Genomic DNA, 48280 nt, shown 5'->3' with positions numbered 1-48280 from the left:
TCAGTCATGTGCGCGATGGCGGCACGATTGCAAGCATCGTTCCGGTGCCGGAAGCCGCCAAAAACGGAGAGCGTGTCACCATTCATGAACTCTTCCACCGCACCGATGCAGTGACGCTCGACGCCGTGCTTGATGCTGCCCTGCGCGGTCTGTTGATTATCCCGATTTCCCATATCTTTCCTCTTGAGGAGATTGGTCTGGCGCAAAATACCGTAGCAGCGGGAGCACCGGGCAAAGTCGTGCTCAAGCACTGAGGGATCAAGACAGCGCCTGCCTGTCAACGACTTTTAAGGCTATCGCGCCGTTCCTGATATTTCCACGACCGGATTGCAGGTGGCGGCGCGTTCCGCCCGCTCGACGCTTTCACATATGTCGCTACAGTGAAACGAGGAGCTTGTAAATTGCGCGTAGCAAGGACTTGCCGCTTAAAAGATCTGTCTTCATCAGAAGACCGGGGCATATGGTCGGCTCTTGTCAATGGTTCAGATAACTCACTGGATCACTGCAGGTCCGGGTTGCAATAGCAGCCCCTTCTGCCATCGGGTTCGGTTCGTAAGCGATCAGTGTTGGCAATGCGGAACGCGCACGTTCCGCAATGGATTTGCACATGAAACAAAGCGTCGTCCGACTCCTTGAAGAGGACTAACCGCCCAGCCTAGCAGGATTGAAGTGACGCAGCTTTTAGGCGTCTGGTCTCGACTGACTTTACGGGCACCGTTGCGCCGCTGGCGAGCATCAAATCAAAGGCCAAACAGGCGAGCTATCCTCAGCACGCATTCTGAGAATGAACGTTTTTCGCTCGCTCGACGATGCTGAGCATGCCGCCGTTAGCACCCGCAATCTTGGACGAAATACGCAGACCGAGACCAAGCCCCTGGATTCCGGCTGTGTCATTGCCCGGGAAGAACGGCTGGTGTCATCCGGCCTCCAAGGCTGGCCCCTTTCGGCGCGGAAGGGTGACCCCATATGCTAGGCAGCATTTGTATCAATTTTTGCTGCCTCGCCGGGGTCATCCTTCGGTGCCTATCGCGGGGTCAAATGGCTTGCATAAACACGCCACGCGCTGCCATCAGATCCTCGACCATCCGCAGGCTCAGCGGAAATCGGAAATACAGCCAAACGGCATGGGTTATCACTTGCGCCGGAAATCGGTGACGACAATAAAGAGGATCACGGGCAGATCTGGTCATGCAGCAAAATCTAACAGTTTGATCGATGCAGGGTTAACGTTACTTTGCCCGGCATACCGATACCTGCCCACGGCATCAGCTTTCACCGAACCAGATCCAGATTGAAATATGAATTGGAGTTTTATAATGAACGACATGACCATCTCTTCAACCAAAGAACATGAGAGCGGACATCGCAAGATAGAGTGGGCGCGTGCTCACATGCCGATCCTTGCGGACATCAAGGCCCGCTTCGCACGCGAGACTCCGTTTAAAGGTCTTCGTATCGGCATATGTCTGCATGTTGAAGCAAAAACAGGCGTCTGGCTCGACGCACTTACAGCAGGCGGCGCAGAAATTACAATAACTGGTAGCCCTGGCTCAACGCAAGATGATGTCGCCGAAGCATTGAACAAGCACCCGTCGATTACAGTATTGGGCGCTAAAGCTGACAGTCGTGATACCCATGACCAACATTGCCGGGATGTTCTCCGCTCGAAACCCGATATTATCGCTGACAACGGCGCGGATCTTCTGACTTTGCTCGCGACTGAACCGGAATTCGAAGCGCTGCGCACCACGATCAGAGGCAGTACCGAAGAAACGACAACGGGTGCGTACCGCCTCAGAGAAAATAATGTGAACCTCGATTTCGCCACTTGGGTCATCAATGACACTCAGGCGAAAAAGATCGTCGAAAATCGGTATGGTGTCGGCAGTTCGGTTGTCGATGGCGTGATGCGAGCAACGAATGTCATGCTGCATGGCAAAACGGTGGTCGTTGTTGGATATGGTTACTGCGGCTCTGGCGTAGCGCAGAGGTTTCGCGGCATGGGTGCCCATGTCATCGTCGTCGAACGTGACCCCATGCACCGCCTAGAAGCCCATCTCGAAGGTTTCAGGACTGCCGATCTCGATGACTGCCTCGACCAGGCCCAGATTTTAGTCACTGTGACTGGTCGCGACGGTGCTTTGACATTCGACGCGATCACAAGGCTCCGCGACGGCTGCATTCTGGCCAATGCGGGGCATTTTTCGTCGGAGATCGAGGTTGATCGGCTGGAAAGCGCCGCCATCTCGATAAAGGATTGCCGCGATGGCGTGAAGGAATATCAGCTCGATGGGGGAAGACGGGTCTTTCTGCTGACCGACGGAAACCTCGTCAATCTCGCAGCGGGAGATGGAAACCCGATCGAGATCATGGATCTCGGACTTGCGCTCCAGTCACTCAGCCTGGAGCAAATGGCGTTGCTGGGTCGCAGCGTCGCCACAGGTGTCCATCCTGTCTCTCTAAAAATCGAACGTGAAGTGTGCTCGCTGGCCCTGCGCGCGTGGGTTTGATCGGGCGGGTTTTCTTGTAAGGCGACTCTGAGAGCGGCGGGCGGGTTGAAATCTTAACGGAGAGCCGCAGGGATCCCCTCCCCTACGTGACTGCGTTCTGTCACACCAACCATCTGCATTGGTTTTGGCACTCATCCTGGCCCGCTGAAAGCTTAATACGGTATCGGCAACGAAACGTCGATCAACCAACGGACTACAGGTATGCATCGAAGACACTTGCTAAGACTTGAAAGCATGAGCACCAATGACCAGGAAAGAAAATGTAGTCCGGTTAGGCTTAAACCAACATTTTGAAGGGGGACATTTTTTCGAGACCTACCGTTCGGACGGTCGTGACGAGCTGGACACTCCACGCGGTCGCCGAGCAGCGGTCTCGGTTGCCCGGCGCACTGGTGCAAGCCGTCGCACCATCAAGGGTCATCTCAAGACACTCGTGGATCAACGACACCTCATCCTGCACGGCACCGGCTGCGGTGCCTGGTGCGGCCTTTCCTGATGAGGGGTTTCAAACCGATCTGAAGGAGGGTTTTGAAAGGATCGGCACCAACGACCCGTTGGTTCAATCGTTTTCTGTGGCACTCACCGGTTGCTGGAACTTCTGCCTTTTACGTAGTCTCGACCTTCCTGAATTCGTCCGTGAGCGCTTCGACGAAGCTTCGTACCTTCGCAGTAGGTCGGCGCCCGGCGGGGTAGATCACGTGCATTGGACGAGACGGACCATCGTGATCGGGCAGGACTTGAACAAGTCGCCCGGCAGAGATTTCCGCATTCAGTACGCTTTCCGGTCCCAAGGTGATGCCATAGCCTGCGATCGAGGCATGCAACAAGGCCTTCCAGTCGTTGCTACGGATTCTACCGCTGATGCGCACCTCCTCGCATCTGCCGCTGCGAGTGAACTGCCAGCGGCAGGGAACCGAAGACGGCCCGTCGCCATAGGCAAGGCAATCGTGCTGCTCCAGATCCAGTGGAGTTCGAGGGGTGCCTCGCCGGATAAGATAGTCCGGAGACGCACATGCAATCAGTCGATAGGGAGCGAGAGGAAGTGCGATCAGCGACAGGTCTTCGACCTCGCCGATCCTGACCATCACCTCGAACCCCTCCTCGAACGGATCAACAAAACGGTCGTTGAGAGTAAGGTCTATTTGCATGTCTGGATAGCGATCGAGATAGCGCGTCACGAACGGTGCCAGACTGTAGGCACCGAAGGTCATGGGAGCATTGACCCGGAGCAGACCTTTTGGCTGGGAACGCATATCAAGTGCAACGGATTCAGCCGCTTCGACGTCTGAAAGCAGTTGCTTGCAGCGATCATAAAAGATCCTTCCCACGTCGGTCAGACTTTGTCGTCGCGTCGTACGGTGAAGCAGGGCGGTCCCAAGTCGGTCCTCCAAAAACACAATGTGTTTGGCGACCATTTGGGGTGACATTCCCATCGCATCTGCTGTGGCGGCAAAGGAGCCGAGGTCGGAAGCTTTGACGAAAACGGCCATGCTGGAAAACCTGTCCACGATTGCCTCCTAATGGTTGGGAATGTCTGCTCATATTCGCAATTTATCCGAACTCAACGATCAATTAAAGCTGCGTTCGCCACTTCACCGGAGAAACATTATGGAAATTGGAATTATAGGGGCAGGCATGGTTGGCCGTGCCATCGGCAAGCTCGCTGTCGCTTCGGGCCATTCGGTCATGTTGAGCAACTCTCGCGGTCCTCAGACCCTGTTCAGCCTAAGCCGCAGCATTGCCTGCCAGGTAGGAACTGCCGACGAGGCCGCAGCGTTCGGCGACCTCGTTGTCATCGCGATTCCACTGGCAGCTTATCGGTCTATTCCGGTTGAGACACTCGCGGGCAAACTGGTGATCGACACGAACAACTATTACGTTGAACGCGACGGCAACATCCCGGAACTGGACGAAGGCGAGACAACGACAAGCGAAATGCTGGCGCGCCACCTTCCACGCTCACGAATAGTCAAGGCGTTCAATGCGATCATCATGGATGACCTCGAAAACGGTGGACGTCTGCCAGGATCGTCTAAACGGCGTGGCCTTCCCTTGGCCGGCGACAATTCCGCCGATAAGGCAGTCGTCGCAGGGCTCTATGACCAGTTCGGCTTCGACCCGGTGGATGCCGGCCTCCTCGCCGAGGGATGGCGACTGGAGCGCGGCAGGTCGGTTTATTGTGTCCCGATGGATGCCGAACATCTGAAAGATGAGCTTGAAAAAACGATCCGATAGTTCGGGCGGGGAGGCAGTTGAGAAGCCTGATCGCGATAAACGGCGGTTTGGTTTATAATGGTTACCGCGATGTCGCGCGCCGCTTTATGTTTAGAGCGCATGACAAGTCACACCATCCTATACGGTGAGATCTTTCAGTTTCGTCGCGTATAGTCAAAATAGTCGGTCTTAATGATACTCTCGTCTTACGGCAACGATCACTTCATAGGTTAAAACATGGCAACGGGTACTGTAAAGTTCTTTAACGATGACGAAGGCTTTGGATTCATCACGCCCGAAAATGGCGGACAGGATGTGTTCGTACATGTCTCTGCGCTAGAGCGGGGAAATTCGCTTCGAGAGGGTGACAAGGTAACCTTTGAAGTCGGGCAGGATCGCAAGACAGGTAAGTCCAAAGCTGAGAACGTTTTGGTAATCTAGGCAAACGATTGGTCAACAGGCGAAACCCAAGTCGGATCGCCCCGCCCGAAACGACAGAACTAGAGAGACGGTCAGTATGACTCTCATAGTAATGTAGATCACGAAGCGGTTGTCGCCCACATCAGGATCGTCGGCTATAGATATGAGACAGCAGTCCTTCAGTCGTACGAGACGTCATCTGATCTAAGAGCCATCTTTGCACCAGTTGTCAGGAGAGTCCCGGGTTTTCAATTTGACCTTACCCTGCCAGTTTTCCATTGCCATTTTCATCGCGAATTCACCAGTGTGAAGTTGCCCAGTGAAGAGTGGGGTATCTTGGTTGTAGTTCAGCAGTATGCAAGGATCGCTGGGCGTTAAAGACTGAACATGCCACGCAATACGACAATCCCGGTCCCCGAGAGTTCCGGGTCAGGCGTGAGCCGGATCCGCAGAATGCTGCGTCGACCCATTTTCGTGCCTTGCTCGATCTCCAGTTCGCCCGCTTTTAGATTTCCGGTGGCCGCAAGGTAGGCAGCGAGAGGTCCGGCCGCGGTGCCTGTTGCAGCATCCTCCCACAAACCGACCGTAGGATTGAAGAACCGGGCGTAAGCCCTCTCCGGCACATTGCGGTCGAAGGCATAGACGTAGCAGCCCTCTGCTGCGGTTTTGCCGAGAACGGCAAGCAACGTGCGGGCATCCGGGCGCGCTTTGTCGACGACGCCCGCATCGTGGACCCGGACCATCAGATGCGCGGCTCCGGTATCGGCGGGACGCGGGTTTGGCTCCGAAAGGATGTCGCCATCAGCGAGGCCGAGGGCGGAGGCCAACGGCCCGATATCTTCCAATGCGGCTGACATGCGCAACGGCGCTTGGCGCATCCGCCCATGAACGCGGCCATCGATCGACACGAGTTCGATCGGCAGGACATCTGTGCCGATCTCCTGCCTGAAGGTCCGCGCGGTCCCCAGCGAGCCGAGATCCCCGTGCTCTCCCAGCCAGAGCCAGGCTCCAAGCGCGTTGTGCCCCGCGCCGAAAACCTCCACGCCGCTGGCGGTGAAGGATCGCAGTTTCCAGTCTGCGCGCGTGCTGCGCATGATGAACGTCGTCTCGGCCTGATTGAATTCGCCCGCGATCCGCCGCATCTGCTCCCCGGTCAGATCGTCGGCACCCTGCACCACGGCGAGCGGGTTGCCCGTCAAGGGCACTTCCGCAAAGACATCGATAATACCGGCAACCAGTTCGGTCATTTGCTGCCCCTTACATTGGATGAGTTATTCCCTTGAGGTAAACCTGTCCGGAGACCATAATTACTTTCCAGTGTGGAGAAAGATCGAACTTCTCAGCTTGAGGATGAAATGGATTCAGCATGACCCGTACGCGCCTGCCACCGCTGTCGTCTCTTCGCGCTTTCGAAGCGGCGGCGCGAAGGACAAGTTTCAAGGCGGCGGCCGAAGAGCTTCTCGTTACGCCGACGGCCATCAGCCATCAGATCCGGCAACTCGAAGCCTATCTTGGGTTTCGCGTTTTGAACCGCACACCCAGGGCTGTAACGCTGACCCTGCCAGGAATGGCTCTCTATGAAGCGACGGCCGCCGGATTCGGTGAGATCGAAAGAGTGGTCGCACAATTGCGAGTGGACACAGGGCCAACTGCGGTAACGCTCTCGTCAACGACCGCATTTCTGAGCCACTGGCTAGTACCCAGAATTGAAGCGCTGCGTAAGACCATTCCCACCATCGATCTCCGGCTGCATTCGTCGAATGTCGTGGAAGATTTGCGGCCAGGCGGGATCGAAACCGCCATACGCTATGGAAACGGTCCATTTCCCGGCGTGACTAGCGTGGTCCTTTGCACGGACCAGCTAACGCCCGTTTGCAGTCCCAACCTCGGCGTTTCGAACCTGGACGATTTGAGAGACGCGACGCTGATCCATATCGATGGACGAAACCGCCCATCGCCGACGCCGGAATGGTCAAGCTGGTGCGCGCTGGCCGGCTTCACGGGCTTGGATACCGATGCCGGCCCCCGGTTTCCCGACAGTATGCTGGCTGTCCAGGCCGCCATCGCCGGTCAGGGCGTGACAATCGTCAGTCGGGTTCTGGCGGTCGATGCTCTTGCTGCGGGCCTGTTACAGGCACCCTTCGCCCAGTCTCTCACCGGCGACGCCTATCATTTTGTCTGCGCTGCAGGTCTGGCACATCGGGCGGACATCACAGCACTCCGGACATGGTTTCAGGCCAGCTTTGCAACACTATAGTCTGCTCATGCAGCAAACAGCGGTCTTTGTGTTGTCATCGCAATATGGCGCGCCATGGTGTAGCCTCGGCGGCTCTTGCGGGCCGAGAGGATTAGAACGATCGATACTTATCCATCGCCATTGAATATCATCGATCGTGGATGCCCACGGACCACTACAGAACAGACGCTTTTGTCGTGGTGAGATGGAAGGTACGACCATCACACAAATGGCTGTTAAAACTACATTGTCCAGTTTCTCGTGCAACGGCGCGTCTCCAGCACAGTCTCCTTTGGCACATAAACAGCTGCTTTCATGCAAAGGATGTCTGCCTTATCCTCGCCAAATGTATAGCCCCACGTTAGCACCCTAGCCGCTACTCGATTGAACCTCACGGTGAGCTGGCAACCTTAACCCAATGAAGACCATTTCGCGTCGCAGCAACCAAAATCGCTGCCTAAAGTAATCGCCGAGATTGCCGCTTTCACTTCATCGACACCGAAGAACTTGCAGACGAGCCTGTAGCGCGATGCCTTCGATCGAAGGCCCTTTGTTAATGCCGGTTACAAATATGATTGCTACCACGATTTGCGCTTGTTTCAAGGCAAGGCATATTGTGTTGATGACGGTAATCGCGCCCTTCGCTCACACTGCAATCAGGCTTTGATCTTGCTCCGCGGATTCTTTCAAACCCAGATTGGCGCGCAGCGTCCCGCCAGCATAGTCACGACGGAACACGCCCCATTCCTGAAGAATTGGCACCACGCTTTTCACGAACTCATCGAAACCACCGGGCGTGAGATGCGGCGCGAAGACGAAGCCGTCGGCTGCGTTGGCCTGGACATATGTATTGATGTCGCTGGCGACTTGCTCCGGTGTTCCAACAAATTGCTGTCTGGCCGTGACCTTGATGATCAGTTCCCGAATGCTCAGCTTGTCACGCTCGGCAATGTCACGCCAAGCCTTGGCCGTTTCCAGACGATTATCGTAGCGGTTTGCCCGCCCCTGGGCCAATTGGGTGACGGAAACATCAGGGTCTACTTCGGGCAGCGGTCCATCGGGATCGTAGGCCGACAGATCGCGATTCCACACTTGCTCCAGAAAGACGATTGCGTTTTTTGGACTGACCTGCTGAAGCCGGATGGACTTTTCTGCTTCCCGGGCTTCCTCGGCGGTGTGGCCCAATACGAAATTGGCCCCAGGAAGAATTTTCAGGGCATCATAGTGGCGTCCGTGTCGCGCAAGGCGTCTTTTTACATCGGCATAAAAAGCCTGCCCCGCCTCGAGCGTGCCGTGGCGCGAGTAAATCAGGTCGGCTCGGCTTGCAGCCAGTTCGCGTCCTTCCTCGGAATCTCCGGCCTGCGCAATGACCGGACCGCTTTGTGGTAAGGGCGCAAGATTTGTTTGCCCAGCGATGTCGAAATGTTTCGAACGGTGGCTGAACTCGCCGCCTGCCCATATCTTTCGCGCCGCGTCGAGAAATTCGCGGGCGCGTTGATAGCGCTCTTCGAAAGGAAGATGATCGCCTCTGCGGAAGTTGGCACCCGTAAAGGCACCCGGAGACGTAACGACATTCCAGCCCGAACGACCGCCGGATAATATGTCGAGGGTGGCAAGTTGCCGAGCCAACGGATAGGGTTCGTTGAAGGTCGTCGTCAAGGTGCCGATCAGTCCAACATGTTCGGTGATGGAGGCCAGCGCAGTCAGTATGGCAAGCGTATTGGGACGTCCCGCGACATCAAGTTCGTGAAAGCGGCCCTTCTGTTCGCGAACGCGCAAGCCTTCCGCAAGAAAGATGAAATCGAACTTTCCAGCCTCGATTGTCTGCGCAAAATGGCGAAAGGATGAAAAGTCGATCTGGCTTCCGGCGGCTGGATCGCTCCAGACGGTGAAATTGTTCACGCCCGGAAATTGAGCGCCAAGAATGATCTGTTTTTTCGACATGGATTTTCTCTCTTTGGTCAGGCAACGCGGGCATAGCGATTGATGGCGACAGGCAAGCCGAGGCGCTGACGCAGGCTTCCATTGTCGTCGACGCGAATGAGCCCGGCCTCCGTGAGAGCCGGCAAAACCTCTTCTCGCAGAGAGCGGACCTGTTTTTCGGGATCATCGAGAACGAGACGAATGCCATTGATTCCGGCGTGCGCGGCATCGGAGATCGTTTCCAAAAATAGACCGGTGATATCCGTATCGGTGCCAAGGCTGATATCCGCGAAGAGGATCGGGGATGACGCAGCCGGGAGTCCTTGCAAGGTCTGGATGAGAGGCCCGAATACGTTCTCCGCTTGCCGCAGAAAGATAAGGTCGGCTTTTGCTGCGAGCGAGGGATCATCCTGCTCCGTCAATGCAATCGCGACAACCGGCTGGCCTTGCGGTGGTCGGGGGGTGATGGATGGGCCGAGAACCCTGAAGTCGGAGCCTTGGAAATTGACGTAATGCAGCTTGTCGCCATCCAGAAACCGCTGGCTCTTGCTATCCCGGATCACCGCGTCGTCCTCCCAGCTGTCCCACAGGCGGCGAATGGTTTCGAGAGCGTCGTCTGCGTCCTGCTGCAATGCTTCATCGTCTATGGTTGGGAAGCCCTTGAGTTTACCGATCGTCCTTCCAGCCTCCTCCGCCCTGTCCCCGCGCAATTGCTGGACAAGAAGCCCGGCGCGGCCCTGACTGACATAATCCAGCGTGGCTATTGCCGTGGATACGTGAAACGGCTCGAGAAAATTCAAGGGTGCGCCGGCGATGATCCCAAGTGTCTGCGTTCTTGCCGCCAGCCAGTTGGCCAAAAGCACTGCGTCCGGACCATCGGATGTTTTACGGGCATATCCATCCCGAAGGGTGACGAAGGCGACTGCGCCATCCAGATCGCCAATTAACGTGCTCCAGAATAATGGCCACGACGACGACGGATTGTGGGAATGAGAGGCGGCATCCAAGCCGATGCCGATGTGCAGATCGTGTCGTTGTGTCATAGCGGTGTCCTGTGTGTGCGGCGGTTAGTCGATGTATGAGCGCGCAGCTATGCCGCCGTGGTCTCATAGGTCTTCAAACGATCTATGATTTTCCGCTCCTGCGCGGCTTTGAGGTTGGTCACTCTAATCGTCGCCTCTTCAAATGAACCGGCTGGCGGGTAGATCGGCGTCGTTGGTGTCTGGCCCGCTTTGCTGCCGATGAGTTTTTCGAAGGGTAGCGAGCGATAGAGCCGCGGGTCGACCGTGGTGTCGAAGAGGGGCCGATATCCAAGCGATATATAAAGGGCGGTTGCCTCCGGCTGACGGAAGCCTGTCGACAGATAGGTCCGGGTGTAACCGAGTTCTGCAGCATTTGCCTCCAGCGCAAGCACGATGCGCCGGGCCAGGCCCTGCCGTCGCAGATCATCCCGGCTCCAGATACGCTTCAGTTCCGCCGTCTCATCGTCATGGCTCATGAAGGCACCCCCGGCAATCGTTTGCCCGTCCCGTTCAATCAACAGGAAGTCACCCAAGGCCGGTCTGAAAGCTTGGACCGGATAGCGGAGAATCTCGGCTCTTGCGCCGCCCGGTCGCGAATCCGCGCCGTATCTTTTGTCGTATTCACTCGCAAGCCCGTCAATCAGTGGCTGTGCCGCCTGCTCCAGAAGAGAGGAGCGAACGATCGTATCCGCCATAGACATGTCTCCCACCAACAATCTGCGTCAAAATCTGGTGTCCAACCGACTGCCGCAACGACACAAGGCTGGTCCCGACGTCGACACCTCTGCCATTAGAATGCATGCCTGCACCCGGCTTTGCACGGCACGATCGTTTATCCGGCGATGGATTATTGGAAGATCATTGCTCGATTAAATAGAATACTAAAATTATAGATTAAGGGAATTGCGACGTTTATCCTGCAAAGGAAGATCAATGCCCTACGCGCTGAGTTTTCTCGACAAAAGCCCCATTCACGAGCAGGAAAGTTCACATCTGGCTTTGGCCGGGACACTTTCTCTTGCCCGAAAAGCCGAGGAGCTGGGCTTCAAGCGCTTCTGGGTCGCCGAACATCATAACACGGCAAAACTGGCAAGTTCATCTCCGGAAGTGCTGATTGGTTTCCTGCTGGCACAGACCAAACATATCAGGATCGGCTCCGGCGGCGTCATGCTGCAACACTACAGCGCCTACAAGGTGGCGGAAAATTTCAATCTTCTTGCTGCGCTGGCACCGGGCCGCGTCGACCTTGGGGTCGGCAAGGCACCGGGCGGTTTGCCGCTTTCCACCCGCGCGCTCCAGGGCGCTTATGACCCGGTCCGCAAGCCAAGCTTTGAAGTGCAATTGCGGGAGCTGGCTGGCTTCTTGCAACACGACAAGAGCGGCAAGGACGGCGAAGACAGTCTGGCGGCATTCCCTGTGCCTGATCTGCCACCGCAGGGCTTTCTGCTGGGCGCGAGTATCGAAAGCGCAAAACTGGCAGCAAGCCTTGGCTGGGGTTTCGTTTATGCGGGCCATATCAACGGCGATGAAGCGGCGATTTCAGAAGCAATTTCAGCCTACCGCGAAGCGGGCGGCACCACGGCCCTTCTGGCAGCAAGCGTCGTGACGGCACCCACGGGGCAGGCAATCGACCTCAGTCATGAAATTCGTCGCTTTCGCGTCGAGATCGAAGGCGGTCAGGGCGTCAATGTCGGAAGCGAGGCGCAGGCGCTTGAATATGTTCGCCAGGCCGGAGCCATACAGTACCGGATCGAAGAGCGGACACCACTTCTCATTCAGGGTTCGCCTGAAACGGTCCATGCCACATTTCACCGGCTGCACACCGCTTTCGGGGTGGAGGAATTCATCATTGATTGCCCTGCAACGGCACCTGCACAGCGCTTGCAAACCATAGAGCTTCTGGGCCGCGCACGCGCATCTCTTGCAGCCTGAACCATTTTCCCAACATCAGGATCCACGAGATGGTCACGAGACGACATTTTCTAGCCGGGGCAAGTTTAGCAGTTCTCTCGATGACAACCGGCGTTCGAACCGGCTTTGCCGCTGGCGAAAACGCTCCACTAACCGGTGGTTCGCTGACATGGGGTGTGGAAACGGAGCCGAGCACGCTTAATCCTCATCTGAACGGCCAGGCAAAGGCAAAGCTCATTTTGAGAAACGCCTATGAATCCCTTCTGGCCCGCACGCCCGAGGGTGGATATGTGCCGTGGCTGGCCAAGGACTACGCGATCTCGGAGGATGGCAAGACTTACACGTTTCATCTGCGCGATGACGTGACATTCAGCGATGGTGAGAAACTCGATGCTGCAGCCGCGGCGCTCACCTTCATCAAACTGAAAGAGCCGACCTATTCGGGTAGCATCAGTGCCGGTCATGTCTCCCATCTGAAAGAGGCGATTGCCGAGGACAGCCACACGCTCGTCTTGAAATTGAGCCGGGTTTACGCGCCGTTTCTGGATGGTGCGGCCGGTATCGAAATCCTGTCTCCGAAGTCCTATGAATCCTCCCAGCTGAAATCAGGTGGACCGGAACTCGCCGGAACCGGCCCCTTCATTCTTGATCGTTATGTCAAAGGTCAGGAGATACGTTTCGTCAAAAACCTGGCCTACAACTGGGCACCGGCAAATGCGGCTCATCAGGGCCCAGCCTATCTCGATGAGGTCATCTATCGCTTTCTGTCGGAGGCCTCCGTTCGCACCGGTGCCATCAGTTCTGGTCAGGTGGATGTGATCGAAGGCATAGCCGGAAATGATGCGGGCCTGTTCAAGGACAGCGACGAATTCACCTATCAAAGCGCGATCAATACGGGCACGCCCTACACGCTTTACCTCAACACGCAGAACGGGCCCACGACTGACGTCAAGGTACGCAAGGCGGTGCTTGCGGCGATCGATGTCGATCGCGTCATTCAGTCGGTCTATCGCGGAGAACGGCAGCGCGCCTGGGGGATCTTGACCCCCGCCGATACGGATTTCTACGACAAGTCCATCGAGCGTGCCTATGGCTTCGACGCCAAACTCGCAAACAGCTTGCTCGATGAAGCCGGATGGACCGCGCGCGACGCCGAAGGTTTCCGCACGAAGGATGGCAAGCGGCTGACCATCGAAATCATACAGTCCCAGGTGACGTTGCGCGACCAGCGCGACATTCTGCTTCAGGCCGTCCAGGCGCAGGCCAGACAGAATGCGGGCATCGATCTCGCCCTGCAATATGTCGATACCGGAACCTATGCGAACCGACAGAAGGATGGGCAATACGGCATTATTCCGAATTCTACCACGACGCAGGAAAACGGCACCACGATCTATTTCCACTATCTTCCGCGCGATAAGGGCGGGTCGATCAATTACAGCCGCACGGAAGCGCCCGAGATTTCCGCTTGGCTGGATGAAGCGGCCTCGACGCTGGACGCCAAAAAGCGCTTCGAAATCTATGCCAAACTTCAGCGATTCGCCCTGCTCGAACAGGCATACGGCCTGCCGCTCTACGTGCCGGAAGACCAGATCGCCGCCTCTGCGCAGGTGCAGGGTGTGGGCTTCCGCTCTTTCAAGCGGCTTCCCGAAAACGCCTACGACATCTGGCTGCAAAAGCAGGCCTAGCAAAAACAATGAATATTTTACGGAGAGACACTCATTATGCTTTTTCGCAGACAGATTCTGACTTTAAGCGCTGCCATTTTCATATCGTCCACCATGCCCGCATTGTCGCTGGCGCAAAACGCAAAACCAGTGAGCGGCGGTAAGTTGACATGGGGTGTCGAAACCGAACCCGCGACGCTCAACCCGCATCTCAACGGTCAGGACAAGACAAAGCTTCTTCTGCGCAATGTCTACGAATCCCTGTTGGCACGAACAGCGGACGGTGGCTATGTGCCATGGCTGGCAACGGAATACTCGATCTCGGAGGACGGTAAGACCTATACGTTCAAGCTGCGCCGCGATGTGACGTTCACCGACGGAAAAGCATTCGACGCCAATGCTGTGGTCACGAATTTCACCAAGCTGAAGGATGCAGCCTATTCCGGCAGTGTCAGCGCCGGTCCGGTATCGCGTGTTTCGGAGGTCAAGGCGGTCGATAGCCATACGGTCTCCTTCACGCTGAAAGAGATTTATGCGCCGTTTCTGGATTATGCCGCCAGTCTGGAAATCCTGTCTCCGGCAGCCTTCGAGTCTGCACAGCTGAAATCCGGTGGGCCGGAAATTGCAGGGACTGGACCGTTTATTCTGGAGCGTTACGCCAAAGGGCAGGAAATCCATTTCAAGAAGAACGCCGCTTACAACTGGGCACCGAAAACGGCATCCCACCAGGGACCGGCCTATCTCGATGAGGTCACATATCGCTTCCTGTCTGAGTCGTCGGTCCGTGTCGGTGCGCTGACGTCCGGTCAGGTCGATGTCATCGAAGGCGTTTCCGGCAATGATGCGGGCCTCTTCAAGGTCAATACCGAATACAGCTATCAAACCGCACTCAACACCGGCACGCCCTATTCGCTATTCTTGAATGTAACATGGGGACCGACGCAGGACCTCAATGTTCGCAAGGCGCTAATCGCATCCATAGATGTACATGCCGTCTTGAAGGCGGTCTATCGCGGCGAACGCACACGGGCATGGGGCATCACATCGCCCATCGATCCGCAGTTTTACGACAAAAGCATCGAGAAATCCTATGGCGCGGACCCAAAGCTCGCCAATACGCTTCTGGATGAGGCAGGCTGGAAAGAGCGCGATGCGCAGGGTTTTCGCACCAAGGATGGCAAGCGTTTAACGATTGAAGTCATTCAGGCACAGGCCACGGTGCGTGACCAGCGCGATGTGCTGTTGCAGGCACTTCAGGCGCAGGCGCGCCAGACCGCAGGTATTGATCTGGCCATCGTCTTCGTGGATGCGGGTACCTATACCGAACGCCGAAAAACCGGCCAGTTCGGCTCGATTGCCAATTCCAATACCCCGACCGATGCCATCGATATCGAATATCACTACCTACCACTCGACGCAGGCGGCTCGATCAACTACAGCCGCGCTTCGGCACCGGAGCTTGGGACATGGCTCAAGGAAGCGGCCTCGACGCTGGACCACAAGAAGCGGTTCGATCTTTACGCAAAGCTCCAGCGCTTCGCGCTTGTCGATGAAGCCTACGCCCTGCCCCTGTATGAACCAGAGGATCAGGTCGCTGCCGCAGCCCATGTGAAGGGCATCGGCTTCCGTCCGTTCAAGCAACTGCCTGAAAGCGCCTACGACATCTGGCGCAGCGAATAGTCCTTGTCGTCAAGAAACTCTGCGACTCCCAGTCGCAGGGCCACATCAGGAGCGAGAGAGCATGAGTATAGAAAATACCAGTTTGATCGGCGGGGCATCTTCCGTTCGTGCGTCTCGTCGGTTTCGGCTGAACCGCAACGGTCTTGCATCGCAGATTGCCGCGTGTATCGGCTCCGGCATCCTCGTTCTGTGGGCGGCGGTGACGCTGAGCTTTCTCAGCCTGCAATTCGCACCGGGTGATATCGTCACGTTGCTGATCGGAGAGCAATTGCGAACACCGGAGGTCGAAGCGGCCATTCGGGCGGAATGGGGTTTGAACGCCCCCCTATTCACGCAATATCTGAACTATCTTGGCCGCATCTTGCATGGTGATTTCGGACGCTCCTATATTCTGCAAACGGACGTTTACAATCTCATTCTATCCCAGATCCTTCCCACGCTGAAACTCACGGCGGCTGCCCTCGTCGTCGCCATCGTTTTTGCCGTCGCAAGTGCTGTGTTAACCGCGGGCAAACGCCTGCCGCGCAGCATTGCGGGCGGGCTGGAACTTGTGCTGATTTCGACGCCGTCTTTCTGGCTCGGCATCATCCTGCTATTCATCTTCTCCTTCACGCTCAAACTCTTTCCCGTATCGGGTGACAGAAGCTTTGCCGCTCTGGTGTTGCCTGCGCTTTCCCTTGGCCTGTCGCTCGGCGCTGTCGTCGGGCAGGTGCTGCGTGAAGGGCTGGAACGGGCATTGGAGGAACCTTTTGCGCTGACCGTTCGCAGCTGGGGAACCAGTGAACTCGTGCTGAAATTACGCCATTGCCTGCGGCATGCAGCACTCCCCGCCATCACGCTAACCGGCTGGCTGGTCGGCAACCTGCTGTCCGGCGCGGTCATCACCGAAGCGGTGTTCGGCAGGCCGGGTCTTGGCCGCATCACCGTGGACGCAGTCCTAGCGCACGATATGCCCGTCGTGCTGGCAGTCGCGATCATCTCGGCCTTCATCTATGTCGTTTTGAGCATGCTGGTCGATGTCGTCTATCTCTTTGTCGATCCGCGTTTGCGCAACGAAAGCCGGGAGGCCGGTCGATGAGCCTGATCTCCGAATTACCGAATACATCACAAGCGCGTACCGGGCGCGTGCTGCGGGCAGCGATATCTCGACCCGGTCTCGTTATTGCATCGCTTTTTCTGGTGCTCGTTTTTGTGGCAACCTTCTGGCCGCAGGCTTTGACGTCGAGCGACCCGATCATGGCTGATCCGTTGCAGTCGCAAATGCCGCCATCCGCCGCCCATTGGTTCGGCACCGACCATCTGGGCCGTGACGTATTTTCCCGCGTGGTGCATGGTGCCCGATATTCGATCTTGATCGGCGTGAGTGCTGTCGCCGTTGCTGCCATTTTCGGATCGCTTCTCGGTATTCTAGCCGGTCTTATTCGCGGCGTGGTGGACGAAGTCATAACCCGCGCGCTGGATGTTGTGTCGTCCTTTCCAGACCTGCTGCTGGCGCTGGTGTTGATATCCTTTACCGGTCCCGGCACCGTCAATCTCATCTTCGCTCTCGGCATCGCATCCGTTCCGCGCTTTGCCAGAATGGTGCGTGCCCAGACCTTCGTGATCGCCAAAAGCGGTTATTTGGAGCAGGCCAAAACCTTCGGGCTGACGCCGGGCGTGCTTGTGCTGCGCCACATCCTGCCGCACGCCATAGCGCAGGTTCCCATTTTGGCGACCATTGGCCTGGGCACCACCATCATCCAGGCATCGGGACTAAGCTTCCTTGGCATGGGGCCGCAGCCGCCTGCACCTGAGTGGGGGGCCATGCTGGCCGAAGCCCGCAACTACTTGCGCGTCGCCTGGTGGATCGGCGTTTGGCCCGGCATCGCCATCACACTCACGGTGATTTCCATCAGCGTAGTCGGCAGGCACTGGCAAGCCGCATTCGACGGCAGGAGGCAGGCATGACACCGCTCGTCAAAATCCGCAATCTGACTATCGGATTCCCTCATGGTCGGGACGAGAACACCGTCGTTCATGGCCTCGATCTCACCATCAATCCCGGCGAGACCGTGGCGCTGGTCGGCGAATCCGGCTCAGGAAAGTCAGTCACTGCCCGTTCGCTCATTGGCCTCGTGGGTGCCGGTGCACAGGTAAAGGCCGATCTATTCGAGGTCGCTGGAGACAATGTTCTCGGCTTTCGTGACAAGAACTGGCGGCGTTTGCGCGGCGGAAAGATCGGCTTCGTCCTTCAGGACGCGCTCGTCTCGCTCGATCCGCTACGGCGCATCTCGCAACAGCTTTCCGACGCTGTCGGTGGACGTCGCTTTTTCTCTCGGTCGGATGTGAAGGCCGACAGCCGTGCGCTCCTGCACTCGGTCGGCATTCCCGATCCCGACAGGCGGTTGCCGCAATATCCCCATCAACTATCCGGGGGCCTGCGCCAACGCGCACTAATCGCCACCGCCATTGCCAGACATCCCTCGTTGCTGATTGCCGATGAGCCGACAACCGCGCTCGATGCAACGGTGCAAAAGCAGATCCTCGATCTTCTGGCGGAACGGCGCGAGGCCGGACATACCTTGCTGCTGATCAGCCACGATCTGGCCGTCGTCTCGCGCTTGGCGGACCGGGTGCTGGTAATGAAACATGGTCGGATCGTTGAGGAAGGGCCGACCGGCGAGATCCTCTCCAGGCCGCAACATCCCTATACCAAGCAATTGTTGGACGCCGTTCCCTCAGCCCATTCCAGAGGTTTCCGGCTTTCCCCGGCAAGTGAAAGTTATGAGCCGACACCGCAACCGCGTGTCCACGCACAAGCTATCGAGCGGGTGCGGATTGCCCTGCCGGAAAAGGTTATCGACGCCAGTAAGCGCATCCTTGAGGCGCGCAATCTGTTCAAGCGTTATGGCGGGCCAGGGGAAGCGCCTGCCGTCAACGATGTCTCCTTCGACCTTAAATCCGGCGAAGCGCTGGGCATTGTCGGGGAGTCCGGGTCCGGCAAGACGACGGTGGCGAAGATCATACTCGGGCTTGTCGAGCCCGATGACGGCACCGTTCTGATCGACGGCAAGCCCTGGAGCAATATCAGCGAAGCGGCCCGACGACCCCGGCGCGCAGATATGCAGCTCATCGCACAAGATGCGCTTAGCTCCTTCGATCCCCGCTACACGGTCGAAAAGATCGTCGGGGAAAGCCTCGATTCAGTCGGGCTTTTTGGCCCGGCCCGCCGTGCCCGGGTTCTGGAAGTTTTGGATGCTGTGCGTCTCGGACCGCAATTTCTTGATCGGTATCCAAGAGAGCTGTCGGGCGGCCAGCGACAGCGTGTGGCCATTGCCCGTGCATTTGCACCACGCCCTCGCCTGCTTATCGCAGACGAGCCGGTGAGCGCGCTCGATGTGTCGGTTCAGGCGCAGGTGCTCGACCTGTTGGCCGAACTCCAGGCTGCGTCTGGCACATCGCTCCTGTTCATCTCTCACGATCTGGGCGTGGTCAATCATCTGACGGATCGCGTCGTCGTCATGAAGGATGGCAGGATTGTAGAAACCGGCCAGGTGACGGACGTCTTTGCCGCCCCTCGCCACAGTTACACCCGTGCCCTGCTGGATGCCGTACCGGTTCTGGCCTGACATTTGAAACATTCATCCATTGAGGAGGTCCACCATGACGCCTGTTCGTTCCCATCGCCTGAAAACGCTGGTCGGCGCTGGCAATTTCGTCGCCGCAGCCAATGACATCAGCCCGGCAGCAGGGGCCAAACGTGCCGTGGAATTGGCGCACATCGCAGAGGCCAACAAAATCACCGGGCTTTTCACGGCCGATCTTCTGCAAACAGACCCGGCCGGACTTGCCGGAACGACGGGAACGCAGGAGCCAATCATCGCGCTTGCGGCGCTCAGCCAGGTCACATCCTATATCGGCCTGATCGCCACCGTCTCGACCACCTTCCACCACCCTTACAATCTGGCACGGCTGATCGGTACGCTCGATCATGCTAGCGGTGGCCGTGCAGGCTGGAACGCGGTGACGTCCTCTGTCGGCGAGGAGAATTTTGGCGAGACGCTGCCAAGCCCCGAAGAGCGCTACGAGCGGGCCGCGGAATTCATCGAAATCGTCAATGCGCTTTACGATGCCAATGAGCGCGATGCTGCAAAGCGCAATCGCTCGGGCGGCATCTCCATCGATCCGGCGAAATTCCACCGCATCGATTATCGCGGCAAGCATTTCAGCGTCGATGGTCCGCTCAACATACCGCCACTGCCGCAGGGACGCCCGGTTCAGTTCCAGGCCGGGCAATCCGAGGCCGGGGTCAATGTGGGCGCGCGTTATGCCGAAGTGGTCTATACCTCCCAGCCCCGGTTGGAAGATGCCATCGCCTTCGTCACAACGCTGCGCGACCGCGCAAAGAGCTTTGGTCGCGGCGCAAATCTGCCCTTCATCATGAACTCTTTCCACTCCGTCATTGGTGAAAGCGACGCCGATGTCGCCCGTCGCCTGAAAGAGAAACACGAGCGGATCGACTACGAGCAAGGCAGGCTGAAACTGGCGGACATGCTGGGCGGGCATCTCGACCTTTCAGACCTGCCGCTGGACAAGCCGTTGCCGGACACGCTCATTCCCGATGTCACCAGCATCAATCGCAGGCGCGGACGCGTAGAAATCTTCCAGCGTTATGCGCGCCAGGGTCTCAGTCTTCGTGAATTGATCATTCAGGCACAGGAAACCGGCCACTGGTCTGTTGCAGGCACACCGGAAGAACTGGCGGACGCCCTTGAAGAAAGATTCCGCGCTGGCGTTCTCGACGTCATTTCCCTGCATGGCTTGGGTAATCCCGATCAGGAAGATTTGCTTTTGAATGGCCTATTGCCCGAACTGCGCCGCCGCGATCTGATCGACACGGATTACATCGGCGAGGACTTCCGCGCCAATCTGGAATTACCCACTGTTTCGAGCGAAAGCGCTTCACGAGCGTCAGCAAAAACGGCGTGAAATGTCATGTTCCATCCAGGGTAGAACGAGAACAATCAATTCTCCTGTCGGCACCAAGACGCACAAAATAGTCTTCTAAATCTATCTACAAAAAATACTTTAGATTGCGACAGTGCCTCGACATTGCGAGGTGACCATATCAGGAGAGATTTATGATCAGAATGTCGGGCAGGCGTTTCGCCATCACAGCCTTTATCGGGATCTCGTTGGCAGCCAGTGTTGCCGACGCGGCCACACTCAGATGGACCCGCGCGTCGGACGCTTTGACACTCGATCCGCATGCCCAAAACGATGGTGTCAGCGGCACCCTTCTCAATCAGATTTATGAATCATTGGTCTGGCGTGATGCAAAAGGCAAGCTCGTGCCGCGGCTGGCGAGCGAATGGAAGGTGAAGGATGGCGATCCCTCTACCTGGGTTTTCACGCTTCACAAGGGCGTAAAATTTCACGATGGTGCCGATTTGACGGCAGAGGATGTGGTCTTCTCGCTCAATCGCGTGCGTTCCGAAAAATCCAGCCTGCGCCAGCTCCACGCAGACGTCGTGGATGTGAAGGCGGCTGATGATTACACGGTCGAGGTGAAACTTCGCGCACCCAACCTGATCTACCCGAACAATCTCACCGGCACCTATATTCTCGACAAGGGCTGGGCAGAAAAGAACAATGTCGCCGATGTACAGGATGTTGCTGCCAGAAAAGATAATTTTGCTGTCCGCAATGCCAATGGCAGTGGTCCCTTTACGCTGAAATCCCGTGAAGTGGGTGTAAAAAAACGGTTCTGGAGGCCAACCCTGATTATTGGGGCACGAAGCCGGCCATCACGGAAATCATCTACACGCCGATTGCAGATGCATCCACACGCATTGCGGCCCTTCTGTCGAGTGAGGTGGATTTCGTTCAGGACGTACCGGTTCAGGATATCGACCGGCTCAAACAGACATCGGGCGTGAAACTCGTCACCGGCGCTGAAAATCGTTCGATTTTCCTTGGTTACAGACTGGATGCGGCACCGCTGGCGTCTTCCAATGCAAAAGACAAAAACCCCTTGAGCGACGTGCGCGTGCGCCAGGCATTCGATCTGGCCATTGACCGCGAAGCGCTGAGAAAAGTGGTTCTGCGTGGCAATTCCATTCCCACCGGCGTGATCGTTCCTCCATTCGTGCACGGTTGGTCGCAGGAGCTGGATGCCTATTCGAAGCCAGATATCGATAAGGCAAAGGCCCTGCTGAAGGAGGCGGGTTATCCCGACGGCTTTACCATCACGCTCGATTCCCCCAACAACCGCTACGTCAACGACGAGGCCATTTCTCAGGCCGTCGTCGGCTTCCTCGGTCGGATCGGCGTCAAGGTGACGTTGGCATCACGGCCATTCGCGCAACACTCGCCGCTGCTGGCAGACCGCAAATCCGACTTTTTCCTGTACGGCTGGGGCGTGCCGACCTTTGACAGTGCCTATAACTTCAACGACCTAATCCACTCGCGCACTGGACGCTATGGCGCGTGGAACGCCACTTACTTCTCCGATCCGGCAATAGACGCGAAAATCGAAACTCTCGGCGCAGAACTGGACGTCAAGACACGCGATGCGAACATTGCAGAGCTCTGGAAGTATGTGAAAGACGAGCATCTTTACCTGCCTTTGCACAACCAGATCATCGCCTGGGCGGCCAAGGACAATCTCGACTTCGAAATCCAGCCGGACAACTCACCGAAGTTCGTCAACTTCACCGTCTCGAAATAACCGGATAAGGCAATGTCGTGACGGTGCTATCTCCCGTCACGACTGTGTCTGAAAGCATTGCATGACAGGTTTTATTCTCAGTCGATTGCTCCAATCCGTTTCCGTCATGTTGGCGGTGGCTTTGGTGTCTTTTGCGATCATTCGCTTTGTCGGCGATCCGCTGGAATCCATCGCCAGTCAGGATACGAGACTTGAGGATCGCGTTGAACTCAAGGAGAGGCTTGGCCTCGACCAGCCTGTTCATATCCAGTTTCTCACCTTTCTTCAGCGAGGCATGTCAGGCGACTTCGGCATTTCCTATAAGCAGCAGGAACCGGTGACGCGGATGATCGCGGAACGGTTGCCAGCCACGCTGGAACTGGCCTTTGCCTCCGCCACCATAGCGCTTGTCCTTGGTGGGGCGCTTGGTGTCTATTGCGCGCTCAACCCCGGCGGCGTCGCGACACATCTGATCATGACCTTGTCATTGATCGGCGTTTCTCTACCGACATTCCTGATCGGCATCGGGCTCATTTCACTGTTTTCGGTCGAACTCGGCTGGCTTCCCTCTTTTGGGCGCGGTGAAACGGTCCGGCTTGGCTGGTGGACGACCGGTTTGCTGACGACGTCCGGATGGCGCTCGCTCATCATGCCCGCCATCACCTTGTCGCTCTTTCAGATGACCCTGCTGATGCGGCTGGTGCGCGCAGAAATGCTGGAAGTGCTGCGACAGGATTATATCAGATTTGCCCGTGCCAGAGGGCTGTCACGACGCGCCGTTCATTTCGGGCATGCGCTGAAAAACACTCTGGTGCCGGTTATCACGGTCGCAGGTCTTCAACTGGGATCGGTCATTGCTTTTGCCGTCGTAACTGAAACCGTTTTCCAGTGGCCGGGCGTCGGTTCGCTGTTTATCGCTTCTGTGCAGTCCGTCGATGTGCCGGTCATGGCCGCGTATCTCGTGTTCATCGCTCTGCTGTTCGTCATCATCAATCTGGTTGTCGACATTCTCTATTACGCCGTCGATCCAAGACTTCGCATCGACAACGCACGAGCGGGGGCATGATATGACCATAGACGCAATTTCGCCTCCACGACGTTCGACAACGCCAAGGCTGGTCTCACCTGTCGCGATCATCGCTGGTGCCTTTGCCTTTTTATTGGTGGTCGCTGCTTTGCTCGCCCCGTTCATTGCGCCGCATGATCCATTCAATCCGGCCACTCTGGATTTGATGGACGGCATGACGCCGCCAATGGAACCGAACGCTTTTACCGGCAAGACGTTCTATATGGGCACCGACAATCAGGGGCGCGATGTCTTGTCATCCATTCTTTATGGCAGCCGCGTGTCGCTGCTGGTTGCCTTTTCGGCGACGCTCCTGTCGCTCTTTCTAGGCGTTGGTGCGGGCCTTATCAGCGGATATGCCGGTAGCACCATCGATGCCGTCATTATGCGCATTGCGGACGCGCAGCTGACCTTTCCGACCATTCTGGTCGCCCTTTTGATCTTCGGTATCGCGCAAGGTCTTGTGCCGCCATCCAGACAGGAAAATGCTGCCGTCTGGATCCTGATTTTCGCCATCGGCTTTTCCAACTGGCCGCAATTCGCCCGCACGGTGCGCAGTGCTGTTATGGTTGAGAGACGAAAAGATTATGTGGCTGCCGCGCGTCTGATTGGTGTTGGACACACGAAAATTTTGCTGAAACACATTCTGCCGAACATTACCGGACCCGTTCTGGTCATCGCCACCATCGGCCTGGCTTTGGCCGTGATCGAAGAAGCGACGCTGTCCTATCTGGGGGTCGGTGTGCCGCCCACGAAACCATCACTCGGCACACTGATCAGGATCGGCCAGCAATTCCTGTTCTCCGGGGAGTGGTGGATCATCGCCTTTCCCGCAGCAACACTCGTCACCCTTGCGCTTTCGGTCAATCTGCTTGGTGACCGTCTGCGTGACGCGCTGAACCCGCGCCTGAGGAACAATCGCCGATGATCAATTCCGCCACCACATCGTCTCCAGTTCTGTCGATCCGCAACCTCACTGTCGCCTTTCCAGGCCATGATGATGTCTTTCACGCGGTCGATGGCATTTCACTCAGCATCGCCAGAGGTGAAATCCTCGGCGTCATCGGAGAGTCGGGCGCAGGGAAGTCCATGACCGGCTCTGCCGTGACAGGCCTTATCGATCCGCCCGGGCGCATTGCGTCAGGCGAAATATTGCTGCACGGAAAACGGATCGACAACCTGCCGAAAAAAGACCTCGAAAAATTACGCGGACGCCGCATCGGCACAGTGTTCCAAGATCCGCTGGTCAGCCTCAATCCTCTTTACACCATTGGCCGGCAGTTGATCGAAACCATTCGCCGCCATCTGCCATTGAATGCCGGCGCGGCGCGGCAAAGAGCGATCGATCTGTTGAACGAGGTGGGTATTTCCGAGCCGGAACAGCGTCTACAAGCCTATCCTCATCAGTTTTCCGGTGGTATGCGCCAGCGTGTCGTCATCGCGTTGGCGATTGCAGCCGAGCCTGATCTGTTGATCGCCGATGAGCCAACGTCGGCTCTGGATGTGTCCGTGCAGGCGCAGATCATCGGATTGCTACGCAATCTTTGCGAACGGCGCGGCCTGGCAATATTGCTCATCACCCATGATATCGGCGTCGTTGCAGAGATCGCGCACCGTGTCGTGGTGATGAACAAGGGCCGTATCGTGGAGACCGGGCCGGTTGGCGAGGTCATAACACACCCGCAAGACGCCTATACCAGACGGTTGATTGCCTCCATTCCGTCAATACATGCAAAAAACCAGCGCTCTTCGAACCCAGCGATAAAGCCGGATTTGGTGAAAATCGAGGGTCTCAAGCGCGATTTTCTTTTACCTTCCAATGGCGCGTTTTCATTTTTCTCAAAATCGCGCACTGAGCGACACATTCAAGCCGTCGATGATGTCAGCTTCTCGATTGCAGAGGGTCAGACCTTCGCACTTGTCGGGGAGTCCGGCTCCGGCAAATCCACGATTGCCCGGATCATTGCCGGCCTTATGGCATCGCAAGCCGGTCGCGTGACCGTGGGGGGCAAGGAGATCGGCGCGGCAAGCGATCACTCCCATCGCGGAGCTGTGCAGATGATCTTTCAAGACCCCTATGCCAGCCTCAATCCGCGCTGGCGTATCGAGGATATCATCGCCGAACCCATTCGCACGCTTGGCATTGAAAAGAACGCCTTGGCCGTGGAACGGCGCGTCTGCGATCTCCTGGAAAAGGTGCGGCTCGAGCCGGAAGCACGCAAACGGTATCCCCATGAGTTTTCGGGCGGCCAGAGGCAGCGCATTGCCATTGCCCGGGCTTTATCAAGCCGTCCACGCTTCATCGTCTGTGACGAACCGACCTCCGCGCTCGATGTTTCCGTTCAGGCGCAGGTACTGGACTTGATGGCAAGCCTCCAGTCTGAATTCGGCCTGACCTATCTGCTGATCAGCCACAACCTTGCCGTCGTTCGCCAGATGGCAGATCGCGTGGGCGTGCTGAAAAGTGGAAAACTGGTAGAGGAAGGGCCTGTTGAAGAGATTTATGAGCGACCGAAACATGCCTATACACGTATGTTGCTGGACGCCGCCCCTGATATCTTCGGTATTCTGAACCGAAATGCAGCGTAATCGCATTTCCGGTTGAACGCGCAAGTGTCAACCTATTCGATATCGTCTCGCATCAAAGGAAGAAGTCGATCACCCTGGCGGGAGATTTCTCGCAAGTAGGGTGTATCCGACAAAATGAAATGCGTAATTCCGAGATCTCGGTAGCGTTTCAGGGAGCGGGCCACATCGTCGGGCGATCCCACGAGCCAGGTTGTACCAGCTCCACCTCCACCGAATTTACCGGGTGCGGTATACAGGTTCCCATCGAGGACATCGCCCTGATTCTGCAAGTCATAGAGGCGTTGCTGTCCGACCGCTTGCCCCCTGCGTTCATCCACGTAATCACTCTTTCCGATCCTCGCCATGTCGGCGACCCTGGCTTCGGCTTCGGCCCAGGCTTGTTCGGTCGTCTCTCTTACAAAGCTTGTGATGCGCAGTCCGAATTCCAGTGGCGGCAAATCACGATCAAGGGTTTTGCTCAGTTGCTTCAGTCGCTCGATCCGGGCGGCAACGCCCTCAAGGGGTTCGCCCCAGAACAGTTGCACGTCCGCTTCGCTTGCCGAAACCCGTTCAGCTGCCGCTGAGGCACCGCCAAAGTAAAGCTTCGGATGCACCCGCCCCTCCCGCCGGATAATTTTGGGTTCAACCGTCGCGTTATCGACCCAGTAGTGTTTGCCTTTGAAGGTAACATTTTCTTCTGTCCACAGGCGGCGGGTCAGCCGCATGAATTCTTTTGTCCTGCCGTATCGATCGTCCTGATCGCCTTCCGTATCGCCATAGGCGGCTATGTCATCCTGCCCTGAAACGATGTTCAGCCGAACCCTGCCTTCGGAAAGGTGATCGAGTGCTGCAATGGACGCGGCCAGTTGGGCTGGACGCCAATAGCCGGGTCTGACAGCGATCAATGGCTCGAATGTCGTGGTGCGGGCAGCCAGTGCCGTTGCGACTGTAAACGTATCCGGGCGTCCCCACCCTGCACCAAGCAGCGCGCCTTTCCAGCCGTGCTGCTCGAGTGCCTTCGCCTGTTCGGTCAGGGTGTCGAGGCTGTTGTGATCGCTGCTGACGGCATCTCCGCGGTGTCCGGCTACGACCTGATTTGGGATGTACCATAGAAACTCTGAGGGCTTTTTCATCGTTTATCGCCTCCTATTTGGGGTAAGAGGTCGAGACCTATCAATTTAAATGACATGGGCAGCCTGTAGCGCGGTGAGAACATCATTCTTAAGCACAGCCAGCCGTGCATCCCGCCGGTCCCGCGGTCTAGAAACGTCCACCGGAAGATCATGTTGAATGCCGCCAGCGCGCACCCCCATCATGTAAATGCGGTCGCCGAGATAAAGTGCTTCGTCGATATCGTGGGTTACAAGCAGAAAGGAGATGCCGCGCTGCTCGACCAGCTTGAGTACAAGATCCTGCAGCTTCATCCGCGTGAAGGCATCGACAGCGCTGAAGGGCTCATCCAACAGCAAGATACGCGGCTCGGTATAGAGCGCCCGTGCAATTGCGACGCGCTGGGCCATGCCGCCGGAAAGTGCTCTGGGTAGGGTGTCGACATTGCCGGTCAGGCCGACATCATCGATCAAGCGGTGGACACGCGCGGCGTCAAAGCGCCGCCCATCCGCATAGCCGATGTTTTGGGCAACCGTGAGCCACGGCATCAAACGCGGCTCCTGGAAGACAAAGGCGATCGGCGGAGTGGAAACACCTGCTTCTTGCTGGCTGGTCTTCACCGTAACCTTGCCGGAAAACTGCCGATCAAGACCCGCCGCAATGCGCAACAAAGTGCTTTTTCCGCAGCCACTGGGCCCAAGCAGCACTGCTGCCTCGCCCTTTCCCAAGCTCAGTTGAATGTCACTCAACACAATCGTACTGCCGAATGCTTTCTCGCGGACGTCGATGTCGAGAAGGCTCATGCGTAACGACCGCCTGTAGAGGTCGAATAGGTGTCACGCCATGACAGGCAACGGTCTTCGACCAGTTTGAACACGCTGTCGGAAATCTTGCCCAGAACTGCCAGGCAGATAATCGCGATCAAAATGAGGTCAGGGCGGGAAAGTTCGCGTCCGTCCGAGAGCATGTAACCAATGCCTTCCGAGGCGGCGAGGAGTTCGGCAGCCACCACACTCAGCCATGCCAGGGACAGACCATAACGCAAGCCGGTAAACAGATGGGGCAACGAGGCTGGGATCAGGATGCGCCACACAAGAAGCGGTAATGGCTGACGGTACATTTCACCGACCTCCACCAGTTTGCGATCAACGTTGCGGATGCCGGAAAACAGGCTCAGATAGACGGGAAAGAACGCACTCTTGGCAATCAGAACCACCTTCGACATTTCGCCAATGCCGAACCAGATCATGAGAAGAGGCACCCAGGCAAGGCTTGGCACGGCTCTCAAGGCCTGAAAACTCGGCTCCAGGTATCGCTCGGCCGAATACCACAATCCCACGATAGAGCCGACAATGATGGCCAGTATGGACCCTGTTACAAAGCCGATCAGCACCCGCAGACTGCTGGCCGCGATGTTCGTCCACAGTGGCCCTTCGGCCAGATAGAGGAAGGTGGAATAAAGATCCGATGGCGGAGGCAGCACATAGGGGCTGACCCACTCCATTCGAACAAAGAGTTCGAGCATCAAGAGCGCGCCGACGGGAATGATGGCACCGCGAAAATCGATGGACAGCACCTTCCTGCCGAAACGGGAAAGCGGCCCCGATGCCTGGACCTTTCCCCGTGCCGCCTGTTCTTTGCCCTCAAACTCGTGGGTCAAAACCGTCATGCACCAACAACCTTTTTGGCGGGTGTCGGGTCTATCAATTGTCCAAGCACCTTGTCGACATCGACACCCGGTCGCAACACTTCCGAACCTAGCAGTGGCGTCGCCGTCTTGATGGACGCAAGCAGTTCGTCACCGGGCACGGGGTCGCTATAGTCGCGTCGCGCAATCGTCCGGCGCGTTACCTCTGTATCGCCACCGGCCTGAGCACTGACAAAAGAGACAAATTCGTCGTTGTTCTCGCGGATCCATGTCTGCGTTTTGACCCATACGCCGAGCAACTTTTCGACTGCTCTGGGGTATTTGGCCAGGAAATCCTCCGAGACACTGAAGACACTGGCTTCACGCCAGCTGCGATCGCTGAAGATGGCACGATCACCGGCGATCTCGGCCTGTGCCGTCTGCGGATCGATGCCAACCCACGCGTCCACCTGACCTTGCCTCAGTGCGTTGAACCCTTCCGGGTGCTGGAGATTGACGATCTTGAGATCGTTGATCGTCAGGTTTGCCTGAGCAAGCGCGCGAACGAGCGTGAAATAGGGCGCAGTTCCCTTGGTAACGGCAATCGTTTTGCCCTTGAGGTCGGCAACCGACTGAAGCGGAGAGTCGGACTTGACCTGAATGATCGACGAGCCGCCCCAACTCGCAACGAAGATGACTTTCAATGGAACGCCATTGGCACGGGACAGGAAGGCAGATAACGCCGCCGAGCCGGCGAAATCGGTAGAGCCGACCTTCAGAAACTCGAGAGAGTTGTTGCTACCACGCGATTGCACCCAGCTGATTTTGGTGCCGACATCCTTGAAGGCGTCTTCAAGCCACCCCTTGTTTTTGATAAGGAGCGTGTGGGAAGAGTAGTAGCCCCAATCAAGACGGATCTCGGCTGGGAAATCACTCGATGTCTGCGCAGACGCATATGTCGACGCGACAGGTGAAGCGAGAACGAGACCGGACACGCCGAGTTTAAGGGCGGCCCGACGCGACAATTCATATTTCATATTCAACTCACTCTATAGAATTAATTGAATATTGTTTAGAACAATCTGTTGTTCGCAGTCAGGAACACCGTTCCATAATTTTCCTCACTTCAGGAAAATTAGCGTGGCATTGTCTGCCCGTTGAAGAATTTAGGTTGATGGCTTGAGGTGTCGAGCAAATTGATGGGACAGACTCGAATGCTATGTGGCTTATGCTCGCCAAGTAAGGTGGAAACCTGTCAGAACCCACTCATCCCATAGCACTTGGGGCGTCCGTGCCGAACTGCGCGCCGCGCCAAATCGTTGACGCATGAGGGTTTGTGAATAACAGCCGCAAATGTCCTATAATCTGACCAGCCCGGGGATCTACCAGCCGATACAGGACCGCTTTTGCCACGCGCTCGCCCGCAATAATTCCTTCTTCGCGCAACTCACCGATCTGCTGCGACAGGGTTGGCTGGTGCACGTCAAGTATTTTTTCCAACTCTCCAACCGTGCGCGCGCCTTCCATCAGTACGCATAGGATCGATAGTCTAATCGGGTTCGACAACGACTTCATAAAGTCGGATGCCTCACCGATCGCCTGGCACCTGATTTTGGGGACATGCGGCTTGCGATGGCGTGCATCCGTGCCGTTTTGGTCCTGGGTCATTCTGCGTCCTCCAACGCTGGAATATTTTTCTTCTCTATCGGGCAATTTCAGCGTCGTATTTCTCGCCGAGCCTGCTACCATCATTATATAAATTTATATAACAAAATTCAATGAGGTGAATGTTTTGGTTTTGAGGATTGGCCACCACCCCAACAATCTGCACCTTCGGCTGGCGTCCTTATGGCCCGGTGCCTTCTCGTCCTTCAAGCCGGAATTCGTCGGCTATGTCGAGGGCCGCGAGACGGCGAGGCGGTTGCAGGATGGCGAATTCGACATCGGCGGCACCGGCTCCACCCCGCCCATTCTGGCAACAGCGTCTGGCCTATCGGTCGCCTATGCTGGCGCATCTGCGCCACGCCCGACAAACGGTGCCATTTTTGTCGCCAAGACCTCCAACATCGAAAACATCGCCGACTTGAAGGGCAAGCCGATCGCCTTGGTGGATGGCTCATTTCTGACCTATCTCCTTGCCAAGCGCCTTGAAGAGGCGGGTCTCACATTGGGCGACGTCGAGCGCCTGGATATCGCGCCCGTGCCCTCCCGCGACGCTTTGCGGGACGGAACGGTTGCAGCCTGGATCGCCATGGCGCCGCATCTGGAACAATCCCTCGTCAGTGGCGAGTTCCGTGTTCTCGCCCATTGCGGCGATCTCATTCCCAACCGGTCGACCTTCTGGACAATCAAAGATCGTGGCCTATCGGGCGAAACACTCGCCGCGTTCGCAGGCGAATTGCAACGTCTCGGCCAGCAGATTTCGGCCGACCCGGAAAAGGCCGCTGCGCTGCTGTCCGCCGATGGCAACGAAGCCGAGCGCCGCGCCTGGACGCGTATCATTTCTGAGAGAAACTGGGACGTGATTGCCGCCGACGCGCGGCTGTTGCGCGAACAGCAGGCGGAGGCCGACACGCTGTTTGCTCATGGCGACCTCGCCGCAAAACTCACCATCGATACGAATATTGCCGACGCGAACAACGGCAAGGAGATTTGACCATGAACGTCCTCTGGTACATGTGCGCTCCAGATGGTGCATATCCGTGGAAGCCGGAAGGCTCCCGGACCATCGATTACGGTTATTACAAGCAACTCGCGCAGGCCTATGACCATCTCGGCTACACCGGCGCACTTTTCGCCACCGGTGCCCATGATGTCTGGCCGCTCGCAGGCGCGTTGTTGCCCTATACCGAACGCATGAAATTCCTCATCGCCTTCCATCCCGGCCTGATCGCCCCGACGCTCTTGGCCAAGATGGCGGCGACGTTTCAGGAATTCTCCAACGGCCGCCTGATGCTCAACGTCGTCTCCGGCGACGCCAAGATGCTCGGCGCTTATGGCATGATGCTGCCGCATGACGAACGTTACGTCATGGCCGACGAATACCTGACCATCTGGCACCGGCTGATGGCAGGCGAAAGCGTCACCCACAAGGGCAAGTACTTCCAGACTGAGGGTGCAAAGCTGGCACTTCCCGCCGGCACCGGCATCCAGCCGCCGCCGCTGTGGTTCGGCGGCTCGTCGGACAGCGCCATCGAAGTGGCGGCAAAGCACGTGCAAACCTATCTTTCCTGGGGCGAAACACCTGAGCAGATGGGCGAGAAGGTCAAGCAGGTGAAAGCCCGCGCTGCCGAACATGGCCGCGAACTCACCTATGGCATCCGCCTTTACGTCATCGTCCGCCAGACTGACGCCAAGGCTTGGGAGGCGGCAGCCGATCTCTACGACCAGATGGATGACGTGGCGATTGCCGGCAACCAGCGTTTTGTGTCCAACACGGATTCGGTTGGCCAGCAGCGGATGAGCGCAATGCATGGCGGGATCAAGCCCACCAATCTTCGCGATCTCGAAATCGCCCCCAACTTGTGGGCCGGCATCGGCCTCGTTCGCCCCGGCCCTGGCACCGCCATCGTCGGCTCCCCCGACACCGTGATCCGCACGCTGGAGGCCTACCGCAAGGTCGGCGTCGACACGTTCATCCTATCCGGCATGCCTTTGCTGGAGGAAGCCTACCGGTTCGGCGAATTGGTACTGCCCAAATTGCCGGTAGAGCGCCTGGTGCCGGAACGCAAGCAGTTCACATGGTCGACCCTTTTTGATCGCGACCTGTCTGGAAAACCCGCCAATGACTGATACCAGTATGGCCGGTCACGTCCCTTCGGTGCCCCCCTCAATGAGCCCGCCAAAAAATCGGCGCGTCGGTCGCAGACTGGCCAATACCGCTCTGCGGCTGGCCTCTCCGCTTGCCATCATCGTCCTCTGGCAGGTCGCCAGCATGACGGGGTTGCTGTCACCCCGCATCCTCGCCGGACCGAGCGAAATCATCGCCACTGCCAGCCGCCTTGTCGCGTCCGGCGAGCTGATCAACGGCCTGATCGTGTCATTCTTGCGGGTGCTGGCCGGATTCTCAATTGCGCTCGTCCTGGGCATTCTTCTAGCGCTGGTCTCGGGCCTGTCGCGACTGGGTGAAACGATCATCGATCCGCCGATCCAGATGCTGAAGGCCATGCCGTTCCTCGGCCTTCTGCCCTTGTTCATTCTGTGGTTTGGCATCGGAGAAGCGCCAAAAATCGGGCTTGTCGCCTTTGGGACCATCTTTCCGATATACCTCACCCTGCATGGCGGCATTCGCAGCATCGATAAGAAGCTGATCGAGGCTGGCCAGACGCTGGAACTGGGCACGCGCGGCATCATCCGCGATATCGTCATTCCCGGTGCCCTGCCCTCGCTTCTCGTGGGCGTTCGGTATGGCCTCAGCGTCGCGTGGCTCAGCCTTGTCGTCGGCGAACAGATCAACGCTTCCAGCGGTATCGGCTACATCATCACCTATGCCCGCGATTTCCTGCAGACCGATGTCATCGTCGTCTGCCTTCTTGTCTACGCCATCATGGGCCTGCTGACCGATGGTCTGGTGCGGATGATCGAAGCATATGCGCTGCGCTGGCGCCCGGAGATGATCGCATGAATAATCTCGTCGACATCCAGAAACTGCACCGCTCATTCGGCGGACCGGCGGTTCTCGACGGCATCGACCTGACCATGGCACCAGGCGAATTCGTGGCCCTGCTGGGCCGAAGCGGTTCAGGAAAATCCACCCTTTTGCGTGTTCTCGCCGGTCTCGACACCGCACCGGCGCAAAAGCTGGAACTGCCCGCCCGCCGTTCGGTGGTTTTCCAGGAGCCGCGCCTGCTGCCCTGGAAAAGCGTCATCGACAATGTCGCGCTCGGCGTCCGTCGCCCTGAAGCACGATCTCTGGCGACACAGGCCTTGGCCGATGTCGGTCTCTCGCACCGTATCAACGCCTGGCCGCTGACGCTGTCGGGCGGTGAGGCGCAACGCTCTGCTCTTGCGCGGGCTCTCGTGCGCGAACCGGAACTGCTATTGCTGGACGAACCCTTTGCCGCGCTCGACGCCCTTACCCGGCTGCGCATGCACGATCTGGTGTTCGAACTCTGGCGCAAACATCATCCGGCCGTTCTGCTCGTCACCCATGACGTTTGGGAAGCCGTGGCGCTTGCCGACCGTATCTTGGTGCTCGACCAGGGACGTTTCATCAAAGAAATCCGCGTCGATATAGATCACCCCCGCCGCCGCGACGATCCCAGAACCAGCCGCATTGAAGCCGAACTCCTCAAGGAACTCGGCGTCGAACCCTTGCATGCTTGAACACCTGAATGCCTAAACCTTATGCCAGAATGGCAGATTGGACATACCAATGATTACCAAACGCACATTCCTGACTGCTGCGGCTCTCGTTACCGCCGTCGTTAGTTTCTCACCCTCCGTTCACGCTGCCGAGGACGTCGTGCGGATCGGCTGGCTGCGCGGGCCCAACGACATCACGCTCGCCAAATCTCGCGGCACGCTGGAAAAGGCGCTCTCCGAAAAGGGTATCAAGGTCGAATGGGCTGGTCCCTTCCCGGCAGCCGCACCCGCCTTTGAAGCGCTTAACGCGGGCAGCATCGACATCACCGCTGGCAGCTCGACTTCAGCAATCACAGCGCTTGCGGCAAAAATCCCGCTGGTGATCTTTGCCTACCAGAAGATGGCACCCGGTTCCGAAGGCATCGTCGCCAAGAAGGATTCCGGCATCACCTCCATCAAGGATCTCGCCAGCAAAAAGGTGGCGGTCAATCGCGGCGGCACCGGCGAATACCTTCTGATGCAGGGTCTTGCAACAAATGGCGTCGATCCAAAAAGCGTCGAACGTGTCTATCTCAGCCCGAGTGACAGCGGCCCGAGTTTCACCCAGGGTCATGTCGACGCCTGGGCAACCTGGGATCCCTTCCTGACGATTGCCGAAAAGGCCTATGATGGCAAGGTGATCGTGGATGGCGCGGCCATTAAGTCCGACAATGCCGTCGTTCTGGTAGCCAGCCACGATTTCGCTAAGGACAAGGCAGATCAGTTGCAGCTCGTCTTCGACGTTATCAAGTCGGAAAATGCCTGGGCTGTTGCCAACAAGGCGGAAGCCGGTGCCATCTGGGCCAAGGAAATGAACATTCCGACCGATCTCGGCGCCAAGATCGGCGCGAACAACGCTGTTCCGACGACCAGCGTTTCTCAAGCCGACGTTAAACAGATCGGTGCCATTGCCGAATGGTATGTCAAGAGCGGCATCATCAAGACGCTACCGGATGTCGCCTCGGGCGTCGTTTCGCTGAAGTAGGGCCTTAGGCCGCATGTCTGGACGGCATAAATGTTCCGGATGTGCGGCCCCTATATTTTGTTCGAAGAACACTTTTGTGTTAACCGCCTTGAAAGGATCTGAACCAAAGACACCACTACTCAGGTAGGCTAAGCGATTGGTGGAGCAGACATAGCGACATAGCGGCATAACAGGTATTGACGGAAATCATGCGCGACTTGCAGCATCGTCGTTTGATAACGCTTTTAGAAATTAAGACCAGCACCGGAAGCAGTGCCACAACGAAGCCGTGCTTATCGTAACCGATGGTAGGGCTCGAGAATCCGGCTTCATAAGAATTGACAACTACGCCAGCGCGATTGCGCGAGCAGCGTCGCCTTCTTGGGCCGGCATCGTGACCATCGCGTTCGCAAGGTCGCGAAAAGTAACGACGCCTACGGGTTCTCCCAACGGAGCGACGACGACGATATCACCGTCCGGAGCATGAGCGAGGCTCCTAATCGCATGTTCTAACGTTGCATCCGATGAAACCGTCGCCTTTCCAGAGAGGCTATGTTCAGCGTCCAGCGGTCGCATAATGGCTCCGACCTGGACAACACGCCCTCTGTTTACCTCTTTGACGAAGCTCTCGATGTAGTCATCTGCCGGGCGCAGGACGATATCCTCTCGTGTCCCTTGCTGAATGACTTCGCCGTCGCGAAGAATGGCGATCTGGTCACCCAAACGAAGCGCCTCATCCAGGTCGTGGGTAATGAACACGATAGTTTTCTTGATTTCCTTCTGAATGTCGAGAAGCACGGACTGCATATCGGTCCGGATGAGTGGATCGAGCGCAGAATAGGTGATTCGCCTTCAGTCCGTGCGGGCAGCAACCTCATTCACCGTCACTCCCGGCCGCAAGCTCTCCGACACGATCCGAGCCTTTACCTCGTCAGTCCAGTGGCGATGTGCCTCGCGTCGGCCTCGCCGCGTCGTGAGAAACTCCAACGTAGTCTCCATGGAGAAACTCCTTGTCGTTATCCATGGGACGTCGATGACAGATCAGGCAACGGCCGACAATGTGGGTGAAGAACGGCGCTTACAATGGTGGGCAGGGATGAATGGAAAAAGTTGTATGTCATTATCGGTGCTGTCTGGACTCTGACGCTAGAAAACGCACACGAACTGATCATTAAGTCGCTCATGGATGAAAACGTGCTAGAAACTCATGTTGTGGTGAGCGAGGCTGTGCCTGATCTCGAAACCGCTCAGGCCCTGATGGGGCGCATCGTCGGGGACAGAGTGATGGCCGAACTCGTATTTGATTGGAAAGCAAGCCCGGCATTTGCTCAGGACATCTATTCCCTTTCGACGCGCCGTGATCTTCTGTCTCAGGCCGTAGAGGAAGTTCTCAAAGGGAGAACGCCAGAACAACCTTCTGGCGGTTCGGCCATAGGATGTCCACATCTCCGGAGTTGACGCCCGCCAACTCTACTGCCTGTGTCTCCCGCACGATCGCGGGAGACATACCGTTTGCCCATTATCGCCTTTTAGCGTCCAAATATTCCTCTATGTTGATTATCGCTCCAACTTCACCAATGGATGAAACCTATGTGAAAAGAACAGATCGGAACGTTCAATTACCCCTGCGGGCCTGGGATGGAGTGACGCCAAACGCTTTTTTGAAACTTTGTGTAAAGGCACTATGCGATGCAAATCCCCATTTCTCAGCAATTGCCTTCGCGGAGAGATTGCTACTTTGATCGAGGTCGTCGCGAGCTTTTTGCAGGCGCAAAGCGCGCTGATACTCGCTGATCGTCTGTCCTACCGAAAGCAAGAAAGAATACTGCAGAGAGCGGACGCTAACAGCGCTCAGGCTAGCTAAGAATTCGGGAGAGCTTCTGTCCGCTGGATGCGCGTGGATATAATCGATCGCCCGCCGCACCTGTCTTGGTGCAACTAAGGGCACGGGCGCCGTCAGCGTCTGAGTATAGTTGTTCGGATAGTTTAAAAGGAAACTATCAATGACCAAATTTCCAACAGTCGACGAACGTGCATTGAGCGATCCCGCGAGTTGCTGGACCGATGAATTGTACAAAAACTCGACAAGAGCTGGAAGTCCTTTGAGATTTCGCTGATCCAGGGCACCCTTGCTAAATTCAACCGTGTGAACCACCGGCTTATCAAGCAATATGGACATCCGCTTGCAGAGAAGGTCATCAGAAATGACAACTGTTGAATGTTCACTTCCGTCCAGAACATCAACGTTGTCTGCGTGCCGGTAACCAATTACCTGATCGGCCGCGATCGTTAATTTATTGTCCTTGAAATGGTAATCCGTTGTTCCTTCGCTGACGAAATTGAAGAGAACAGAATCGAACATTTCGATGGGAGTAACGCGATAACTTCCAATTGTTTTCGACCATTCGAAGAAAACGTCATCGAGCACGGCGAGATGTCCGTTGACCCCGTACTTGTGGTGCGAGCCGAGTGGAGTTGCAGACACCGGGGCATAAGCGTCACTCAAATACTCCTCAACTTCTCCGATATCCCTGGACGAAATTTTGAGTTCTTTGTACGGACCGTTCGACATTCCTAACACATCCAAACACGTGTTAACTTCGCTAAAAAACGCATGAAACACGATTCAACCATACTCGAATCTTCTTATGCGTGGCAATGAAGCTCAGATTTTGTTTGAAATCGGTCGTTCAATGGACAGATACAAATTAAGCTACATAAATCGGTCACATGAAGTTCCTGCTTCAATCCGAGCCTCTGACAACCAGTTCTGAATTCCCAAAGGACGGTTCCAAATTTCGGCGAACCACTTTTTAATAGGCAAATCAGTCAACCTCCGTCAAACCACGCAATAAACCTGCACCTCAGTGACATCACTGCACCTTAGAGGCACTCATCGGCGTTGTTCGCATTGAAGATTGACGGATACTGACTAATCTAATTTAGCAAAGATTGGCTTACTTTCTCCCCCAGGTGCCATTTGGTGGTCGGCGGGAGGTAAGGAACAAGAGATCCGTATCCTGTCAATCTTTGCCTCAATGAGAATAGCTTTGGAGACAAACGTAGTGAGCAGACGCCTTGATGAGCAATCAATTAATTCGGCAGTGACGCTCTTATCCGCGCTGGAGAACTCAAAGAGACTCACGATTCTTCGGATCCTCGTTGAGGGAGAAATGCCGGTGGGTCAGCTAGCAGAAAAGGTTGGCCTCAGCCAATCAGCGTTATCTCAACATCTTTCCAAACTGCGCAATGCAAATGTGGTGCAAACCCGCCGTGATGCCCAGACTATTTATTATTTCAGCCGCTCCGAGCCGGTACGGCAAATTTTAGCGGCTTTAGAAGAAATTTTCAGCGAGGAAGCACCCAGGCTCTCGGTTCCGGCCTGAAATAGGCCCACGCTTGGAATTGCGGAGTAGGCAATTCAGCTCTCTTCATACCGTCCCGAGTTTACATGACCGGCTGTTGACGCCCCGTCGTTCCCGCAGGCTGTTGGGACGTGGCCAACTGAATGGTCGTGCAAGACAAGCTCACGTTTGCCAAAGAACTAGCTCCGGTCGTATAACAAGCGTATACTTCTCGATCAAGCAAGCTCGTTTACGCGTTGCTCGCGGTTTGGATGAGAACTGTACCGCTCGATTGCAGAGAAATAACCATAAATTTTAGTAGTAGTGGCAGAATTGCAGTAAAATTTTGCACCTCTACTAGGAAGTTCTGGCGAACAATCCAAAAAGTAGAACCCATAATATCTTTACGTCAATAATCAGAGCATTCGAACCTTCTGAAAAGCCATATGCTTTAATTCGTGCTGTCTGGGGGCGGATGGAATGCAAAGTTACTCATTTGAAATTTGGGACGGCGAAACTTGCGTCAGACGTGAAATCGTGTGCGAAACGGACGTTGAGGCAGCTAATCGCGCTGCAATAGTCGCGCTTGCAGTTTTCCTATTGAGGCGTCCGGATTTACGGGGGAGACTTAAAATTGTCGTTCACAATGCGGATGGCTCTCGGCTCGGCGAGTTCTTAGCGTCCAAGCTCAAAGGCGGAGGCGGTGGATATAGACTGGCTCCGTAGGAGTGTGCCTTTGAGGGCGTTTGGTTGCTCGCCGCCCTTATCGCAACCGCGCGTGCTCTATGAACTTGTTACCGTTATTGAATGGACTCACACCTGTGGATGCCAGCGATGGAGTGCCATCGCCTTGAAAAGATCAGAACCGCTGACGCGTTATCCAAGCGGGCGCGGAAAGGTGTCCACTCAACACGAAAAGAATTCGGCTGGATCTCGCTTGATCACGTCACGCCGCCCGATGGCTTGGATACCAGCAAGCTAACGAACGCAGTTGCTGCAATCATTGCCACGAACACCGCAAACCCCACGCCGGCGAGAGCCAGACCATAAGTGCTTGCAGCGACACCTACGCCCATGACGGGTACGGACTGCGCAATATAAAGGACGAGGAAGAAGGTAGACGTGATCTCGCCACGAAGATGCGCGGGGCTCTGTTCGGCCAATGTGCTAAGGGAAGCGCGAAAGCTCATCCCCTGTCCCGCTCCGGCAAAAGCTGCGCCCGTCAGCAGTATCGGTAAAGAAGATACGGCAATACTCATCCCAGTGAGCAAAATTCCGACCGTGAGAGCCGCGGTCCCAATCAGCATTGCCTTTCGGTCCGCCATTCTGGTGCTGCCAATCTGACCCAGTGCCGAAAATCCGAGTTGAGCAAAGACAACAAGCCCGCATACCAGGTGATTGCCTATGCCAAGGACGTGCAGCAACAGGGCTGGAGCCACAGAAGCAAACAGACCCAATACGGAGAACCCTGCAAAGCCGGCCGTGGCGGCACGAATGAATGTTCCTCGAACCTCGGGTGGAAGTGTCAGCCGCTGGAACTCCCATTTAAGGGATCCGCCTTGACGGTCGAGCGGCTCGGCGATCATGCTGACCCCTGCGAACGATGCGATGACCAGCACAATGTGAACGAGGTATGGAAGCGTAAGAGGAAATGCGGTGAATTCAGCAAGCGCACCCGCGAGGACAGGCCCGAGGCCCAGGCCAAGCATGTTCACCAGCGCGGCCGTCAGGCTGTAGAAGCGCTTCCGCCCTGCCGGAGCCAGGTCGGTTAAGGCTGCTGTGGCAGTCCCGGTGATTATGCCCACTGACAGACCTGAAAGAAGGCGGCCGAAGAACAGAGCTGGCACAGTGTCGGAAAAATAGAAAACAGAACTGCTCAACGCCGCCAACACGAGGCCGGGCAATAGCAGTGCTCGACGTCCTATCTGGTCGGAAAGTCGCCCAAACAGGATTAGAGCGGCGGCAATCCCCACGACGTAGGTCGTAAAAATTGAGGTGACCATAAGACCCCCGAAACCAAATTTATCCTGATATATCGGATAGAGCGGCGTCGGCAGGGTCGGACCAAGCATCGTCACAAAGAAGGTCGCGGCGATCACGACGGCAGCCTGAGGGCCGCGCAGTTTGCGCGGTCCTCGGCCCTGGTTTAGAGTCGAGTTACTATGCGTCGACATTCAGTGACCAGCCTTCAGGAAGAAGGGCACAGTCGCGTCTTTCCGTCCTGGCTTGGCAAGCCCTGCACGGTGATAGATCCGGTCTCGCGAAGCCTCAGCCAACTCAGCAATAGAATGTGTCTGGTGCAGCGAACCGTTGGATTTCATCACCTTCCCAGCGACCATGACGTAGGTCACATTGCCGGAATGGGCTGCGGTGACAATAGTGGCGGCCACATCAGTAGCGGGCAGAAGGTTGGTATCGGTCAGCCGGATCATGATAAGATCGGCCTCCTTGCCAACTGTGATACTGCCGGTTCGATCATCGATCCCACATGCGCGCGCGCCGTTGATGGTTGAGAAAGCAAGCAGGTCGCGGGAGTCGAATGTCGGCAGGGTCTGAAGATCCCGCTCCATCATTCCTCCTGCTCCCGCACGTGTCAGCTGCTGATAGACGAGCGCTGCGCGCATTGCGCCGAACAGATCACCAGCGGCAGACGTTTCGACGTCAAGGCTGAGGCTCGGTCGCAAGCCTGCGGCAATCATGCGGTTGGTGGCAGGCTGGCCGAGCCCCGGCATGAAGGCTTCGATCGATGATGCCACAGAAACCTGGGCATCGTGATCCGCCAACATCCGCAATTCATCGTCAGTGGACGTGCAGGCGTGAATGAAGAGCATATCCGAACCCAGCAATTTGCTGTCGTTCAGGTTACGGATTGCGGCCTGTTGGACGCCCCATTCACCCAGGCCGACATGCATGCTCATCTGCAGGCCAAGATCGCGGGCAAGACTGATATCATTTGCGGCGATGTCTATTGTCGATAGTTCGGGTCCACGGATCATTGCGGCGAGGGTGACGCGTGCGGTGTCGTCCGACAGAACAGTTTCCCGCACGCGGCGGATGTCTGCAGGGTGAGCCCTTTCGCTACCGAACTGCCAGGATTCCGCTTCCGTGGACGGCCAGCCATAGGCGAAGACCGCCCTGATTCCAGATTCCCAATGCGCCGCAATTGCAGCGTCCGCATGAGCTGGACTGTTCATAATATGCGCCTCGTCGCGAACGGTGGTCACGCCAGCGTCGAGAGACATAATGCCAGCCGCAAGGTTCCCGATCCTGACGTCTTCAGGTTCGAGGTGCGGGCCGAGGCCAATTTGTACGTGGTTGCGGTACTGGGCATAGGTCCATGATGGATCCAGACCGCGCAAAGCACCCTGCCATGCGTGCCTGTGGGTATCGATGAAGCCCGGTAAAAGCGCATGACCTGCGCCATCAACGATTTCGGCTGTATCATCCGCAAGATCGGGACCGACATCAACGATTTTGCCGTCGACGACCAGGACGTCACCAACGAATTCGCCGTGTTCATCGTCCTGTGAAAGAATATACGCGCCTTTGATCAAAACACGTGTGTTGGAAGAACCATTCATTTTAATTTCCACTCATAAAGTTATCGTGTGAAGTTCGTTGTCTCTGCGAGATGCTCGATGATCGAGAGCTGTGCTGGCCTCCATCCGAGTTGTTCAGCACCCGTGCTGACAATCTTCTGGTCCAGAAGCAGAGCCTCCCCAAGCGCACCCAGACGCTTGACAGTTGCGGCCACGCCCTCTGGCTCGACGCGTCCCTGCAACCCAATCGCCGTGCTAACAGCACTCGCGATTGCTAGCGCTGTCGGAGCATGTGGGTTTGCTCCGATCAGGTAGGTCCCGGCAGGGGCCTTCTCGAGAGCAAACAGGTATAGTTTGGCGAGGTCATCGACGTGCACATTGCCCCAGTGGTGTTGTCCACCGCCGACCACCAATAGGGATTGTTCTTCTTTACCAACGCGCGGACCATTGGCAACAAGGTGCAACAAGCTGTCTCCCCGTCCATAAACGAGGGCAGGCGAGATTACACTGCTGCGAACACCGTCGGCACCTAGAACGCGCTGGGTTATTGCCGGTCGCCACGCGGTGATCTGCGGAGCTCGGAATGCGGTTTTTTCGCCGATAGCATCACCACTACCGTGGTCCCACAGACCAGCTGTCGACACAAAGGGCTTATTAGCTTTGCCAAGGCCATTGAGGATAGCGGCCACGACAATTTCTTCAGTTTGAGCGCTGGTTTCGTCGCCAGGCGACGCGAGATGGATCGCTCCGTCGACGGTCGCGGCAATCGCCGTCAAAAACGCATTGTCCCTTACGTCGCCGACCCTTGCGACTGCCCCTCGCTGCCGGATACTTTCCGCTTTCGCTTCAGAGCGTGTAATGCCGACCACATCGTGGCCAGCTGCGACTAGTGCTTCTAGCGTCGCAGCGCCAACATAGCCGCTAGCCCCTGTCAGTAAGACCTTCATGGTATGCCTCATCTGGTTGTTGATGATGAGGCTATAATGATGCGTGGAAATGATCGCGTCTAACGATAAAATACGATATAGTGATCGAAGAATTCACTAACTGGTTTCCCAAATGGATCAACGAAGACTCGAAGCGTTCGTACAACTGGCGCAGGAATTAAATTTCACACGCGCAGCACATCATCTTCACATGACGCAGTCGACGCTCTCCGCGACAATACGATCGCTGGAATTGGAGCTCGATGCCACGCTCTTTGATCGCTCGACCAGATCGGTAGCGCTGACAGAGAGTGGAAGGATTTTCCTCCCCCATGCCAGAAATGCAATCAGCGCCATGGACGCTGCAAAAACTGCCGTGCATCCATCAGGTGGTTTGAAGGGGACCCTCACCATAGGAATGCTAAGCGGCCTCAAGCTGATAGATGTGCCCGCCCTTTTTGGAGACTTTCACCGCCGATATCCTGACGTTCAGATGCGGCTCCAGACGTCGCGGCGGGGAACGGACGAGCTTATAGAACGATTGAAGGAAGGTAGCATCAACGTTGCGTTTGTCGGCACAAACCTCAACGATCGAACACTCCGGACAATACCAATTCGATCCTATCGGTTGCAACTCGCTACCTCCGTTCATCACCCTTTGTCCAAGCACAGCGACATTACGCTTGCTCAAATCGAAAGAGAGCCTTTCGTTGATATGCCGCCAGGCTTCGGACAACGTGCTGTCATTGATGAGGCCTTTGCTCAGCGGGCGTTGTCGCGCTCGGTGCTAATTGAAGTGGCCGAGTTGACGACAATACCGGATTTCGTTGCGCAAGGTCTTGGCATCGCCCTGCTGCCGCCAGAACTTGTCGGCAATCGGTCAGACGTTGTGATCGTGCCAATCCGCGACGCCCAGGTTTCATGGACACTCAGCGTTGTCGTCAAAGCTGTCGAGGTGACCAGCCAGACGGTCAGTGCATTTCTTGACCTCATTCCGCGGCATACATTGAGTGAGCATCCATTTTGATCGCGGTGATAGAACACGTGGGCGAATAGAGTAGAGCATTGAACGCCATGTCGGATAGTACCGCTTTTGATTTTGCCAAGCGAAGGTCGGTTGACACCGTTAACACGGCAGTCGGAATGGGTGCTTCAACGACCCGGTCAATTGCTTGAGCTTTCCCATGCAAAAAAGTGAACTCCTTCGCGCGTGTACAACGGCAGGCAGTTCGGCCACGTCTCCACAGCACCTTCTCGGTGCATCACTCTTCGATCCTTTCCATGCAGGCCTGAACCGGCATGACTAGTTTGGCAATCGCCCCGTTGATTGCCACCGAACACTAACCGGGCGGGATGCCGACTTGCTGTCTACACCCATTTTCACAGTTCTTTTATACAACTGACGGCCTAACTCACTTCAGCGCCCATTCATGAGCCAAGTCACGTTCAGTGACGCGAGATCCTCCACCGCATGTTCCAGCTGAATATGTCCGGCCGCTATTTCGTTCGATACTGCCTCCATGGCCCCGATCAGGCCAACGCATCGCCGCCGCACGGTTGCCGGATCGAGTTCGGACAGCGGCTGGATGGCTTCGGCGTAGAAGGTCGCATGTTCTTCTCTCATCTCGCGATGGTAGGCATCCATCATTGCGTCACCGCGCAGGGCAGCTCCGATCGCATGCCATTCAGGTCCGATCGTCGTCGCGCACTCCAAATAGGCCATCGCCAGTACCCGCGCGATCCTTTCGGGTTCGCGAGGTGTGCCTTGAAGTGCTACCGCCAAAGCCTCGACCTGCCGGTTCATCGCCTCTCTATAGAGCGCCATCATCAGACCAGACCGGGTTTCGAAATGGTCATAAGCAATGGGCTTGCTCACGCCCGCCCGCTCGGCAAGCCATCCGAGCGTTAAGGCATCGGTTCCCTGCTCACGTACAATGTCGGACGCGATCTCCAAAAGCTGGGCACGGCGATCGGCTCTAGGCAGTTTCTTGGACATTCACCACAATCCTAGCTTGACACAAACATAAGCTACCGTTAGTAACTTACATATAGTAACAAAATGCGAAGCGTTGCGAAAGCTCTTGCAGCACGAATTTCAGGGAAATCCCGCATGCCTTTCTCTCGTCGAACCCTGCTGGCTGGCCTCACGGCTTTGGCCCTTGGATTTACCACCCCAGCATGGGCGGAGGCACCGCCGATGCCGCCCTCGTCCATTGTGTCCACCAACGGAATAAAGCTGAAAGTATACGAGGCGGGATCGGGGCCGGCCGTGGTCCTCCTGCACGGCTTTCCGGGCCTAGCCTACACGTGGCGGCACCAAATCCCTGCGCTGGTGGCAGCAGGCTACCGAGTCATCGTCCCCGACCTCCGCGGCTACGGGGCAAGCGACGCTCCGGCCGATGTCGAGGCCTACGATATAACAAGCCTGACGGGTGACCTCGTCGGTTTGCTTGACCATCTCAAAGTGCGTGAGGCCGTGTTTATGGGACATGACTGGGGTGGTTTGCTCGCCTGGCAAATGGCGCTCCTCCATCGCGAGCGGGTGGCGGGCGTTGTCTCGCTGAACACGCCGCATGTTCCTCATTGGGGGCTTTGGCTCCATCCCGACATCGTGCGCCCCGCCCTGGCCAAGGGCGAAACTTTTGTTGCCGACCCGAAGGTCGATCCGATCGACCAGATGCGCAAGGTTTACAGTCGGGACATGTACGTCCTGATGTTCCAGGATGGAGACAAGGCCGATGAGGCCATGAATGCAGCCCCTCGCGCGACAATACGATCTGCGTACCGCAAAGACCTAATGCGGTCCTCTGAGTGGGGTAAACTGCCTGAATTCGTCGTCAACATGGAGTACTACGGCAAGCCGATCCCCGCTGAGCTGCCGGGCAAGGACGTACTCAATGCCGACGAGCTCGACGTCTACGAGCATAACTTTAGCCGGACAGGGTTCACTCCCGCGATTAATTGGTACCGAAACATTTCCAGGGCTTGGAAAGCGGGCCTTGGGGTCGATCAGAACGTCCGTGTCCCTGCCTTGATGATTACTGCGGAGCATGACGTCGTGCTGCGTCCCAGCATGACCGAGGGTATGCGCGACCATGTTCCCGACCTTGAGACACACGTCATTCCAGAGGCGTGGCATTGGACGCCTGAAGAGAAGCCTGATGACGTCAATCGGTTGGCGATCGACTGGCTGCAACGCCGCTATCCGGCGCGCTAAATTCCGAAATTGAAGGCCACTATTCCGTCGATGCAAGTCGCTGCGCTGCATGCGCGGCTCCCTGCGGGACACATAAACGAAATAAGGAGATTGTTATGGAAGCTCCCATTCTGTTTGCCGGGGGAACCGGCGTCATCGGCCGCGAGGGGGTCAAGGCATTTCGCAAGCGCCATCCCAGGGTGCCGATCCTTATCGGTGCGCGCGACATGACACGCGCGCACTCTCTAGCCGAAGAGGTCGGTAAGGCTGCTGCCGTCCAGATTGATATCAACAGGCCCCGTCTTGGATTGGAGAAAGACGATCAGCTGGGCGGGGTCGTGATGATGGCTCCGGACGATGGGCTGACCGGCCTCTCGCATGCCCAGGACCTTCGCGTCCCCTATCTCAGCATGGGCAACTGGCTGGTCGAGGTCGGCGCCGAGATGGCGCACGTCATCCGTCGCCCGGATGCCAGCCCCGTTGTGCTCGCCAGCCATTGGCACGGTGGACCGGCTGTGTTCATGACGCAGGCTGCGACGAGAAGCATGGACGCCGTGCACTCTGTATCTGTTGGAGCGATCGTTGACGAGCAGGACCCTACAGGTCCCGCCGCGATGGCCGATATGGAGCGCGGTTCCGAAGGCGGATCCGGCGTCTGGGCCTTCGACGACGGGCGCCGCGTCTGGCTGGACGGGACAGCAGCATCCCGCGAGATCCGGGCCCTCGACGGCCGACGTTTGAACGGAAGTGCCCTCACGCCGTACGACATCGTCAGCTTGCAGGCGATGACGCAGGCCCGGTCGGTAAGGTTCGATCTGGCGATGGCTGAGTCGTCCAGCCGGCGCAGGGGAGAGGGCATTGCAACCGAACTGGTAGTCGAAATCGAGGGCGAATTGCGCGACAGCCCATGCCATCGACGCCTCACGCTGGAGTTCGGCAAAGGTCAGGCAGCGCTAACGGGACTGAGCGGTGCGCTGGCTCTCTCAATGGTTGTGGGCCTAGAGGGAAAGCCCGCGTTCCCGTCAGGCCTCTACTTCCCGGAGCTACTCATGGACGCCGACTGGTACCTTAACGAGTTGCGGGCCGAGGGCGCCGTCATAGAGCTTTGAGAGCATCGACCTTGACCACCCCAACCAGAGTAGGGCAAATATGCACATCCTGATCGTCACGGCCCATCCGGACCCTGCGTCCTATACGCATGGCGCAGTCGCTCGGCTGGTCGATGGGCTCGACAGCCTTCCCGGCACCACGCACGAGGTCCTGAACCTGGCGTCGAGCGGGTTCGACCCGCGGTTCGCAGGCCCCGACAATGATCTCTTCCATGGCCGCGGGCAAATGCCGGTCGACATCCGGGAAGAGCAGCGACGCATCGATCGGGCCGACGCCCTGGTGCTCGTGTTTCCGGTCTACTGGTGGTCCATGCCGGCCGTCATGAAGGGCTGGATCGACCGGGTGTTTATCCAGGGTTGGGCCTTCATTGATGATGGCGAAAAAGAAATGAAGCGGCTGCTCGTGCACCTGAAAGGACAGGTCGTCGCGATCGGCGGTGCTGATTACGACACCTATCAGCGTCGCGGCTACTTCGATGCTCTGAACGCGCAGATTGTCCAAGGCATCTTCGGCTACTGTGGCATGCCGGTCATCGGTCTGGACCTGCTGCTGCCCGTTGACCGAACAGGTGTGGAAGACGGCCTTCAACGTGCCTTTGACATCGGCCGACGCGTAGCGGGCGCATGAACAGCTGCCTGCTATCTTAGTGCTCTAGGAAGAAACAGCGACGTTTCCGCAACCGCCGCCATCCGAACCCAAGACACCATTATGGTGAAATATTATAAAATTCCGAGCGCGAAAAAATCCATAAGCAAACCAATAATTTGGCAAGGTCGAATATCCGATTTTGTTCCGATTGAACTGCCCCCCATTTCGACCGGACAGTCGGCATAAGCAGAAAGGCTCAAGCACAGGCTTGGGTATAGGCTTATGTCTAACGAGTATCGACACGTTGAACTGCTGACGGGAGATGTGCGCCGCAGGCGGTGGACAACCGAGCAGAAGCTGACAATGATTGAGCAGAGTTTTGAACCAGGCGAGACGGTATCGTCCACCGCTCGCCGCCATGGCGTTGCGCCCAATTTGCTTTATCGGTGGCGCAGGCTTTTGAGCGAGGGAGGTGCTGCAGCCGTGGATTCTGACGAGCCGGTGGTCGGCAATTCGGAAGTGAAGAAACTGGAAGATCGCGTCCGCGAGCTGGAGCGCATGCTCGGCCGTAAGACAATGGAGGTCGAAATCCTCCGCGACGCCCTCCGCGACGCCCTTTCCAAAGCGG

The 48280-nt window shown here is 56.8% G+C and carries 44 protein-coding genes and 4 pseudogenes; 30 read left to right on the top strand and 18 right to left on the bottom strand.

The features are described 5' to 3' along the window. Positions 1 to 254: pseudogene (locus tag DSM25558_RS23225) on the top strand (NADP-dependent oxidoreductase); the annotation flags it as partial. 798 nt (positions 255 to 1052) lie between these two features. On the opposite strand, the pseudogene DSM25558_RS23215 reads toward DSM25558_RS23225, so the two are convergent. Next, positions 1053 to 1190, bottom strand: a pseudogene (locus DSM25558_RS23215) (IS6 family transposase); the annotation flags it as partial. Between the two features lie 126 nt (positions 1191 to 1316). Between DSM25558_RS23215 and DSM25558_RS23210 the strand changes: the two are divergent. Together DSM25558_RS23210 and DSM25558_RS29070 are read left to right on the top strand one after the other, a co-directional pair. Next, positions 1317 to 2510, top strand: coding sequence for an adenosylhomocysteinase (locus DSM25558_RS23210; RefSeq protein WP_077107035.1), 1194 nt, complete (start codon positions 1317 to 1319; stop codon positions 2508 to 2510). A gap of 244 nt (positions 2511 to 2754) precedes the next feature. Beyond that, the gene (locus DSM25558_RS29070; protein ID WP_077107034.1) at positions 2755 to 3006 is read left to right on the top strand and encodes a cupin domain-containing protein; all 252 of its coding nucleotides are present in this window, start codon (positions 2755 to 2757) and stop codon (positions 3004 to 3006) included. Between the two features lie 109 nt (positions 3007 to 3115). On the opposite strand, the gene DSM25558_RS23200 is transcribed toward DSM25558_RS29070, so the two are convergent. Further along, entirely contained in the window at positions 3116 to 4018 is a 903-nt protein-coding gene (locus DSM25558_RS23200; RefSeq protein WP_077107033.1) for a LysR family transcriptional regulator, read from the bottom strand. A 100-nt stretch (positions 4019 to 4118) separates the two neighbouring features. Between DSM25558_RS23200 and DSM25558_RS23195 the strand changes: the two genes are divergently transcribed. Together DSM25558_RS23195 and DSM25558_RS23190 are read left to right on the top strand one after the other, a co-directional pair. After that, positions 4119 to 4745 carry an NADPH-dependent F420 reductase gene (locus DSM25558_RS23195; RefSeq protein WP_077107032.1) on the top strand — a complete coding sequence of 209 codons (627 nt, stop codon included), beginning with the start codon at positions 4119 to 4121 and terminating at the stop codon, positions 4743 to 4745. Between the two features lie 216 nt (positions 4746 to 4961). Then, positions 4962 to 5165 (top strand): cold-shock protein, encoded by a 204-nt coding sequence (locus DSM25558_RS23190; RefSeq protein WP_077107031.1) that lies wholly within the window; start codon positions 4962 to 4964, stop codon positions 5163 to 5165. Between the two features lie 353 nt (positions 5166 to 5518). Here DSM25558_RS23190 and DSM25558_RS23185 read toward each other — a convergent pair whose 3' ends face one another. Next, entirely contained in the window at positions 5519 to 6391 is an 873-nt protein-coding gene (locus DSM25558_RS23185; RefSeq protein ID WP_077107030.1) for a PhzF family phenazine biosynthesis protein, read from the bottom strand. A gap of 119 nt (positions 6392 to 6510) precedes the next feature. Here DSM25558_RS23185 and DSM25558_RS23180 point away from each other — a divergent pair, with 119 nt between their 5' ends. Next, entirely contained in the window at positions 6511 to 7401 is an 891-nt protein-coding gene (locus DSM25558_RS23180) for a LysR substrate-binding domain-containing protein (protein WP_077107029.1), read from the top strand. A gap of 624 nt (positions 7402 to 8025) precedes the next feature. On the opposite strand, the gene DSM25558_RS23175 is transcribed toward DSM25558_RS23180, so the two are convergent. The 3 genes from DSM25558_RS23175 to DSM25558_RS23165 are packed head-to-tail and all read right to left on the bottom strand — an operon-like array spanning position 8026 to position 11020. After that, positions 8026 to 9324 (bottom strand): LLM class flavin-dependent oxidoreductase, encoded by a 1299-nt coding sequence (locus DSM25558_RS23175; RefSeq protein ID WP_077107028.1) that lies wholly within the window; start codon positions 9322 to 9324, stop codon positions 8026 to 8028. 17 nt (positions 9325 to 9341) lie between these two features. Further along, positions 9342 to 10346: an LLM class flavin-dependent oxidoreductase gene (locus DSM25558_RS23170; RefSeq protein ID WP_077107027.1), complete on the bottom strand. Its 1005-nt coding sequence runs from the start codon at positions 10344 to 10346 to the stop codon at positions 9342 to 9344. Positions 10347 to 10393: 47 nt separating this feature from the next. Continuing rightward, entirely contained in the window at positions 10394 to 11020 is a 627-nt protein-coding gene (locus DSM25558_RS23165; RefSeq protein ID WP_077107026.1) for a GNAT family N-acetyltransferase, read from the bottom strand. Positions 11021 to 11258: 238 nt separating this feature from the next. Here DSM25558_RS23165 and DSM25558_RS23160 point away from each other — a divergent pair, with 238 nt between their 5' ends. From DSM25558_RS23160 to DSM25558_RS23110, 12 genes and pseudogenes are all read left to right on the top strand, one after another. Then, the gene (locus DSM25558_RS23160) at positions 11259 to 12257 is read left to right on the top strand and encodes an MsnO8 family LLM class oxidoreductase (RefSeq protein WP_077107025.1); all 999 of its coding nucleotides are present in this window, start codon (positions 11259 to 11261) and stop codon (positions 12255 to 12257) included. Between the two features lie 80 nt (positions 12258 to 12337). Next, a complete protein-coding gene (locus tag DSM25558_RS23155) occupies positions 12338 to 13924 on the top strand; it encodes an ABC transporter substrate-binding protein (RefSeq protein ID WP_371480449.1) in 1587 nt (528 codons plus the stop codon). Between the two features lie 36 nt (positions 13925 to 13960). Further along, positions 13961 to 15583: an ABC transporter substrate-binding protein gene (locus DSM25558_RS23150; protein ID WP_077107023.1), complete on the top strand. Its 1623-nt coding sequence runs from the start codon at positions 13961 to 13963 to the stop codon at positions 15581 to 15583. 61 nt (positions 15584 to 15644) lie between these two features. Continuing rightward, positions 15645 to 16661, top strand: a complete 1017-nt coding sequence (locus DSM25558_RS23145) for an ABC transporter permease (protein WP_077107022.1) — start codon at positions 15645 to 15647, stop codon at positions 16659 to 16661. Continuing rightward, positions 16658 to 17530, top strand: a complete 873-nt coding sequence (locus DSM25558_RS23140; RefSeq protein ID WP_077107021.1) for an ABC transporter permease — start codon at positions 16658 to 16660, stop codon at positions 17528 to 17530. Before DSM25558_RS23145 ends, DSM25558_RS23140 begins: the two co-directional genes overlap by 4 nt. Next, on the top strand, positions 17527 to 19191 hold the full coding sequence (locus DSM25558_RS23135) for a dipeptide ABC transporter ATP-binding protein (RefSeq protein ID WP_077107020.1): 1665 nt from the start codon (positions 17527 to 17529) through the stop codon (positions 19189 to 19191). The genes DSM25558_RS23140 and DSM25558_RS23135 overlap by 4 nt, the downstream gene beginning before the upstream one ends. Positions 19192 to 19225: 34 nt before the next feature. Beyond that, positions 19226 to 20551 (top strand): NtaA/DmoA family FMN-dependent monooxygenase, encoded by a 1326-nt coding sequence (locus DSM25558_RS23130; protein WP_077107019.1) that lies wholly within the window; start codon positions 19226 to 19228, stop codon positions 20549 to 20551. Between the two features lie 152 nt (positions 20552 to 20703). Beyond that, positions 20704 to 21261 (top strand): annotated as a pseudogene (locus tag DSM25558_RS29480) (ABC transporter substrate-binding protein); the annotation flags it as partial. Between the two features lie 68 nt (positions 21262 to 21329). Continuing rightward, on the top strand, positions 21330 to 22292 hold the full coding sequence (locus DSM25558_RS29475; protein ID WP_371480454.1) for an ABC transporter substrate-binding protein: 963 nt from the start codon (positions 21330 to 21332) through the stop codon (positions 22290 to 22292). Between the two features lie 61 nt (positions 22293 to 22353). Then, positions 22354 to 23337, top strand: coding sequence for an ABC transporter permease (locus DSM25558_RS23120; protein WP_077107018.1), 984 nt, complete (start codon positions 22354 to 22356; stop codon positions 23335 to 23337). A gap of 1 nt (position 23338) precedes the next feature. Then, positions 23339 to 24265, top strand: a complete 927-nt coding sequence (locus tag DSM25558_RS23115; protein WP_077107017.1) for an ABC transporter permease — start codon at positions 23339 to 23341, stop codon at positions 24263 to 24265. Continuing rightward, complete coding sequence (locus tag DSM25558_RS23110) at positions 24262 to 25926, top strand: ABC transporter ATP-binding protein (protein ID WP_077107016.1); 1665 nt, start codon at positions 24262 to 24264, stop codon at positions 25924 to 25926. The genes DSM25558_RS23115 and DSM25558_RS23110 overlap by 4 nt, the downstream gene beginning before the upstream one ends. Positions 25927 to 25958: 32 nt before the next feature. Here DSM25558_RS23110 and DSM25558_RS23105 read toward each other — a convergent pair whose 3' ends face one another. The 5 genes from DSM25558_RS23105 to DSM25558_RS23085 all read right to left on the bottom strand — a co-directional run bounded on the left by DSM25558_RS23105 (position 25959) and on the right by DSM25558_RS23085 (position 30310). Then, positions 25959 to 27038 carry an LLM class flavin-dependent oxidoreductase gene (locus DSM25558_RS23105; RefSeq protein WP_077107015.1) on the bottom strand — a complete coding sequence of 360 codons (1080 nt, stop codon included), beginning with the start codon at positions 27036 to 27038 and terminating at the stop codon, positions 25959 to 25961. A gap of 45 nt (positions 27039 to 27083) precedes the next feature. Next, the gene (locus tag DSM25558_RS23100; RefSeq protein ID WP_077107014.1) at positions 27084 to 27818 is read right to left on the bottom strand and encodes an ABC transporter ATP-binding protein; all 735 of its coding nucleotides are present in this window, start codon (positions 27816 to 27818) and stop codon (positions 27084 to 27086) included. After that, positions 27815 to 28684 carry an ABC transporter permease gene (locus tag DSM25558_RS23095; protein WP_077107013.1) on the bottom strand — a complete coding sequence of 290 codons (870 nt, stop codon included), beginning with the start codon at positions 28682 to 28684 and terminating at the stop codon, positions 27815 to 27817. The genes DSM25558_RS23100 and DSM25558_RS23095 overlap by 4 nt, the downstream gene beginning before the upstream one ends. After that, a complete protein-coding gene (locus DSM25558_RS23090; RefSeq protein ID WP_077107012.1) occupies positions 28681 to 29679 on the bottom strand; it encodes an aliphatic sulfonate ABC transporter substrate-binding protein in 999 nt (332 codons plus the stop codon). The genes DSM25558_RS23095 and DSM25558_RS23090 overlap by 4 nt, the downstream gene beginning before the upstream one ends. Positions 29680 to 29908: 229 nt before the next feature. Beyond that, positions 29909 to 30310, bottom strand: coding sequence for an ArsR/SmtB family transcription factor (locus DSM25558_RS23085; RefSeq protein ID WP_244554286.1), 402 nt, complete (start codon positions 30308 to 30310; stop codon positions 29909 to 29911). Positions 30311 to 30440: 130 nt separating this feature from the next. Here DSM25558_RS23085 and DSM25558_RS23080 point away from each other — a divergent pair, with 130 nt between their 5' ends. From DSM25558_RS23080 to DSM25558_RS23060, 5 genes are read left to right on the top strand one after another with little or no spacing between them, the layout of a single operon-like run. After that, positions 30441 to 31298 carry an ABC transporter substrate-binding protein gene (locus DSM25558_RS23080; RefSeq protein ID WP_077107041.1) on the top strand — a complete coding sequence of 286 codons (858 nt, stop codon included), beginning with the start codon at positions 30441 to 30443 and terminating at the stop codon, positions 31296 to 31298. Between the two features lie 2 nt (positions 31299 to 31300). Next, complete coding sequence (locus DSM25558_RS23075) at positions 31301 to 32434, top strand: LLM class flavin-dependent oxidoreductase (protein ID WP_077107010.1); 1134 nt, start codon at positions 31301 to 31303, stop codon at positions 32432 to 32434. Beyond that, the gene (locus DSM25558_RS23070) at positions 32427 to 33266 is read left to right on the top strand and encodes an ABC transporter permease (protein ID WP_077107009.1); all 840 of its coding nucleotides are present in this window, start codon (positions 32427 to 32429) and stop codon (positions 33264 to 33266) included. The genes DSM25558_RS23075 and DSM25558_RS23070 overlap by 8 nt, the downstream gene beginning before the upstream one ends. Further along, positions 33263 to 33967 carry an ABC transporter ATP-binding protein gene (locus DSM25558_RS23065; RefSeq protein ID WP_077107008.1) on the top strand — a complete coding sequence of 235 codons (705 nt, stop codon included), beginning with the start codon at positions 33263 to 33265 and terminating at the stop codon, positions 33965 to 33967. Before DSM25558_RS23070 ends, DSM25558_RS23065 begins: the two co-directional genes overlap by 4 nt. Positions 33968 to 34016: 49 nt before the next feature. Then, entirely contained in the window at positions 34017 to 34970 is a 954-nt protein-coding gene (locus DSM25558_RS23060; protein WP_143240223.1) for an aliphatic sulfonate ABC transporter substrate-binding protein, read from the top strand. Between the two features lie 324 nt (positions 34971 to 35294). Here DSM25558_RS23060 and DSM25558_RS23055 read toward each other — a convergent pair. Together DSM25558_RS23055 and DSM25558_RS28600 are read right to left on the bottom strand one after the other, a co-directional pair. Continuing rightward, a pseudogene (locus DSM25558_RS23055) lies at positions 35295 to 35789 on the bottom strand (CBS domain-containing protein); the annotation flags it as partial. Positions 35790 to 35801: 12 nt separating this feature from the next. Beyond that, positions 35802 to 35948: a transposase gene (locus tag DSM25558_RS28600; protein WP_143239455.1), complete on the bottom strand. Its 147-nt coding sequence runs from the start codon at positions 35946 to 35948 to the stop codon at positions 35802 to 35804. Between the two features lie 84 nt (positions 35949 to 36032). Between DSM25558_RS28600 and DSM25558_RS23045 the strand changes: the two genes are divergently transcribed. Further along, entirely contained in the window at positions 36033 to 36407 is a 375-nt protein-coding gene (locus DSM25558_RS23045; protein ID WP_077107006.1) for a hypothetical protein, read from the top strand. A gap of 157 nt (positions 36408 to 36564) precedes the next feature. Here the strand turns inward: DSM25558_RS23045 and DSM25558_RS23040 are convergent, their stop codons facing one another. After that, positions 36565 to 37521, bottom strand: a complete 957-nt coding sequence (locus DSM25558_RS23040; RefSeq protein ID WP_077107005.1) for a helix-turn-helix domain-containing protein — start codon at positions 37519 to 37521, stop codon at positions 36565 to 36567. 493 nt (positions 37522 to 38014) lie between these two features. Here DSM25558_RS23040 and DSM25558_RS23035 point away from each other — a divergent pair, with 493 nt between their 5' ends. Beyond that, positions 38015 to 38335, top strand: a complete 321-nt coding sequence (locus tag DSM25558_RS23035) for an ArsR/SmtB family transcription factor (RefSeq protein WP_371480442.1) — start codon at positions 38015 to 38017, stop codon at positions 38333 to 38335. Positions 38336 to 39234: 899 nt separating this feature from the next. Here the strand turns inward: DSM25558_RS23035 and DSM25558_RS23025 are convergent. From DSM25558_RS23025 to DSM25558_RS23015, 3 genes are all read right to left on the bottom strand, one after another. Continuing rightward, on the bottom strand, positions 39235 to 40392 hold the full coding sequence (locus DSM25558_RS23025) for an MFS transporter (protein WP_200800792.1): 1158 nt from the start codon (positions 40390 to 40392) through the stop codon (positions 39235 to 39237). A gap of 75 nt (positions 40393 to 40467) precedes the next feature. Further along, on the bottom strand, positions 40468 to 41874 hold the full coding sequence (locus tag DSM25558_RS23020; protein WP_077107002.1) for an amidohydrolase family protein: 1407 nt from the start codon (positions 41872 to 41874) through the stop codon (positions 40468 to 40470). A 20-nt stretch (positions 41875 to 41894) separates the two neighbouring features. After that, entirely contained in the window at positions 41895 to 42779 is an 885-nt protein-coding gene (locus DSM25558_RS23015; protein ID WP_077107001.1) for an NAD-dependent epimerase/dehydratase family protein, read from the bottom strand. A 112-nt stretch (positions 42780 to 42891) separates the two neighbouring features. Between DSM25558_RS23015 and DSM25558_RS23010 the strand changes: the two genes are divergently transcribed. Then, a complete protein-coding gene (locus DSM25558_RS23010; RefSeq protein WP_062451760.1) occupies positions 42892 to 43785 on the top strand; it encodes a LysR family transcriptional regulator in 894 nt (297 codons plus the stop codon). A gap of 390 nt (positions 43786 to 44175) precedes the next feature. On the opposite strand, the gene DSM25558_RS23005 is transcribed toward DSM25558_RS23010, so the two are convergent. After that, positions 44176 to 44754, bottom strand: coding sequence for a TetR/AcrR family transcriptional regulator (locus tag DSM25558_RS23005; protein WP_062451759.1), 579 nt, complete (start codon positions 44752 to 44754; stop codon positions 44176 to 44178). A 114-nt stretch (positions 44755 to 44868) separates the two neighbouring features. Between DSM25558_RS23005 and DSM25558_RS23000 the strand changes: the two genes are divergently transcribed. The 4 genes from DSM25558_RS23000 to DSM25558_RS22985 form a co-directional block, all read left to right on the top strand. Continuing rightward, a complete protein-coding gene (locus DSM25558_RS23000) occupies positions 44869 to 45975 on the top strand; it encodes an alpha/beta fold hydrolase (RefSeq protein WP_244554285.1) in 1107 nt (368 codons plus the stop codon). A gap of 95 nt (positions 45976 to 46070) precedes the next feature. Continuing rightward, on the top strand, positions 46071 to 47063 hold the full coding sequence (locus tag DSM25558_RS22995; protein WP_077107000.1) for a hypothetical protein: 993 nt from the start codon (positions 46071 to 46073) through the stop codon (positions 47061 to 47063). A gap of 40 nt (positions 47064 to 47103) precedes the next feature. Continuing rightward, on the top strand, positions 47104 to 47691 hold the full coding sequence (locus tag DSM25558_RS22990) for an NAD(P)H-dependent oxidoreductase (protein ID WP_077106999.1): 588 nt from the start codon (positions 47104 to 47106) through the stop codon (positions 47689 to 47691). Between the two features lie 243 nt (positions 47692 to 47934). After that, positions 47935 to 48280, top strand: a 346-nt coding sequence (locus DSM25558_RS22985; RefSeq protein ID WP_077107037.1) for a transposase, incomplete at its 3' end; no start/stop codon positions are given.

Source organism: Agrobacterium sp. DSM 25558 (genome assembly GCF_900100825.1).
Classification (GTDB): Bacteria; Pseudomonadota; Alphaproteobacteria; order Rhizobiales; family Rhizobiaceae; genus Agrobacterium.
Note: the sequence above shows the minus strand (reverse complement) of the source record. Positions and strands in the feature narration are given on the sequence as shown.

Excerpts from the sequence above, each read along its gene's own strand:
- DSM25558_RS23150 (WP_077107023.1), top strand. The coding sequence starts at position 13,961 with ATGCTTTTTCGCAGACAGATTCTGACTTTAAGCGCTGCCATTTTCATA.
- DSM25558_RS23130 (WP_077107019.1), top strand. The coding sequence starts at position 19,226 with ATGACGCCTGTTCGTTCCCATCGCCTGAAAACGCTGGTCGGCGCTGGC.
- DSM25558_RS23145 (WP_077107022.1), top strand. The coding sequence starts at position 15,645 with ATGAGTATAGAAAATACCAGTTTGATCGGCGGGGCATCTTCCGTTCGT.
- DSM25558_RS23135 (WP_077107020.1), top strand. The coding sequence starts at position 17,527 with ATGACACCGCTCGTCAAAATCCGCAATCTGACTATCGGATTCCCTCAT.
- DSM25558_RS23170 (WP_077107027.1), bottom strand. The coding sequence starts at position 10,346 with ATGACACAACGACACGATCTGCACATCGGCATCGGCTTGGATGCCGCC.
- DSM25558_RS23090 (WP_077107012.1), bottom strand. The coding sequence starts at position 29,679 with ATGAAATATGAATTGTCGCGTCGGGCCGCCCTTAAACTCGGCGTGTCC.
- DSM25558_RS23045 (WP_077107006.1), top strand. The coding sequence starts at position 36,033 with ATGGTGGGCAGGGATGAATGGAAAAAGTTGTATGTCATTATCGGTGCT.
- DSM25558_RS23010 (WP_062451760.1), top strand. The coding sequence starts at position 42,892 with ATGGATCAACGAAGACTCGAAGCGTTCGTACAACTGGCGCAGGAATTA.
- DSM25558_RS23175 (WP_077107028.1), bottom strand. The coding sequence starts at position 9,324 with ATGTCGAAAAAACAGATCATTCTTGGCGCTCAATTTCCGGGCGTGAAC.
- DSM25558_RS23140 (WP_077107021.1), top strand. The coding sequence starts at position 16,658 with ATGAGCCTGATCTCCGAATTACCGAATACATCACAAGCGCGTACCGGG.
- DSM25558_RS23020 (WP_077107002.1), bottom strand. The coding sequence starts at position 41,874 with ATGAATGGTTCTTCCAACACACGTGTTTTGATCAAAGGCGCGTATATT.
- DSM25558_RS23085 (WP_244554286.1), bottom strand. The coding sequence starts at position 30,310 with ATGACCCAGGACCAAAACGGCACGGATGCACGCCATCGCAAGCCGCAT.
- DSM25558_RS23195 (WP_077107032.1), top strand. The coding sequence starts at position 4,119 with ATGGAAATTGGAATTATAGGGGCAGGCATGGTTGGCCGTGCCATCGGC.
- DSM25558_RS23110 (WP_077107016.1), top strand. The coding sequence starts at position 24,262 with ATGATCAATTCCGCCACCACATCGTCTCCAGTTCTGTCGATCCGCAAC.
- DSM25558_RS23065 (WP_077107008.1), top strand. The coding sequence starts at position 33,263 with ATGAATAATCTCGTCGACATCCAGAAACTGCACCGCTCATTCGGCGGA.
- DSM25558_RS23180 (WP_077107029.1), top strand. The coding sequence starts at position 6,511 with ATGACCCGTACGCGCCTGCCACCGCTGTCGTCTCTTCGCGCTTTCGAA.
- DSM25558_RS29070 (WP_077107034.1), top strand. The coding sequence starts at position 2,755 with ATGACCAGGAAAGAAAATGTAGTCCGGTTAGGCTTAAACCAACATTTT.
- DSM25558_RS23060 (WP_143240223.1), top strand. The coding sequence starts at position 34,017 with ATGATTACCAAACGCACATTCCTGACTGCTGCGGCTCTCGTTACCGCC.
- DSM25558_RS23210 (WP_077107035.1), top strand. The coding sequence starts at position 1,317 with ATGAACGACATGACCATCTCTTCAACCAAAGAACATGAGAGCGGACAT.
- DSM25558_RS23185 (WP_077107030.1), bottom strand. The coding sequence starts at position 6,391 with ATGACCGAACTGGTTGCCGGTATTATCGATGTCTTTGCGGAAGTGCCC.
- DSM25558_RS23105 (WP_077107015.1), bottom strand. The coding sequence starts at position 27,038 with ATGAAAAAGCCCTCAGAGTTTCTATGGTACATCCCAAATCAGGTCGTA.
- DSM25558_RS23190 (WP_077107031.1), top strand. The coding sequence starts at position 4,962 with ATGGCAACGGGTACTGTAAAGTTCTTTAACGATGACGAAGGCTTTGGA.
- DSM25558_RS23165 (WP_077107026.1), bottom strand. The coding sequence starts at position 11,020 with ATGGCGGATACGATCGTTCGCTCCTCTCTTCTGGAGCAGGCGGCACAG.
- DSM25558_RS23120 (WP_077107018.1), top strand. The coding sequence starts at position 22,354 with ATGACAGGTTTTATTCTCAGTCGATTGCTCCAATCCGTTTCCGTCATG.
- DSM25558_RS23155 (WP_371480449.1), top strand. The coding sequence starts at position 12,338 with ATGACAACCGGCGTTCGAACCGGCTTTGCCGCTGGCGAAAACGCTCCA.
- DSM25558_RS22995 (WP_077107000.1), top strand. The coding sequence starts at position 46,071 with ATGGAAGCTCCCATTCTGTTTGCCGGGGGAACCGGCGTCATCGGCCGC.
- DSM25558_RS23040 (WP_077107005.1), bottom strand. The coding sequence starts at position 37,521 with ATGTCGAACGGTCCGTACAAAGAACTCAAAATTTCGTCCAGGGATATC.
- DSM25558_RS23115 (WP_077107017.1), top strand. The coding sequence starts at position 23,339 with ATGACCATAGACGCAATTTCGCCTCCACGACGTTCGACAACGCCAAGG.
- DSM25558_RS23005 (WP_062451759.1), bottom strand. The coding sequence starts at position 44,754 with ATGTCCAAGAAACTGCCTAGAGCCGATCGCCGTGCCCAGCTTTTGGAG.
- DSM25558_RS23070 (WP_077107009.1), top strand. The coding sequence starts at position 32,427 with ATGACTGATACCAGTATGGCCGGTCACGTCCCTTCGGTGCCCCCCTCA.
- DSM25558_RS23075 (WP_077107010.1), top strand. The coding sequence starts at position 31,301 with ATGAACGTCCTCTGGTACATGTGCGCTCCAGATGGTGCATATCCGTGG.
- DSM25558_RS23160 (WP_077107025.1), top strand. The coding sequence starts at position 11,259 with ATGCCCTACGCGCTGAGTTTTCTCGACAAAAGCCCCATTCACGAGCAG.
- DSM25558_RS23015 (WP_077107001.1), bottom strand. The coding sequence starts at position 42,779 with ATGAAGGTCTTACTGACAGGGGCTAGCGGCTATGTTGGCGCTGCGACG.
- DSM25558_RS23100 (WP_077107014.1), bottom strand. The coding sequence starts at position 27,818 with ATGAGCCTTCTCGACATCGACGTCCGCGAGAAAGCATTCGGCAGTACG.
- DSM25558_RS23095 (WP_077107013.1), bottom strand. The coding sequence starts at position 28,684 with ATGACGGTTTTGACCCACGAGTTTGAGGGCAAAGAACAGGCGGCACGG.
- DSM25558_RS23000 (WP_244554285.1), top strand. The coding sequence starts at position 44,869 with ATGCCTTTCTCTCGTCGAACCCTGCTGGCTGGCCTCACGGCTTTGGCC.
- DSM25558_RS28600 (WP_143239455.1), bottom strand. The coding sequence starts at position 35,948 with ATGGAGACTACGTTGGAGTTTCTCACGACGCGGCGAGGCCGACGCGAG.
- DSM25558_RS22990 (WP_077106999.1), top strand. The coding sequence starts at position 47,104 with ATGCACATCCTGATCGTCACGGCCCATCCGGACCCTGCGTCCTATACG.